This is a genomic window from Rhodococcus sp. NPDC060084, from assembly GCF_042730335.1.
GTDB lineage: Bacteria > Actinomycetota > Actinomycetes > Mycobacteriales > Mycobacteriaceae > Rhodococcus.
In genome coordinates, this window is sequence record NZ_JBHWWX010000009.1 from 1 (window position 1) to 57427 (window position 57427).

The window sequence follows — 57427 nt, forward strand, 5'->3', positions numbered from 1 at the left end:
GTATCCGTAGATACCGGGCCTTCGCCTGATGCGACCCTGACGGGACTCGAACCCGCGACCTCCGCCGTGACAGGGCGGCGCGCTAACCAACTGCGCTACAGGGCCATGAAAGAACGCCAACGGGGTTCCCATAGCAGGACCCACCGCACGCGGTGGGTCCTCGATATGTAATTGAGCGGTTGTCTGCCGGACAACCTCTGTGGCCAGGGCCGGGATCGAACCGGCGACCTTCCGCTTTTCAGGCGGACGCTCGTACCAACTGAGCTACCTGGCCGGACGGCACCCGAACCGAATGCCAATCGCTTGCGTTGAGCGACCCTGACGGGACTCGAACCCGCGACCTCCGCCGTGACAGGGCGGCGCGCTAACCAACTGCGCCACAGGGCCATACATATTCAGTTCTTTCACCAAAGTACTGCACACTTCGACAGAATCGAAGCGTACCCCCTACGGGATTCGAACCCGCGCTACCGCCTTGAAAGGGCGGCGTCCTAGGCCGCTAGACGAAGGGGGCCCGATCGGATCTCTCCGAACCGCACCCTCAACGGGTTTGGCGTTTCCGTTGGGAGCTTGGACAGCTTATGCCACGGCATTCGAGAATCACAAATCGCCAGGTCACGCCACTATTCGGTGTTCGGACGGGCACTCGGCCAGCCACGCTCGCGCCACCGCGCGAGCCAGTCCTCGGACGCTGTCGCTTCCAGGGGAATCTCGAGGCAGCTCTCGAACCGTGAGCGCACATCCACACCCGGCGCGGCGAGGTCGGCGAGATAGCGCTGGCCGGCGAGCGACGAACCGACGGCGCCGACGAACCGCCGCAGATCCACGCCCGGCCGGAACAGCCCGAGTTTCTCGGCCTCCTCCGCCAGCCGGTAGCCGGCATGCCCCCACACGGAGGTTCCGCGCAACTCCGCCTCGTCGGCGAACTCCGGGTCGATGACGAGACGGAACTCAGCCGCGATGATGACATCGTTGTGGAGCGCCTCTCCCAAATCGCAGATCATCCCGTGGAGCCGCTCGAAGGGATCGAGCTCGGAAAAGCCGACCCACCTGTCGACGATGGCGCGGTAATGGTCGAGCCCCTCCTCGAGTACCGCGCGCGCAAGGTCTTCCTTCGACTTGAAGTGGAAGTACATCGCGCCCTTGGTGGCGCCCGAGTGCTCGAGGATCAGATTGATCGACGCCGCGGCAAATCCCCTCTTGGCGAATTCGGCGGCCGCCGATTCGACGATCGCGGCCCGAGTACGCCGGGCACGCTCCTGCTGAAGTGGCATGGGGAATACAGCCTTCCGAGTACCGGTCAATTCCCCCCTTCAGTCAACTTTAGACTGCTCCGGCACGTCAGGGGGGGCAGGTAGCCGGAGCGGGAGCACCCGTTCTCGCGGGACGGCCCGGGACGGCTTTCCGGCACTGCGCCCGAGAACACACCGGGTGGTATTCTTTTTCCGGCTCGGGTGCGAAGCAGGGGGTGAGCACCCGAGCCGTTCTGCTTTCACCGGGTCCCGCGCACCACGGGAGGGTGTCGAAACCGGAGCCGAGCGTCCGATACCATCGAGACGCTCGATGTGGTTACATTGTGCGCCCACGCCCCTATAGCTCAGTTGGTAGAGCTACGGACTTTTAATCCGCAGGTCGTAGGTTCGAGCCCTACTGGGGGCACCACGCGCGACCCGGCGTTCGTTTCCGAACGCCGGGTCGTTTCGTTTTTCGTGGCGCCCGGAGCCGGAACAGCGTGCCCGTAACAAAAATCACGACGAAACGGATCAACGAGACATGAGAATTCGCGCTCTCGCGCTCGCACCTGCTCTGGTACTCCTTGCCGCATGCGGAGGAGGGGGCAACACAGCAGAGTCCGGGTCCCCCGCCGGTGCCGGGTCCGAGGTCGACTGGAACTACATCCGCGCACAGCACAGCGACACGCTGGCGAACATCTCGTGCCTCAGCGATGCGACGTCGTCCGCTGTGGACTGCAACCGGGAGCGCTCCGAGAGCCTCGCCTCGCTACGCGCGGACGTCGAACGACTCCCCGACGGTGCGTCGAAGAACGACATGCTCGGCAGCATCGACCACTGGGACGAGAAGTACGGCGAGTACACCGCCAAGGAATGCGTCGGCACCGTCGACACGACCCTGCTCCCGTGTGCGCTCGACGAGAGCCTTCTCAACGTGAACATGCTGAGCATCGCGTCCGCCGCGAAGAACTCGGCAGGCTGATCGGATACGGGGCGATCAACTCCCGGATCGGTGAGCGCCCGGGGGTACGTCGTCCGGGCCGGTCCCCAGTTCCTGGGCAGCCCGGCGCCGCTCTTCTTCACGCTTTTCCTCGAGCCGCTGCCGCTCGAGATTCTCGCGCACGCGGTTGAGGTCGCGCCCCCGCTTGCGGTAGCGGTTGACGGCGACGAAAAAGATCACGCACGCCAGGGCCCCGACGATCGCGCCCACCAGTGACGCGCCCCGGAACCCCGGCGCATCGACATCGAGGATCCGCTCACCGGCGTGTGCGGCGTTGCTGCCACCGAGCACGATGCTCAGGGTCATGAGGTTGGGGAGCGCGATGACCAGCGCCGCCACGGCGAGCAGGATCTGTAGAACCCGGTGGTGCTTCCATCGTCGGACCTGCCAGATGCAGGCGAACAGGATGAGCGGGATCGCGGTACAGAGAAGACCGAAAGACAGCCCCCACAGAATGCCGCGGGCGAATCCACCCTCCGCGAGGCCGGCGATCCGTTGCGCCCACCATCTCGGGACGAATGCGGCGAGCACGAAATACGCAATGACGAGCACGGCCAGCGTGACGACGACGACGAGCGTCTTCTTCGCCCACGGAGGCAAACCCTGCCGTGTCTCCTCCGACCGAATACTTGCGTCCGACATCGTGCGGCCCTCCCTGGGTCCTCGGTAGACGCGCCTCAGCCTACGGACCGGTCCGAGTCGTCGAACGTGAATCGGTCCGCCTGCGTTTCTATCCGGTGACCGAACGCTTCTTTGGATACGGTGAGTCCGCAAAACGAATTGTCTCGGTTCGTTTTCGTTTCAGGGGGGAACATGCGCAGTTTCGTGGACCTGGGCCTGTTTCTGGCCGCAGTCGCACTGGGTATCGGGGCGGTGCTGCCCGTCGTCGGAGGTGTACGCCCCACCCAGATCCCGTTGTCGGGATTGCGTGACGGGTTCGCGAGCGCGGATCTCGCCGGCATCGCTTCGCCCGGCTTGCCCCTCCACGAATCTCTCGCGGTGCCACTGGCTGTCGCGGCCGTCCTGCTCCTCCTCGCGGCCTTGTTCGACTCCGTGATCACCGGATGGGTCGGAACGCTTCTGGGGATCGTCACGGCAGTCGCGTTCTGGGCGCAGATCTTCTCCGCGCACGGTGACTACGTGCAGGAGAACCGCCGGACCGCGCTCACCAACCAGAACGGCACGGTGTTGTTGCTGAGCGGCATCCTCGTGGCGTTGCTGTGCTGCCTGGTCGCGCTTCGTCGACCCCCCGGTGGCGCCGACTCGTTCGATTGACAGGTCGCCTGCCGGACGAGCCCCGCCCGGCTCTCTCCTGCGGTGCGGTTCCGAACGGCGGCAGTCGCTAATCTCGGCCGCACGGGCGGCCGCGACGGGACGCCCATGACCAGGCAGGTGCTCATGGCAAGTCTCGACGAACTCCTCTCCCAGATCCCCCTCGACCGTGTGGCCGAGCGCCTCGGCGTCGACCGGCAGACCGCGGAGACCGCGGTGCGTGCGGCGCTGCCCACGCTCGTCGGTGGACTCGGTGCCAATGCACGCGATCCGGAGGGAGCGGCCTCGCTGATGTCGGCACTCGACGAACACTCCGGTTCGGGTGTTCTCGACGGCGGGGTGAACGTGGACGAGGTCGACGCCGCAGACGGCAGCAAGATCGTCTCCAACGTGTTCGGGGAGAAGAAGGAACAGGTGATCAGCACCCTGGGTGCGGTCAACGGATCCGGCGGGAACGACCTGATTGCCAAGCTTCTCCCGATCCTCGCGCCCATCGTGCTCTCCTACCTCGCAAAGCAGATCACCGGCAACGGCGCCACCACGGCCGGCGACGCTCGGCCGAGCGGTGGGATCGGCGACATCCTCGGAGGTCTGCTCGAAGGCGCGGCCGGTCGTTCCGGTGCGGGTGGCGGCGGCATCGGGGACGTTCTCGGCAGCGTGCTCGGGGGCAACTCCGGCGGCGGTCTCGGCGGGATTCTCGGTGGTCTTCTCGGCGGCGGCAAGCGCTGAGCCGGGACACCGACGACGACGCCGGCGCCCTGTCGGCGTCGTCGCCCGTTTCGACCGCTGCCCCGCCGTGTCGGGGGCGGCCTCCGGCCGTAGACCGGATCCGGCCTGTACGGTGACCGGCGAACGATTGTGATCGGGGACACGGATAAGACCTGATCACGGCAGCATGTTGTACCGCGTGACAGCGCAGTACGACATTTACCTACGGTTCCGTAGGCTGACAGAGTTCATGCGACACCACACGGAGGGTACGAAGGTATGACGCGAGTCCTGACACAGTTGGAGTTGCTACGCGAGCTGGAGCCCGTTGCCGAAGCGAACGTCGACCGTCACCTGTCGATGGCGAAGGACTGGCATCCTCACGACTACGTCCCGTGGGACGAAGGACGCAACTTCGCTGCGATGGGCGGAGTCGACTGGGAGCCCGAGCAGTCACAGCTCGGCGAGGTCGCCAAGGCGGCGATGATCACCAATCTCCTCACCGAGGACAACCTGCCCTCGTACCACCGCGAGATCGCGGAGGCGTTCTCCCGGGACGGCGCGTGGGGTACCTGGGTGGGCCGCTGGACCGCCGAGGAGAACCGCCACGGCATCGTGATGCGCGACTACCTCGTCGTCACCCGCGGTGTCGACCCGGTGGCACTCGAGAATGCGCGCATGGAGCACATGACCAACGGCTTCGGTTCCCCGAACGAGACGGGAATGCTCCATTCGGTCGCGTACGTGACGTTCCAGGAACTCGCGACGCGCGTGTCGCACCGCAACACAGGTCTGGCCTGCAACGACTCCGTGGCCGACAAGATGCTGCAGCGGATCGCCGCCGACGAGAACCTGCACATGATCTTCTACCGCAACATCTGCGACGCCGCGCTCGACGTCGCGCCCGTGCAGGCACTGGAGGCGATCGTTCACGTTCTCCGCACCTTCGAGATGCCCGGAGCGGGGATGCCCAATTTCCGCCGCAACGGAGTGCTCATGGCGAAGCACGGCATCTACGACCTGCGTCAGCACCTCGACGACGTGGTGATGCCGGTGCTGCGCAAGTGGCGGATCTTCGAACGCGATTTCGGAGCCGGTGGCGCCCAGCTCATCGACGAACTGGGGACCTACCTCGAAGAACTCGAGCGCCAGGCCGTGAAGTTCGAGGACATGCGCGACCGGTCGCTCGCACGCGAAGCAGCCAAACTGGAACGCGCGGGCGCCCTGTCCTGACCCCGGACCGAGGTTCGTCCCGGCAGATTCGGGGCCTACGTCGGTAAACGGTTATCCTGTGCCCGGTACCGCTCTCGGTACCGGGCACAGTCGTCTCCCCGGCGAGGTACCGCGGGAGTTCGCAGTCTTGTTGAAACACAACGCTTTCAGAGGTTCTTTATGTCACCCCTTCGCATCGGCTCGCTCGAACTGAACAGCCCGGTCGTGCTGGCGCCGATGGCGGGAGTGACGAACGTCGCATTTCGCACTCTGTGCCGCGAACTCGAACTCGAACGAGCCGGAAGCACCTCCGGGCTCTACGTGTGCGAGATGGTCACCGCCCGCGCTCTGGTCGAGCGACATCCCGTCACCATGCACATGACGACGTTCGGCCCCACCGAAACCCCGCGTTCACTCCAGCTGTACACCGTCGATCCCGACACCACGTACGCGGCGGCGAAGATGATCGTCGACGAGAACATGGCCGATCACATCGACATGAACTTCGGCTGCCCGGTGCCCAAGGTCACCCGGAAGGGCGGCGGGTCTGCCCTTCCGTACAAGCGCCGACTGTTCGGGCAGATCGTGGCCGCTGCGGTGCGGGCCACCGAGGGCACCGATATCCCGGTGACGGTGAAGTTCCGGGTCGGCATCGACGACGAGCACCACACCCACCTCGACGCCGGGCGCATCGCCGCCGACGAGGGCGCGGCGGCTGTGGCACTGCACGCCCGGACCGCCGCGCAGCGGTACTCGGGCGCTGCGGACTGGAACGAGATCGCCCGGCTCAAAGAGCACGTCACCACCGTCCCGGTTCTCGGCAACGGCGACATCTTCGACGCGGGGGATGCGGAGAAGATGATGACCCAGACCGGGTGCGACGGCGTGGTCGTCGGTCGCGGCTGCCTGGGCCGCCCGTGGCTCTTCGCAGAACTCAGCGCCGCGCTCAACGGCCAGGAGATCCCCACTCCTCCGTCCCTGGGAGAAGTGACGCAGATCATGCGGCGCCACGCCGAGCTGCTCGCCGACCATCACGGCGAAGACCGCGGCACTCGCGAACTCCGCAAGCACATCGCGTGGTACCTGCGCGGCTTCCCCGCCGGGTCCGAAGTCCGCAGCGGTCTCGCGCGGGTGTCTTCGCTCGCCGAACTCGATGATCTGCTCGGAAAACTCGACGCCGACGTGCCGTTTCCCGCGGATGCGGAGGGCCCCCGTGGGCGTCAGGGTTCACCGAGCAGCGTCGCACTGCCCGAGGGCTGGCTCGACGATCCGGAGGACACCTGCGTCCCGGTAGGTGCCGACATCATGCACTCGGGCGGGTAGGAGTCCTTACCCTTCCCGTCGTGTGCGCGTCCACATGAGGGGTCCGTCACCGGCCGCGTGTACCGCTTCGGTAACAGACGGTCAGTATCATGACGGGATCATTGCGCACCGCCCCCTATGCGGGCGGTGCGCGCGAATGCGGTCGACCCGCGGAGAGGCAAGGCACCGGTGGACGAAGGGCACGACTCGGGCCTGCCCGACAATCGCGCTCCTTGGGAACGTCCGATAGCCGACCCCACCTTCCGTGAGGCTCCGTCCGGGCATCGCCGCCGCAGTCGTGCCCGCCGCGCCGACATCCCGGCCGACGGTGCGCGTGCCGGTGGCGCTCATTCGGAGGATGCCCGTTCCAGAGGTGCGCATTCCGCGGAGGCGCACTCCGAGGGTGACCACGCGGCAAGCCGCCGTGATTCCGGCCGGAACCGCCGCGCCGCGGACGCCGGCGACCCGGAGCGGCTCACCGTCGCGGACCTCGTCGACAAGGTGTCGCGCCGAGACGGGTCACCTCCCCCAACGCCGACGCCCACGCCCCCGGTCACGCCCCCGGTCACGGCGTCGTCCTCACTGCCTCCCGCACATCCGCGCAACGGTCTTCCCGCGAGTCCGCCCGACCGGCCGGTTCCTCCGCCGCCCGCGGGCCGGCCCCTTCCCGCATCGCCTCCCCCCGTACCACCCACCGCAGCACCTCCTGCCGCACCACCGCCTCCACCGGTGCGAACACCGCAGCCCGGCCCCCCGCGGCCGCCTGTCGCCTCGCCACCGCCCGTCGCCCCGCCACCGCCCGCCGCCCCGCCGCGGCAGCCCGTGGTGCCGCCGCCCCGTGCGGCCGTTCCCCCGCCCGGCCCCCCTCCGCCCCGGCGCGCACCCCGGCCTCCCGTCGAGGACAGTCCGACCGAGTTGATCGCGCCGGTCGACGACGACTTCGAGGCCGAGCCCCCTGTCGACGACGACCTGCACGACGAGCCCGTCCACACCCGGACGGTCCGGGCGCACGCGGCACCGAAAGAGGTCGGAACAGACGGACTGACCCGCCTCGAGTCGAGCAAGCGACGGAAGGATCGCAGGCTGCGCGTCGCGGCCCGGTCCGCGGTCGCGTTCTTCTCGGTCCTCGCACTCCTCGGCACCGGATCGGTGTGGACATACGTGAAGTCGACGGAAGCGGGTTTCTCGCAGATCGCGGCGCTCGACACGGAGTCCGCCGACATCGTCGACGCGGCCGGGCAGACCGGCGACGAGACCTATCTCATCGTCGGCACCGACACCCGTGCCGGAGCCAGCGGCGCGGTCGGAGCCGGCACCACCGAGGACGCGGAGGGAGCCCGCGCCGACACCGTGATCCTCGTCAACATCCCGGCGGACCGCAGCCGTGTCGTCGCGGTGTCGTTCCCCCGCGATCTCGATGTGGAACGTCCGGTGTGCCGCGGCTGGGACAGCTCGACCGGCGACTACAGCTCGGATACCTTCCCTGCGGCGGACGGCGACAAGCTCAACGCCACGTATGCCCTCGGTGGGCCGAAATGCCTGGTCAAGGTCATCCAGAAGATGTCCGGGTTGAAGATCGGCCACTTCGTCGGCATCGACTTCGCCGGGTTCGAAGCCATGGTCGACAAGGTCGGCGGGGTCGAGGTATGTACCACCACGCCACTCGAGGACGGGGAACTCGGCACCATTCTGGACTCGCCCGGCACGCACACCCTGAGCGGCCACAAGGCACTCGATTATGTCCGGGCGCGCTACGTCTTCACCGAAGGCAACGGCGACTACGGCCGGATCACCCGGCAGCAGAAATTCCTGTCGTCGCTGCTGCGCTCGGCCCTGTCGAACAAGGTCCTCCTCGATCCGGGCAAACTCAACGGGTTCATCAGCGCGTTCACCAGCGCGACGTTCGTCGAGAACGTCAACACCGAATCGTTGGTCAAGCTGGGCCGCTCACTGCAGAACGTCGACGCCGGAGCCGTCACCTTCCTGACCGTGCCCACCGCGGGAACGAACGACTGGGGGAACGAAATCCCCCGGCTCGACGACATCGAGTCGATCTTCACCGCGATCATCGACGATCTCCCCCTCCCCGGTGAACGGCGCGAGGAACCTCAGGACGACGCCGGTGCCCCACCACCGGAGCCGGCTCCGACTGCTCCCGCTCAGATCGCGGTCGACCCGGGCGCGGTGAGCGTGCAGGTCTCCAACGCGTCCGGTGAGTCCGGCCTGGCAGCCCGGATCGCCGAAACCGTCGGGGCGTACGGCTTCCCCGTCTACGAGGTCGGCAACTACTCGGGCACGAGCGCCAAGACGGTGATCCGCTTCGCGGCGGGCCAGGAGGCCGAGGCGATGACCGTCGCCACGGCGTTCCCGGGCGCTGTGCTGCAGGAGGCACCCGCATCCGCCCAGCTCGGTTCGATCGTCGAGATCGTGCTCGGCACCGGGTTCGACGGCACGGTCGTCGCCCCCACTCCTGCGGGAAGCCGGCTCGAGCCGGTGAAGATCGAAGCGCCCTCCAGCAAGGATTCGATCGAACTCCCGCCCGATCTGTCGATCACCAACGCAGGGGACGATCTCTGCGGGTGACGCCGCTCCTGCCCACTCGTTCACCCGGGGTTCACCCGATGCTCGTGACCTGTACTTTTCCGCACCGTAGGGTGTGCCATTATGCGCGTCGTCTACAACGTACAAATGAGCGAACTCGGTGACCTCCTCGGAGAGATGGCCGGACTCGCCGGACTTGCAATGGAGCGGTCCACCGAAGCCCTACTCACCGCCGATCTCGGCCTCGCCGAGCAGGTGATCGAGGAGCACGACAAGATCACCGACCTCGCCGTGGTGTGTGAGGAGAAGGCGTTCCAGCTCCTCGCCCTCCAGGGGCCGGTCGCGGGCGATCTCCGAGCGGTGGTCAGCGGTATCCAGATCGTCGCCGACATCGATCGCATGGGCGCACTCGCCCTGCACATCGCGAAGGCGACCCGCCGGCGTCATCCGAACCACGTGCTTCCCGACGAGGTCAAGGGATACTTCGCCGAGATGGGCCGCATCGCGGTAGCCCTCGGCGGGGCCACCCGCGAAATCCTCGAAACCCGCGACCCGGAGCGCGCGTTGCGTCTCCATCACGAAGACGAAGCGATGGACGATCTGCACCGCCATCTCTTCAAGGTCCTCATGGACCCGGAGTGGAAGCACGGCGTCGCCGCGGCCGTCGACGTCACCCTGCTCGGTCGCTTCTACGAGCGCTTCGCGGACCACGCGGTGGAGGTCGGCCGGCGCGTGATCTTCCTGGTCACCGGCAAGCTCCCCACGGAAGAAGACATCCGCGAACTGGGTAACAAAGTCGACAAACTGACGGTGTACCCCACCGAATCCTGATTCGTCCGAGACACGTGAAGGCCCCGGCGGGATGTTCCCGCCGGGGCCTTCGCGTGTGACGCACCAGGTCTCGGGTCAGCCGAAACGACCCGAGATGTAGTCCTCGGTGGCCTTCTGGGTCGGGTTGGAGAAGATCTTCTCGGTGTCGTCGATCTCGACGAGCCGACCCGGACGACCGGTCGCCTCCAGGTTGAAGAATGCGGTCTGATCGCTCACGCGCGCAGCCTGCTGCATGTTGTGGGTGACGATGACGATCGTGAAGTCCTGCTTGAGTTCGGCGATCAGATCCTCGATGGCGAGGGTCGAGATCGGGTCGAGCGCGGAGCAGGGCTCGTCCATGAGCAGCACGTCGGGCTGGACCGCGATCGCGCGCGCGATGCACAGTCGCTGCTGCTGGCCACCGGAGAGACCACCGCCGGGCTTGTCGAGGCGGTCCTTGACCTCGTTCCACAGGTTCGCGCCGCGCAGCGACTTCTCGGCAACCTCGTCGAGCGTCTTCTTGTCGCGTGCGCCCTGCAACTTCAGGCCGGCGACCACGTTGTCCCGGATGGACATGGTGGGAAACGGGTTCGGGCGCTGGAACACCATGCCGATGGTCTTACGCACGCCCACCGGATCTACGTCGGCGCCGTAGATGTCTTCACCGTCGAGCAGCACGGATCCCTCGACGCGGGCGCCGGGGGTGACCTCGTGCATCCGGTTGAGCGAGCGCAGAACGGTGGACTTGCCACAGCCCGACGGCCCGATGAACGCGGTGACGCTCCGCGGCGGCACGGAAAGGGTCACGTCGGCAACGGCGTGGAACTTTCCGTAGAAGATGTTGACGTCCTTGAGATCCAGACGCTTGGCCATTACAGGCTCCCTACTGGTGTATCGATGTCGTGAGAGAAGGTCATGCGGCGGCTACTTCCTCGAGCCGACCTGCGAGTAATGGCTGATCACCTTGGCCGCGACGTTCAGCACCGCGATCACAAGAATCAGTGTGAGGGCGGCGCCCCAGATGCGCTGCGAACCGGCGGCAGTCGGGTTGTTCATTTCGGCGACCATGACACCGGGGAGCGAACCCTGCTCACCGCCGAACAGGTCGAAATTGATGAACGGCGCGTACCCGACGAGGATCAGCAGCGGCGCGGTTTCGCCCATGACCCGGGCGAGGGCGAGCATGATGCCCGTGATGATTCCGGCCATCGACGTGGGAAGGACGATCCTGACGATGGTCTTCCACTTGGGCACACCCAGCGCGTAGGAGGCTTCGCGGAGGTCCTGCGGCACGATCCGCAGCATCTCCTCGGTGCTGCGCACCACTACCGGCACCATCAGCAGCACGAGCGCGAGGGATACCGCGAAGCCCGACTTGGGCATTCCGAACGTGGACACCCACAGGGCGTAGATGAACAGCGCCGCGACGATCGACGGCACACCGCTGAGGATGTCGACCATGAAGGTCGTGATCTTCCCGAGCTTGGACCGGCCTGCGTACTCCACGAGGTAGATCGCGACGAACACGCCGAGCGGTATCGAGATGATCGCGCAGACGAGTCCCTGCAGCAGGGTGCCCACCAGCGCGTGATAGATGCCGCCGCCTGTCGAAGAGGCGGTCAGGCCGCTCAACGAGTGGGTGAACCACGTGGCCGACATCAGGGCCGGAAGGCCCTTGGCGACGACCGTGGCCAGCACCCAGACGAGCGGCACCAGCGCGACGAGTACCGACAGGGTCACCAGCACGGTGGCGCCGACGTCGGTGATGCGCCGGCGGGTGCTCACCTTCTGGAAGGTGGGTGCCTTGACGGGCGAGTCGAGGGTTGTCGTCGACATCGGTCAGTCCCTCTTTCCTGCGACCACCATGCGGGCCGCGGCGTTGACCAGGAAGGTCAGCACGAAGAGCACCAGGCCGGCAGCGATGTAGGCACCTGCCTGGATATCGTTGTTGAACTCGGCGTAGCCGAGAGCGATCTTCGACGCGATCGTGGCGCCGCCATCGAACAGGGACCACGAGAACCCGGCGGACGTCGTGCGCAGGATCAGGTAGAGCGCCATCGTCTCACCGAGTGCGCGGCCGAGACCGAGCATCGATCCGCTGACGTAGCCGGACTTGCCGAACGGGATGATGGTCGTCCGGACGACCTCCCAGCGGGTGGCTCCGAGCGCGAGCGCGGCCTCGATGTGCGCGACCGGCGTCTGGACGAACACCTCGCGGCTCACCGCCGCGATCGTCGGCAGGATCATCACTGCCAGGACGATCCCCGCGGTGAAGATCGTGCCACCGCCCGCGATCGAACCGCTGCCCGTGGCGAACAACGGGAACCAGCCGAACGTGGTGTTGAGCCACGAGGCGATCGGGCGCAGGAAGGGCGCGAGCACGAGCACCCCCCACAAGCCGTAGACGATCGACGGGACCGCGGCGAGAAGATCGATCACGTAGGCGAGCGGCTTCTTGAGGCGGCCCGGGCAGTAGGTGGTCAGGAAGATCGCGATACCGAGCGCGACAGGCATCGCGAGGGCGAGCGCGAAGAGCGAGACCAGCACCGTGACCTGGAACAGGTCGAGGACGCCGAAGGCCATGTCCTCGATGTCCTGCGTGATCCACTGGTCGCTCGTGAGGAAGTTGACGGTGTTGCGCTGCAGAGCGGGCACGGCACGCCACACCAGGAACACCGCGATCGCGCCGATGATCACCGAGATCAGGATCGCGGAGCCGGTGGCCAGCGAGCCGAAGATGCGGTCGCCCGGTCGCACGACAGTCTTGTGCGTGCGCTCCGAGGGTGGTGTGGTGCTGATCGTTGCCTCCGTAGTACCAGGGTGACCGCCCGTTCCTGACCGGGCCGGGTCGTCCGACTCCGTACGAGCCGTTTTCGTGGGCGCGTCAGTCATGTGCGCTCATATTCTCTCTGGGCGTGTTCGTCAGGAACGGGCGGTCCACCGATCTATTCGGACGCGATGGCGTCGATCGACTGGGTCAGACGCTCCTGGAAGGAGCTCGGCAGCGGCACGTAACCCTGTTCCCCGAGGCCGTCCTGACCCTCGTTGGCCGCCGAGAGAAGGAACGACTTCACAGCGGAAGCGGTGTCGGCGTCGTATCCGGCGGAGCAGACGATCTCGTACGTGGCGAGAACGAGCGGGTAGGTGCCCGGCTCGGTGCTCCCGAAGATCGAGGACAGGTCCAGCGTGAGATCACCTTCGACCGCGGGCGCGAACTCGGCGCCCTCGATTGCCTTGGCGGCGGACTCCTCGGTGAGTTCGACCGGGCCCGAGCCGTTGTCGATCCGCGCCATGCTCAGCCCGTTCTGATCCGCGAACGACTTCTCCACGTAGGTGATCGAGCCGGGGGAGCCGCTCACTGCCTGCGCGACGCCCGCTGAGCCCTTCGCGCCTTCACCGGTGCCACCGGTGAAGTCGGATCCCGCGCCGGTGGTCCATGCACCGTCGGACGCGACCTCGAGGTACTGCTGGAAGTTGTCCGTGGTGCCCGACGAGTCGGAGCGCACGATCGGCGTGATCGCGTTGTCGGGCAGGTCCACACCCTCGTTGAGTGCGGCGATGGCCGGATCGTTCCACGTGGTGATCGAGCCGTTGAAGATCTTGGCGGTGGTCGCGGCGTCGAGCACGAGGCCGTCGACTCCGTCGAGGTTGTATGCCAGCGCGACCGGGCCGAACACCAGCGGAAGGTTCCAGGCGGGGTTGCCGGCGCAGCGCTCGAGAGCCTGCTCGGCCTGCTCACCCTTGATCGCGGAATCGGACCCGGCGAAGTCGATCTGCCTGGCGGTGAACTGTGTGCGACCGTCACCCGAGCCCGTCGGGTTGTATGCGACGTTGACCGTTGTGCCCTTCTGCGAGCACACGGCGATGTAGGTGGCCACGAACTGGTCCATCGCATTCTTCTGTGCGGATGAGCCGGCAGCGGACAGGTTGGGTTTTCCCTCACAGGTGGCACTGGACGCGGACGCATCCACATCTATCGAACCCGAGTTGTCGTCGGTACCGCACGCGGTGAGCGTGAGAGCACCGACCGCCAATGCGCCCAGCAGGGCACCATTGCGCTTGAGGTTCACCTGTACTCCTCCGGAGTTCACGACCGCTGACCGAAGGCAGCGGAATCGAGGCGCGGGTGATCCCTGCGCCGGGCCGCCACAACGGACCCGTATGAAAAAACTAGGTGCTCACGGTTGACTGGCGGACGACCCCGGGTGAACGGGGGATGAACAGACCGGATACACCTGGCAGCACTGTTGCCGCGGTCACGCCGGCACTGTTGCCGCGGTCACGATCGGGCGTAGGCGACGTCCACGTGGAAACGCTCGAATCCCAGCTTGCCGTAGGTGTTGAGCGCCGCGGTGTTGTCACCTTCGACGTAGAGCAACACGGTGTGGAGCCCACGGTCGCGGAGGTGATGCAACCCCGCGAGTGTGAGCAGCCGTCCCAGGCCGCGACCCTGCGCGGACGGGTCGATGCCGACGACGTACACCTCTCCGAGGGCTTCCTCCCCGTCCGTGGCCGGATGCACCTTCGTCCAATGGAACCCCAGCAGGACATCGGGATCGGCGGCGTCGAACGCGAGGAACAACCCTTCGGGGTCGAACCACGACTCCGCGCGGCGCTCCGCGACGTCGACGTCCGTCCAGCGTCCTTGCTCGGGATGCCACTCGAAAGCCGCCGCGTTGACCCGGAGCAGTTCGGAGTCGTCGTTCGGCCCCTGGTAGGTGCGCAGCACGATCGAGTCCGGTACCGCGACGGCGGGTAGTTCGGGGACGTCGAGGGGGCGGCGGAGCTGGAGCAGTTCACGAACGCCGGTCAATCCCAGCCGGTGTGCCACAGCGCGCGCTGCCGGAAGGTCACCGTGTGCCCAGACCCGGGCGCCGTCGCCGCCGGCCGTCAGCGCGGCGTCGACCAGTTCACCGCCGAGTCCCTGCCCCCGATGGGCGGGGTCGACGACCACTTCGGCCATGGCGGGATGGTCCTCGTGCGCGGGTACGAGGTTCGCGTAGCCGACGACGGTGTCGTCGACCGTCCTGATCAGGTGTCTGGCGTCGCTGTCGCGGGTGAGGGAGTGGATCACCTGCTCCGAGACCGGCGCGGTGCCGTCGGCAGCGCCCGCTCGGGCGATGACGTCGCGCACCCCCTGCGCCTGTTCGGACGACGGAAGACCGGTGAACTCGGACGCAATGCTCATTCGGCGAATTCTGCCTCGGACTCCTCGAGTTCCGGGGCGATACCCCCTGCTTTGTTCCGGGAGGACGGCCGGACAGCCTTGTAGCCGACGTTGCGGACGGTCCCGATCAGGGATTCGTATTCGGGGCCGAGCTTCGCTCGCAGGCGCCGGACGTGCACGTCGACAGTGCGGGTGCCACCGAAGAAGTCGTAACCCCACACCTCCTGCAGAAGCTGTGCACGGGTGAACACCCGGCCGGCGTGCTGGGCGAGGTACTTGAGGAGTTCGAACTCCTTGTACGTCAGGTCGAGGGGACGACCACGCAACCGGGCGGTGTAGGTGCCTTCGTCGATCGACAGTTCACCGAGGGTGATCTTGCCCGAACTCTCCGCGCTGACGAGGCCGCCTGCACGTCCGACGAGAAGGCGCAACCGCGCATCCAGTTCGGCCGGGCCGGTGGTCGTGAGCAGGATGTCGTCGAGGCCCCACTCGGGATTCACGGCAACCAGGCCGCCTTCGGTGAGCACCGCGATAACCGGGATAGCCGACCCTGTACTGCCGAGCAGACGACACAGTCCTCGTGCTGCCGCGAGATCGCTGCGCGCATCGACGACCGCTATGTCGGCAGAACTGGCCTCGAGCAGCGACGATACTTCCGTCGGAGCCGGTCGGACCGAGTGCGCCAGCAGCGCCAGCGACGGCAGGACCGCGTCCGGGTTCGGGTCGGAGGTCAGAAGGAGAAGCTCCACTGGGCCTCCAGTTCCTCGCGCTACCAGCGCGGATCGGGTGCGTAAACGACGTGCTACAGATTAGCGCTCTGTTTGTTACCGGCATGTAAGCACGACGTCGCAGAAGATCGATTCCCACATTTCGGACACGCTGCTCGCATCCGCGGCACGGTGCCCGCGGCCGCGTCGGCCACAATGGGAGGCGTGCGCAAACTGATCTTCGGTCTCGTGGTCCTGCTCGGAGTCGCCGTTCTCACCGACTTCGGCGCGGCGGCGTGGTCCGAGTACCGCGTGTCTCGTGCACTGCGCGAGGGTGGCGTACTCCAGGCCGATCCCGCCGTCACCATTCACGGCTTCCCGTTCCTTCTCCAGGCCCGCAACGGGCATTACGAGAACGTGGAAATCGTGGCCGACGGAGTGCACACCGAGATGCTCGGGGACATCACCGTCGAAGCGAACCTCATCGGCGCCCATGCCGCCGCGGGCGAACTGCTCGACGGGTCGATCCGTACCGTGCCGGTGGACCTCCTGTTCGGCCGCGTCATGATCGACGCCACCGAACTCGGGCAGCTCTACAACATCCCTGACCTGCAGATTTCCGCCCCTCCGGAGAGCAAGTCCGACGGGACCGGCGGGTCGGGAGGATCCGGACCGACGACTGCCGGCGGCGTCGTGCTCACCGGTACCGTGCCGGTCGGGCCGGAGCCCGCGACGGTGAGCGTGCAGGCCGACCTCGTGCTCGACGGGGACCGCGTGCACATCGTGGCGTCCGACCTGTACTTCGGCCGGGAGGGGCGCGCGGACTTCGCGGTGCCCGACGCGCTGAAGCCGGTCGTGCTCGGGTTGTTCACCACGACGATCGAGCCTCAGGATCTACCCTTCGGCGTGAAGCCGACGTTCGTGGAGGCACGGGGATCGCGCATCGTCATCGAGGGCGAGGCGCACAACACCACGATCGATCTCACCGAGGTGCAGGCAGCCCCGTGATCGCACTCGTTGTTCTCGCAATTGTGATCGTCGCCGCACTCGGAGTCGGCGTGATGTTGCGCACACGCGCCGGCAAGTTCCGCGCGAGCAGCCCGGAAGCCGCCGGACCGGAACACGTCGACCCTGCGCTCGCAGCGGTGGGGGTGGGCGGCGGCGTACCCGTGATCCTGCACTTCTCGGCTCCGTGGTGCGGACCGTGCGCATCCGTCCGCCGCGTGATCGCTCGTGTCCTCGGTGACACTTCCGGAGAAGCGCTCGACGTGGAACTCGACCTCGACGAGAATCCGCTTCCCGCCAGGCAACTCAGGGTGATGTCGCTACCGACGACCTTCGTGTTCGACGCCGCCGGTCGCGAGCGCTACCGGGTGTCCGGTGTACCGGAGGCCGCCGACCTCCGCGCTGCCCTCGCGTCTCTGTAATACGCAGTGGTCCTATTTCCCCCGATCTTCGGTTAAACTCCTCGCGTGCACACACGCCAGGAGCTGATGCTCACCCGACGCCGCGCAGTCGACCTGTGCCGCCTCGGCGCGTGTTGTTGTACCTGCTCCTGACGCACGGCTGCTGAGTAGTCACCGCGGGCTCCTGTCCCCGCTCCGCAGTTGCTGACGTCTCCCCCGATGCGTTTCCCCGCGGTCGGTCGCGGTTCGGCGACCGAATCCCGCTCAGCTATCCCGGATCCCAGCAGGAGCACTCTCATGTCCGTTCCCGGTCCCACCCGTACCGGTTCGCAGGTCGACGTCCGCGGACCGCGTTTCGCAGCGTGGATCACCACCGCCGTCTTGGTCGTCGTACTGCTCGTCTCGACGGTCTCGAACACCGTTGCGGGCGTTGTGCTCGGGGTGCAGGCCCTCGTCTTCGCGATCGGCGCAGCGTTCGGTCCGCGGCGCAGCCCGTACGGCGCGCTGTTCGCAGGCCTGGTCGCACCACGATTGGGCGCACCTTCCGAGACCGAACCTGTTGCGCCACTGCGCTTTGCACAGTTCGTCGGCTTCGCATTCGCGGCTGTCGGCACCGTCGCGTTCGCGCTCGGCGCCGGAACCGTCGGAATCGTGGCCACCGGCTTCGCGCTGTTCGCCGCTCTCCTGAATGCCGCCTTCGGCTTCTGCCTCGGCTGCCAGATCTACCCACTGATCGCTCGGTTGCGTTCCGTCGCGGCCTGATCACCACCCGGCTTCAACATCCACACGCACCATCACCGAAAGGAATATCCATGGCTCGCTCCGACGTCCTGGTCTCCGCCGATTGGGCAGAGCAGAATCTCGATGCACCCAAGACCGTGTTCATCGAGGTCGACGAGGACACCAGCGCCTACGACGGCGGCCATATCGAAGGCGCCATCCGGCTGGACTGGCGCAAGGACCTGCAGGACGGCGTCCGCCGCGACTTCCTGAATCAGGAACAGTTCTCGGCGTTGCTGTCCGCCAAGGGCGTCGCCAACGACGACACCGTCGTGCTGTACGGCGGCAACAACAACTGGTTCGCCGCGTATGCCTACTGGTACTTCAAGCTGTACGGCCACCAGGACATCAAGCTCATCGACGGCGGTCGCAAGAAGTGGGAACTCGACGGCCGCCCGCTGTCGAAGGACGAAGTCACCCGGCCCGCAACCGAATACAAGGCACAGGCACCGGACACGTCGATCCGTGCCTTCCGCGACGAGGTGATCGACGCGATCGGTTCCAAGAATCTCGTCGACGTGCGTTCCCCCGACGAGTTCGCCGGCAAGATTCTCGCCCCGGCCCACCTGCCGCAGGAACAGGCACAGCAGCGTGGCCACGTCCCCGGCGCCGTCAACATCCCCTGGAGCACCACCGCCAACGAGGACGGCACCTTCAAGTCCGACGACGAACTCACCGCGCTGTACGCGGCGAAGGGCTTCGACGACAGCAAGGAAACCATCGCCTACTGCCGTATCGGCGAGCGCTCGAGCCACACCTGGTTCGTGTTGCAGGAGATCCTCGGCAAGAAGAACGTCAAGAACTACGACGGCAGCTGGGTCGAGTACGGCTCGCTCGTCGGCGCACCGATCGAGTTGGGAGCATAAATATGTGCGGAGCACCTGTTCAGAGCCAGAACCTGCCCGCGGGCGTGGATGTCGAGAAGGAAACGGTCATCACCGGCCGCGTCCTCAACGCCTCCGGTGAACCGGTCGGTGGCGCATTCGTGCGTCTGCTCGACGGCACCGGCGAGTTCACCGCCGAGGTCGTCGCCTCCGCCACCGGCGACTTCCGGTTCTTCGCCGCGCCCGGCGAGTGGACGGTGCGCGCACTGTCGAGTGCCGGAAACGGCACCTCGACGGTGAGCCCCAGCGCTCCGGGCGTCCACAACGTCGACGTCACGGTCGCGAAGTAGCACACGGCAAAGACTGGAGCTACGGCTCCGGAACACAGGGCCTCGCCCCCGATCACCGGGAGCGAGGCCCTTTGTCGTGAAGCGAAGCCGGTGCAGTCTAGAATGACCCCGTGGTCATCTTCTTCGAACTCTTGCTGGTCCTTGCAGCGGTGCTCATCACCTGGTTCGCGCTGTACACCATCTACCGTCTGGTCTCCGACGGGTCATGACGGACCAGTCGGACGGCGGTACTCGGCGTAGCGGCGACGAGGCCATAGCGCAGGCCGCAGAGCGTGCGCGGGTCACCGCCGAGCTGAATATCCCCGTCCTGTCCGGTCTGCCCGGCGTCGACGACACCGCGAACCTGCGGCGCGGCGCCGATCTGAACCCTGCCCTGCTCGCGCTCCTTCCGCTGGTGGGCGTGTGGCGCGGCGAGGGTGAGGCACACGACCCCGAAACCGCCACCGACTACCCGTTCGGTCAGCAGATCGTCGTCGCGCACAACGGCGGTGACTATCTCGTATGGGAAGCCCGCTCGTGGCGTCTCGACGAGAACGGCGACTACGTCGCCGAGGACCGTCGCGAAAGCGGATTCTGGCGCGTATCCGGTACAGGCGGCCCCGACAGCGACGACCCCGAGACCCTCGAACTGCTGCTCACCCACAGTTCCGGCGTCGTCGAGTTGTATTACGGCACCGCCCTGACCCAGTCGTCGTGGGAACTCGCCACCGACGTGGTGATCCGGACCCGGTCCGGCGAAGTCGTGGGCGGCGCCAAGCGCCTGTACGGCATCGTCGAGGGCGGCGACCTCGCCTACGTCGAGGAACGCGTCACCCCCGACGGCGACATGCGGCCGCGCATGTCTGCGCGGCTCGCACGCCACGTCGGCTAACGAGCCGACTCCGCTTCCACGCCCGAGTGGCTTTCCGCCCCGGGCGCCGATCCGTTGCCCGCGTCGGCCGAAGAGCGTTCCCGCTCGTCTCGTCCGCCGTCGTCTCCGTCGATCTCGTCCGGAATGGCGCGCGTCACGACCACGACCTCCGGCGCCGGACGCCCTTCCGCGGCTTCGAGGTCCTCGGCGGTCTTGACTTCGGTCCACTGCCGGGTAACCGGTTCGGGGAGTTCACCGAGATCCTCACGGATACCGCGCACCAGGCTGTACATCATGACGAAGCCCATCACGAAGAAGGGCAGACCGACCACGGTGATCACCTGCTGTAGCGCGTCCAGTCCGTCCTTACCGGTCGCGACGAGCATGGTGGCAGCGACCAGGCCCATGATCACGGCCCAGAACAGCCGCTGATGCATGGGTGCCTTCCCTTCGGTGCCGCCGGACATCATGTCCAGGACCATGGCAGTCGAGTCCACCGAAGTGACGAAGAAGATCACCACCAGCAGGATCGCAATGCCCGACACCAGCCCTGTAAGCGGGAAGTTGCCGAGGAATTCGAACAGCGCACCGGGGATGTCGCCCGCATCGACGACACGTTCGACAAGACCCCCGTCACCCTCGAGCTCGATGTGGAAGGAACCCATCCCGAAGATGCTGAACCAGATGATCGAGAAGAGCACCGGCAGAGCCAGCACCCCGGCGACGAATTCGCGGATTGTCCGGCCGCGCGAAATGCGCGCGATGAAGATGCCGACGAACGGCGACCAGGTGATGGTCCAGGCCCAGTAGAACACCGTCCAGGTGTTCTGCCAGCCGGAGTCGGCGAACGTGTCGTTCCAGAACGCGAGGTTCGGCAGGGTGTCGGCGTAGATGCCGACCGACTCGATCATCCCCTTGAGCAGGAACAGGCTGGGGCCGGTGACCAGGACGAAGATCAGAAGCATCACCGCTAGGCCGATGTTGAAGTTCGACAACCGCTTGATGCCCTTGTCGAGACCGAGAGCCACCGAGACGCCCGCCATGACAGTGACGAGGGCGATGAGCGCAATCTGGATGATGCCGGACTCCTCGAGTCCGAAGAGCTGGGCGAGGCCGGCGTTGATCTGGAGCGTACCGAGGCCGACGGACGTCGCGACGCCGAAGATCGTGCCGATGATCGCAACCACGTCGATCGTCTTGCCGATCGGACCGTAGATCCGCCCGCCGAGCAGGGGCGCGAAGATCGAGCTGACACGGGGCGGGAGCTTGCGCTTGTAGATGAAGTAACCGAAGCACAGACCCGGCAGTGCGAAGATCGCCCACGTGTGGAATCCGAAGTGGTAGAGCGTGAAGCCCATTGCTTCACGCGCGGCCGCCTCGGATTCCGGCGCCACGTCCTGCTGTGGAGGATTCGCGAAATGGGAGATCGGTTCCGCAACGCTCCAGAACATCAGGATCGTGCCGATTCCCGCCGCGAAGAGCATCGAGAACCACGCGAGGGTGGAGTGCTCGGGACGCTCGTCGTCGCCGCCGAGCCGGACGCGTCCGTAGTGCGTCAGCGCAATGATCACCAGGAAGATCAGGAACGTCGTGACGCCCAGGATATAGAACCATCCGAGGTTGGTCATGATCCAACTGGAAGCGGTGCTGAACACGGAGTCGACTGTGGTCGTGAACGCAACAGTCACCACGACGAACAGCAGCGATATCAGCGCGGAGGTGAAGAAGACGCCCGGTGACGTGCGTAAACGGAGGGCGTCGTGGGCTTTTGTCAGGATCGGCACGTCAGGGGGTACCCCCGATAAGTCCGTTTCTACACATGCGATGCTCGTCACCACCGCGGCTGCGCCCCGGCGTCACATGCGATTCGACGGACTCACCGGCATACGGGTTCGTACCGGCCGGCGACCGACGGTACACAGCCAATCTGATCGCTGCGCTCATCGCGAGCCTCGGCATCATCGTCGGCAGCCTCGGCCCTGGGCGAGCTTCTTCGCGTTCACCAAGAACGGAGTGGAAGGCGACGGCGTCATCACGCTGGTTCTGGGTGTGATCGCTGCGGTTGCGTTGTTCGTGCGGCTCTCCCGAGGTTCGGGTGAATGGGCGGCACTTCGATGGGGTGTCCCCGTCATCGGGGTCCTGTGTGTGGCGATCTCCGTCTACGACCTGTTCGAGGTCACCTCGATCACCGCCGAGTTCTTCGGAGAGCCCATCGGCGTCCAGGTCGGGTGGGGATTGTGGCTGCTACTGATTCCGCTGCGGTGCTGTGCCTGACTTCCGCCAGCGTCGTGAAGCGCCCCCGGACACCGTGATCTGGGCTTTCCCGCCGTGGGTAGCTGAAACAGCGCTCACGACAACGGCATTCTGATTCTGAGTGCAACGAACCGCCCCAATGTAGCGATACCGGGCATACAGGGCTCCGCGCAGTCGGCACCATCCGGCCTGCACGGCCCTGTCTCCGGCGCGCATCGACGCGTGCCGCACCTTACGACGAGGAGAAACCAGTGGCGGTCAAAGTAGTCTTCCTGCACGGAATCGGAGACGGAGACCCACGGGCCGGTTGGCTGGAGGGCCTCAACCGCGGGCTGGTGCAGGCAGGTCACGACCCGATCGACCGCGCCGATACCTTCGCTCCCCGCTACAGTTCGATCCTTTCCACGGAGGGGATCGGCGCGAAGATGCCGGCCCCGACGTACCGGGTGAAGGACGATTCTGCAGCGCGCTTCGAGTTCGCACGCAGACAAGCACGAATCCAGCGGGACCTGGGACTGACGTCGACGCCTTCGGGTTTCGGCGCTCACGTGCTGCCCGAAGCGCCACTCAACACATTGCAGGGATTCGCTATAGGGAATCTTTCCGCGTTCGATCTCACCCAGGTCCGCCGGTACGTCCAGAACGAACCGCTGCGTGGTGCCGTCCTCCGATTCCTCATGGATCAGGACTACGCCGACGAGATCGTGCTGATCGCCCACAGCCTGGGCAGCGTCATCGCTATCGACTTCCTCGATCACCTGCCCGAGCATGTGCACGTCCGCCGCTTCATCACGATCGGCAGTCCTGCCGCCTCCCCCGCGCTGCACCAGGGCAGTGAGCGACTTCTGAAGAGATTCCCGTACGCACGTGTCGACGACTGGTCCAACGTTTTCAACCCACGGGACATCGTGACCGGCGGCCGTGGTCTGGCGTCACTCTTCCCCGCAGCGCAGGACTTCGCCATCGATATCGGAAACCTCGAACACGGCTCGGGCGCCTACCTCGGGCATCCGGGTGTCGCCAGTCTCGTCGCTCAGATCGTCTATCCGTCCAAAGACGTCGCGCTCACCCGATCCGGAATTGCGGTGCGTCTGACCGACTCCCAAGCATCTGTTCTCTTGATGCTCTACTACGGTCATGCCGTTGCTCGGAACATCAAGAACCAGGAGGTTGCGGCCAAGTACCTGGGCGCCCTCCGGCTTCGTCAGGATCAGATCATCGCCGAGATCGAGGAACTCGCCACCGTCGGCCAGCAGCCCCTGGCCGAGGAGTTGCATCAACTGGTCGACGGGAAGCTGCCGCCGGTGCCGCTCCTGTGGGAACTGCACGAAGCGGTCGGGGAACTCGTTGTCCTCGCATTCACAAATGCGGTCGACCCTTACGAGATCGACGTCGAGCAGGCACCGATGCGTGCGATTTCGGAGGTCACCTTCGCGATGGGCTTCAGTACCGATGTCGGTTCGAAGGTCCTCCGCGCAATCGAGGACGTTCAGAAATCTCTCGACCGTCGAGGTGGAGTGCCGTGGGGTCGGGTTCTGACAGCCGCGGCCGGAGTTGCGCTGCTGGCTGCCGGACCTGTCGGATTGATTGCAGCCGCACCCGCCGCCGCTGCGGGCGCCGCGGCGATCACCGGGGGACTCGCTGCCTTCGGACCGGGCGGAATGGTGGGTGGATTGGCGATGCTCGGCGGATTGGCCGGCGCAGGCGCGGCCGTTGCGACTTCCGCCGTCACCGGTGGAGGCGGCGAAGCGCAGCCCGCGTTGGATCTCAAGGCCCTCGTATTGCGGGTCTCGGTCGAATACGCCCGCAAACTGCTCGATCTGCCGTTCGATCAAAACCTTTGGTACCAGCTCGCGGACACGGAAACTCGGACTGCCGCGCAGATCAGCCGCTTCGAAGCGTTCAACAGTCCGAACTCTCCAACGTTGACGATGCTGCGTGAGGTCAAGGACTCTCTCACGCGACTCATGACGTTCGTCATCGAACAAGGGCTTGCCCCTCGCGCCATCGCTGCCGGTGAGAACTACCAGGTGGACGGCAACGAACCCGACCGGATCGCGATCAACTGAACGAGTAGGGCGGCGAAGCGTCACTTCGCTGACTGGGGAGGGTCCGATACACGAACGACCCCCGAGTCGTCTCGGCGAGCCGGAGAGATCCGGAACTCGTCGAGCCCGGTGGGACGATCCGGGGACTCGGGGGGCGGGTGACTACCTGGTATTCGCCGGCCTCTCGCGGTCGGAGAACGCTGTCGTCGACGAGCGGCTAGCGGGCAGCCACCTCACATGTCCGAAGAAAACTCACTTTCAGACCACCTCCTTCCTCGTGTACCAGCGAAGGTACGCCCGGCTCACGCAGTCGGCAACGTATTTTTCTCGACGTGCATCACGACGTCGGCGGCGGTATCGGACGGCAGCTGGTGTGTCACCACCACCACGGTGCGTTCGGGGTCGACGAGACCCGCGTCCCGGTCGAGCAGGCGGCGTTGCAGACGTGCCGCATCGTCGGCGTCGAGGTGTTCCCCCGGTTCGTCGAGCAGCAGGATCCGCGCGGGCGACAGCAGTGCCCTGGCCAGCAGCAGTCGCCTGCGCTGGCCCCCGGAGAGCGCCCTCGCGCCGGATTCGAGCACGGTGTGCACGCCCTCCGGTAGCCCTGCCACCCACGGTCCGAGCCCCACCGCTTCGAGCACGGAGTACGCCTCGGTCTCGTCGACGTCACCGCGCGCGACGCGCAGATTTTCGAGGACCGACGTGCCGAAGACGTGCGCGTCCTCGGCGAAGAATCCGACACGGTGGCGCAGCGCCGCGGGCTCGAGTTCTTCCAGCGGCACACCGTCGAGCGTCACGCTGCCCGTGACCGGGCTCAGCAGCCCGGCCAGGGTCATCAACGTCGTGGTCTTGCCGCTGCCGCTCGTTCCCACCAGCGCGACGCGGGCACCGGGAGCCAGGTCGAGGGTCACAGGGTTCGTCGCGGAACCGCCGGGCCACCCGCTCCGCAGGTTGTCGGCGCGAAGCCGTCCCGGTCCGTCGACAGGGCGGTCGCCGTGCGGGACCGACCGGTCGGCGCGATCGAGCAGGTCGTTGATCCGCCGGGACGCGATCCGCGCCCGGACGAGGGTCTGCGCGGCCGCGGGCAGCACCGAGGTCGATTCGAACGCGGCGAGGGGCAGCAGGACGAGGACGCCCAGCGTCGTGGGGCTCATCGCGGCGGGACCGGAGCCGAACACCGTGATACCGATCAGCAAGGCTCCGAGGACGCTCGCTCCGACCGCGAGGGGTGCGGCCGCGTCGGCGAACGCGGACGGGACGGCGGACCTGTCGGTGGCACGCACGGCCTCGACGCCCGACGCCCGAGCGCGCCGGGACGCGCGGTCGAGTTGGCCCGAGACCCGCAGTTCCGCCGCGTGATCGAGCACGGTCACGGCGTCGTGGGCGAACCGGTTACGAGCGTCGTCGCCGTCGGTCTCCGCCTGCGTTGCGGCCCGTGCCGACAGCCACGGGGCCAGCACGCCCGCGACGAGCAGCGCGACGGCGAGCACGGCTCCGGCGGCCGGAGAGATCACCGCGAGAACGATGACGGCGGCGGACGAGAGCACGGCGGAGACGGCGATGGGGACGAGTGCCCGGACGACGACGTCTCCGAGCGCATCGACGTCGGCGCCGGTGCGTGCGAGGAGATCGCCGCGCCGCAGGCCCGCCGACGCCGCGGGGTCACCGTCGGCGAGCCGCTGATAGAGACGGGACCGGGCCGACGTCATGCCGCGCAACGCGGTCTCGTGCGTGGCGAGTCGTTCGAGATAGCGGAACAGACCGCGCGCGACGCCGAGTGCGCGCACCGCGACGACGGCGACCGTGAGGTCGAGTACCGGCGGCATCTCCCAGGCTCTGATGATCAGCCAGGCCGACAGCCCCGACAACATGAGCGCACTACCCAGGGTCGCCACGCCCGCAAGAATCGCGAGCGCGACCCGCCGTGGTTCGAGTTCGAGCAGCGCCATCGCACGGCGCAGATCCGACGATGCGGTCACGACGCACCTCCCGGGCGGACCTCGACGATGCGGTCGGCGATGGCCAGCAGACTCGGGCGGTGTGCCACGATCACGACGGTGCGGCCGTCGCGGGCGAGTGCGGTCAGGGCGTCGAGCACGGTTGTCTCGGTGTCGGGGTCGAGGTGCGCGGTGGGTTCGTCGAGCAACAACACGGGTCGCGACGACGCGAGCGTGCGCGTGAGAGCAAGCCGCTGGCGCTGTCCCAGGGACAGTCCGCTGCCTCCGGACCCGACGACCGTCTCCCATCCCTGGGGAAGCTCCGCGAGTACCGAGTCGAAACCTGTTGTCGCGCAGACTGTACCGAGGTTCGGATCGGCAGGGTCGACGCCGGTGAGCCGGAGGTTGTCGGCGAGCGTTCCCGGCAGCAGCACGGGGTGCTGCGGGAGCCATGCCACCTCGTTCCACCATGCCTCGTCGCCGGCTACGGGCCGCCCGTCGACGGTGATGTCTCCCTCCGCCACCTCGGTGAGTCCGAGGAGGGCGAGCAGCGCGGTCGACTTCCCGGAGCCGTTCTCTCCGGTCAGTACGGTGACCTCACCGGGCCGGCACTCCGCATCGAGCCGGTAGGGAGCGAACCCGTCCCGGCCCGCAACGCTGACGTTCCGAAAGACGATCTCGCGCCCAGCGGCGGAGACAGGTTCACCCGCCACCGTGGCGCGGTGCTCCGTGACCGCCGGCGCCGGTTCGTGCGCGGTGTGTTCGGGGGCGGTCCGTTCGGGAGCGACAGCCAGAATCGCAAATGCTCGATCCGCCGCGGCCGTGCCGTTCTCCGCGGCGTGGAACTTCGCACCGACGGTGCGGAGCGGGAAGTACGCCTCCGGCGCGAGGATCAACGCGATGATGCCGGCTTCGAGCGGCATCCCGCCGTAGACCAATCTCATGCCGATGGTCACGGCGACGAGCGCCACCGAGAGCGTGGCGAGGAATTCCAGAACGGTGCCGGACAGGAACGCCACGCGCAGCGCCGACATCGTGGTGCGCCGGTGGTCCTCGCCGAGTTCGCGCACCCGCGCGGCAGGTCCCTGCTCGCGGCCGAGCGCGCGAAGGGTGGGCAGACCCGCGAGCAAGTCGAGCAACTGGGACGAGAGGGTGGTCATCGCGTCGAGCGTGCGGTCCGCTTTGCCCTTGGTGAGCAGTCCGATGAGGATCATGAAGATCGGGATCAGCGGCAGCGTGACGATGATGATGATCGCCGACGTGAGGTCGTGCAGGGCGATGACGACGATCGTGACAGGCGTCAGCGTGACCGCCAGGATCAGAGCCGGCAGGTAGCCGGTGAGGTAGTCGCGCAGGCCGTCGAGCCCTCGGGTCAGTACGGTGGCGATCTCGTCGCGACGCGGATCCAGTTCTCGGGGCGGCAGGGTCGCGGCCGCGTCGAGGACCTCGCTCTCGAGTTCGGCGATGACGCGGCTCGCCGAGCGGTGCGCGTACCGGGAGTGCAGCCAGGTGGCGACCACACGCACGGCGACTGCCCCCGCGAGGACGAGCAATTCGGTGCGCCAGTCACCGAGGGTGCGGGCATCGGTGGTGATGACCCCCGCCAGCACCGTGCCGATCATCAGGGCGCTCACCACCACCATCACGACATCGACCAGCGACGTCAGAACGGTGAGGGCGAGGTACCCCCGTGCCGATGCCGAGTATCGCCACAGCCGTGGGTCGATCGGTCCCCGCCGGCGCTTCTCGGCGCCGGCGGGAACGGTGGCAGCGGCAACCGTCATTTGCTGCCGATCTTCAGACCGATGGACGGCGGGATGTGCGAGGTCGAGATCCGCTGGCGGAACACCCAGTAGGTCCACCCCTGGTAGAGCAGGACCACGGGCGTGACGGCGACGGCGGCCCACGTCATGATCTTCAGTGTGTAGGCGCTCGACGACGCGTTCTCGATGGTCAGCGACCACGCCGGATCGAGGGTGGACGGCATGACGTTCGGGAACAGTGCCGCGAACAGCAGCACGATCGTCGCCGCGATGGCCACGGTGGTGAACACGAAAGCCCAGCCCTCGCGTTCGGCGGCGACCAGCGCGACAACGGCGAGCAGTGCGGCAGCAGCGACGGCGACGAGGATCAGCGTCCAGGTCTTGCCGTAGGCGAGCTGGGTCCACACCACGAACGCCCCCGCGACCAGAACGGTCGGGACGGACAGCCGGCGCGACAGCTTCACCGCGTCGGTGCGGATGTCACCGGAGGTCTTCAGCGCGATGAACACCGCGCCGTGCAACGCGAACACCAGAGCTGTGGTGACGCCACCCAGCAGTGCGTACGGGTTGAGCAGGGCGAAGAATCCACCCACGTACTGCTTGTCGGCGTCGATCGCCACGCCGCGCACGATGTTCGCGAACGCGACGCCCCACAGCACGGCCGGAACCCAGGAGCCGAAGATGATGCCCCAGTCGCAGCGTCGCCGCCACACCGGATCGTCGATCTTGCCGCGCCACTCGATCGCGCACACCCGGACGATCAGGGCCAGGAGGATCAGCAGCAACGGAAGGTAGAACCCGGAGAACAGGGTTGCGTACCACTCCGGGAACGCGGCGAACAATGCGCCGCCGGCGGTGATCAGCCACACTTCGTTGCCGTCCCACACCGGGCCGATGGTGTTGAGCAGAACCCGGCGACGGGTGTCGGCACTCTCGGTCTTACCGCGGCCGAGCACGGGGAAATGCATACCGACACCGAAGTCGAAGCCTTCGAGGATGAAGTATCCCGTGAACAGAACCGCGATCAGGATGAACCAGACTTCTTGGAGTCCCATCAGAGATCTCTCCTAGTACGCGAAGGACAACTGCTTCGGCTTTGTGTCGTCGTCGGTGTCGTCGTCGGTGCCGGGTGGCTGCGCGTCGTGCGGCTGCGGGCCTTGCTTCGCGTACTTACGGATCAGCCAGAACCAGACCACACCCAGGGCCGCGTAGACGACGGTGAACGCGATCAGCGACGTCAGGACGGTCGCGGAGGGGTGATCGGAGACGCCCTGCTCGACGGTCAGCCGGATCATGTCCACTCCCGTGGGGTTCGGGTGCACGACCCACGGCTGACGCCCCATCTCGGTGAAGATCCATCCGGCACTGTTGGCCAGGAACGGTGTGGGAATCGCGATGAGGGAGAGTTTCGCGAACCACTTCTGGTCGGGTACGCGTCCACGCCGCGTGACCCACAAGCCCGCGAGCGCGAGTGCGGCGGAGCCGGCGGCGAGGCCGATCATCGCGCGGAAGGACCAGTAGGTGACGAACAGGTTGGGGGTGTAGTTGCCCGGGCCGAACTGCTCCTCGTACTGCGCCTGGAGGTCTTCGACACCCTGCAGCGTCACCCCCGAGAATTCACCCTGGGCGAGGTACGGCAGCACGTAGGGCATCTCGAGCACGTGGACGACGCCGTCACAGTTGTTGTGGGTGCCGAGCGTGAGAATCGAGAAGTTCGGGTCCGTTTCGGTGTTGCACAACGACTCTGCCGAGGCCATCTTCATCGGCTGCTGCTCGAACATCAGCTTCGCCTGGACGTCGCCGGTGACGAACAGGGCGACACCCGCGATGAGCATCACCACCAGGCCGAGACGCGTCACCGGGCGGAACAGTCCCCGGGCGTCGTTCTCGAGCTGCTGGGCTTCCTCCGGCTCGGACGCCCGGATCTCCTTGGCACGTCGCATGTTCCGTACCATCCACCAACCGCCGATGCCGGCGATGAACGTGGCGGCAGTGAGGAACCCACCGGCCACGGCGTGCGGATATGCCGCCAGCGCGGTGTTGTTGGTGAGCAGTTCCCAGATACTCGTCAGTTCGGCGCGACCGGTCTCGGGGTTGTAGGTGGCACCGACCGGGTGCTGCATGAACGAGTTGGCCACGATGATGAAGTACGCGGACGCGTTGACGCCGATGGCGACGAGCCAGATGGTCGCCAGGTGGACGAGTTTGGGCAGGCGCGACCAGCCGAAGATCCACAATCCGAGGAAGGTGGATTCGAGGAAGAAGGCGACCAGCCCTTCGAGGGCGAGTGGCGCTCCGAAGACGTCACCGACGAAGCGGGAGTATTCGCTCCAGTTCATGCCGAACTGGAACTCCTGCACGATGCCGGTGGCGACGCCGAGCGCGAAGTTGATCAGGAACATCTTCCCGAAGAACTTCGTCAGCCGATACCAGTGATCCTTCTTGGTGACCACCCACATCGTCTGCATGATCGCGACCAGCGGCGCGAGACCGATGGTGAGCGGGACGAGGATGAAGTGATACACCGTCGTGATCCCGAACTGCCACCGGGACAGATCCAAGACGTCCATTGCCACTCCGAGGTGAGGCCCGAATACGAGGAAGCCCGAATCCAGGGCGCGGGCCGACGCTCCGATTTCGGACACTTGGCCGCGCGAAAGCACGATTCGGCCTTGTTACTACAAAATGTAGTAGAAGTTTCGGGCCCTCGGTACCAGCCGTGTCGTTGACCACACGGGATACACCTCACACCTCGCGCAGAAGGTGGTTTTCTCCACCGAAAACCCGCACAAATGGGTCTTTCGTCGCTGGTGGAAGGGCCTTTCGGCCCTCACTCAGGATGCAGCGTCCACGGCCTTGTCGACCAGTTCCTCGACCGTGCCGGCGAGTGACCTCACCGACAGCGGGTGCCCGTCGAGCATGTGCACCCGGGCGGCGCGCGACACACTCGACACGAGCCACACTCCGTCCGCCACGATCAGGTCGGCGGGACGCAACGGCTCGTAGCGCACGGCGAAGTCGTGGTCTCCCGCAAGGTCGAACAGCGCCTGCTGCGTGGTGCCCGGCAGGATGCCCATCTCGGTGGGCGGCGTGAGAAGGGTGCGCCCCCGTGCGATCACGACCGTGGACCGCGGGCCTTCGAGCACGTACCCCTCGCTGCTCGTGTAGATCACGTCGTCGACGCCCAGCGACTCCGCGTGACGCAAAGCCGCCATGTTCGTCGCATAGGACAAGGTCTTGGCCCCGATGAGCTGCCACGGAGCGGTCCGCGCGACGTCGACGGAGTACCCGCGCTCGAGAGTCACCACCGACACACCCTCGCGCCGCGTCCGCAGCACCCGTTCCGGAACGGGAGTCAGCAGCAGGAAAGCAGTCGGAGAGCCGGCATCTTCGCGACCGCGGGTGTAGACGAGCCGGAGGACCCCCTCCCGGTCCCCGCCCCACTTCTCCACCGCGAGGTCCACGGCTGCACGCCACTCGGCCCGATCGGGTTCGGGGAGAGCGAGTGCCTCCGCGGACGACGCGAGCCGGGCAAGGTGCAGTTCCATCGCGCAGGCCCGCCCACCACGGACGAGCAGCGTCTCGAACACCCCGTCGCCGCGCAGCACTCCGATGTCATCGGCGTGCACCAGAGGAGCGTCGAGGTCCCGCACCTCGCCGTCCAGCGTCATCAGCACCCGATCAGCCATGCTTCCAGCCTAGCGAGTGGCGAACACGCGGCCACTTCCCCATAGACTGTTGTCGTGACCGAGATTCCGATCGTGTCCGAGAGCCGTCTCCTCACCGTTCCCGACGCAGTCGCGTCACCCCCTGGCACCCCCGACGAGGGCTTGGCCTGGCATTACGGTGACCCCCTCGGCGAACAACGCGCCGCGACCACCGGCGCGGCGATCGTCGACCGCTCCACGCGGTACGTCATCGCCATCTCCGGCGACGAACGCCTGTCGTGGTTGCACACCATCACGAGCCAGCACGTCGCCGCGCTGCCCCCGGGTACGTCCGCCGAGAACCTCAGCCTCGACGTGAACGGCCGGGTCGAACACCACTTCGTGCAGACCGACCTCGACGGTGTCACGTGGATCGACACCGAACCGAGCCGCGGACCGGACCTTCTCGGATTCCTGACCAAGATGGTGTTCTGGTCGAAGGCCGAACCGCGGGACGGCAACGACATGGCCGTCCTGTCCCTCCTGGGGCCCGAGGCGGGCAGCCCGGGCATCCTCGGCGTCCTCGGTCTCGGGGCCCTGCCGGCGGAGCCCTACGCGGCAGTCGCACTCCCGGGCGGCGGGTTCGTCAGACGGATGCCCTGGCCCACCGACGATTCCTACGACCTGCTGATTCCCCGTGACCGGCTCGTCGAGACGTTCACCGCCCTCGTGTCCGCCGGCGCACGCCCGGCAGGTACGTGGGCGTACGACGCGCTGCGCGTGGTCGCCATGCGGCCCCGCATCGGCATCGACACCGACGACCGCACCATCCCGCACGAGGTGCGGTGGATCGGTGGGCCCGGGGAGCACGGAGCCGTGCACCTCGACAAGGGTTGTTACCGGGGTCAAGAGACCGTGGCGCGCGTCCACAACCTCGGCAAGCCGCCACGGCACCTGGTCCTCCTGCACCTCGACGGCTCCGCGGACGGACGGCCCGAGACCGGCGACGCCGTCACGGCCGGCGGCAGGACGGTCGGGCGGATCGGCACCATCGTGGACCATTTCGAACTCGGTCCCGTCGCGCTGGCGCTCGTCAAACGCACCATCACCCCGGACACGCCGCTCGTCGCCGGTCCGTGCGCCGCGTCGATCGATCCGGACTCGATACCGCAGGACGACACCGTGCAGGCCGGAAGGCAGGCCGTCGAGCGGTTGCGCGGCCGGTGACCGCCGGCCGGGTCGAGGCGGTGTGCGTCGTGCACGCGCTCCGCGACACCGGACTGCGGCGCGTCCCGGTGACCGCCATCGACAAACGACCCGTCGACGGTGAGGTCCACGTCGGCGAGTCCGGTCTCGCCGGCGATCGCCAGTGCGACACCGCCAACCACGGCGGCCGCTACAAAGCGGTCTACGCGTACGGGGACGACGAGGCTCGCCGCTGGGCAACCGAACTCGGCCGCGACCTTCCCATCGGGTGGTTCGGCGAAAACCTCCGGGTGAGCGGCATGTCGCCGACCGACGCCGTCATCGGAGAACGCTGGCGGGTCGGAGACGGCGGCCTGCTGCTCGAGATCACCGGACCGCGCACGCCGTGCCGAACGTTCGGGAACTGGTCGGAGGAACCGCGCTGGGGCGCGCGCTTCACCGCGCGTGCGGACACCGGTGCGTACCTGAAGGTGGTCACGGAAGGATCCGTCCGGGCGGGCGACACGATCACCGTCGAGGACGTCCCCGGTCACGGCGTCACCGTGCGGGACCTGTTCACCGGCCGTGACCCGGAACGGCTCGCCGTGATGCTCGACCAGCAAGACGAACTCGCGCCGACAGTGGCGGAGAAGGCACGCCGGCGGATCGCCGGCCGGAAGGCGGAACAGCAGTGAGCGTCGAACTGGTCGAGGTGGTGCGGTCGGGCTTCCGCGAGTGCGTCCACCGCGGATCGCTGATCGTGCTCGACCCGCAGGGTGAGGTGGTGGTCTCCCTCGGCGAGGTGCACACCCCGATCTACCCCCGCTCGTCGAACAAGCCCCTCCAGGCCGTCGCGATGCTGCGGTCGGGTTTCGTGCCGCGCAGTTCTGCCGAACTCGCCATCGCCACAGCGTCACACGAGGGCGAAACCGAGCATGTCGATCTGGTCGAGAAACTCCTCACCGCCCACGGCTTCGGCGAGCAGGATCTGCAGTGCCCCGAGGATCTGCCGGGCAACGAACTGGCCCGGGCCGAGGTGCTCGCGGCGGGTCGGGCACCCCGCGCCGCGTACATGAACTGCTCCGGCAAGCACGCCGCGATGCTGGCCGTGTGCGCTGCCCGGGGCTGGGACACCGGTACCTATCTCGACCCGCACCATCCGCTGCAGGAGAGCGTCGTCGCGACCATCGCGGATCTCACCGGAGACATCGAGGACGCGGATCTCGGCATCGACGGTTGCGGCCTGCCGATCGTGCCGGTACCGCTGATCAATCTGGCGCGTGCGTACGCGCGTCTTGCCACCGCCGAGTCCGGCACACCCGAACGCGCGGTCGCCGACGCGATCCGCGAACACCCCTTCCTCATCTCGGGCACCGGCAAGGACGATCTGAGTCTGATGCGTGCCGTCCCGGGTCTGCTGTGCAAAGCCGGCGCGGACGGGGTCCACGCCGGGGCGCTCCCGGACGGAACCTCCTTCGCCTTCAAGATCGACGACGGCCACGAACGCGCCCGGCTACCGCTTTCCTCGGCCCTGCTCCACCGGCTCGGCGTCGGTGACGCGGAGGTCCTCGCGACGCTCGCCTCCCAGCCGGTTTCGGGCGGGGGGGTACGCGTCGGCACCGTTCGGGCCGTCCCGGGGGTGTTCTGAAGGGCACATTCCACGACGCGAGATCTTCATTGCCGCTGGTCGGGTCCGTTTGAGACGTAAAGGACACCGGCCCGGACAGGTGCGTGGGAGCGGAACCGACTTTTCCACGCTAAAGTGGGCCACAGGAAAATACTCAACTCACCGGGGCCGCCAAATTTCCCCAGGCCGCCCCGTCAAAGCGCGAGGGGGTTAGTCATGGGCCGCGGCCGGGCTAAGGCAAAGCAGACCAAGGTTGCACGGCAACTCAAGTACAGCTCGCCGTCCACCGACTTCGAGAACCTCCAACGAGAGTTGTCTGGCGGTGTAACCAACTCGCAGCGTGACGAGGTCTTCGCAGACCAGCGTTCCGGTTGGGACGACGATTACGACGACGATTTTCGTCGTTGACTCACCTTTCTCTCTGACGGAGGGGGCAGCCGAGAATTCGGCACCCCCTCCGTCAGTGGTGTAGTCGGCTTTTTACCGAGTGGGCCCAGCGGTGGTAACGCCGCGACGGTCCACCTTTCGGCGTAGCTACCCTCCCGCGCCGCTGTTCGTTCGGCAGGCGGGAGACACAGTCGGCCACAAGCTTTCACACGACACAGGTCCGGTCCCCCACCCATCGGGTGAGGGACCGGACCTGTGTCGTGAAGGCTCAGAAGCGCGGGTGGTCGCCCGCCAGGATCGCCCGATCGTCGGAACCGTCCTGCGCCCGGCGGACCGTACCGAGGGTCCAGCAATCGATGTGGCGGGCGGTGAGCACCGCGAGGGCGCGATCGACGTCCTCCGGAGCCACGATCGCCACCATGCCGACGCCCATGTTGAACGTCTTCTCCATCTCGGCGCGCTCGACACGGCCGCGCTGGGCGATGAGACCGAACACCGGCGCCGGGCTCCACGTGGTGCGATCGAGTTCTGCGACAAGACCCTTCGGCATCACGCGCGCGAGGTTCGCGGCGAGACCGCCACCGGTGACGTGGCAGAAGGTACGCACCTCGGTCTCGGCAGCGAGCGCGAGGCAGTCCTTGGCGTAGATGCGGGTCGGCTCGAGCAGTTCCTCACCGAGGGTGCGGCCGAACTCGTCGACGTGCGCGGTCAGGCTCATCTTGCCGATCTCGAGCAGCACCTTGCGAGCGAGCGAGTATCCGTTCGAGTGCAGGCCCGACGCGCCCATGGCGATCACGACGTCGCCGGGACGGACCCGCTCGGGGCCGAGCAGTTTGTCGGCCTCCACGACGCCCACGCCGGTCGCGGAGATGTCGTAGTCGCCGTCGGCCATCACGCCGGGGTGTTCCGCCGTCTCGCCACCGAGCAGTGCGCAACCCGCCTGGACGCAACCCTCGGCGATGCCGGCGACGATCTCGGCGACCCGCTCGGGAACGACGCGGCCCACGGCGATGTAGTCCTGCAGGAACAACGGTTCGGCGCCGCACACCACGAGGTCGTCTACGACCATCGCGACGAGGTCGAGGCCGACGGTGTCGTGCTTGTCCATCGCCTGCGCGACCGCGAGCTTGGTCCCCACGCCGTCGGTGGACGCCGCGAGCAGCGGTTCCTTGTAGTCGCGCTTGAGCGCGAAGAGGCCCGCGAACCCACCCAGACCGCCGAGCACCTCCGGGCGGGTGGCCTTCTTCGCGTGCGGCGCGAACAGTTCGATGGCACGGTCACCGGCCTCGATGTCCACGCCCGCTGCGGCGTAGGAAGCTCCGGGGGTTGTCTCCTCGGTCATGAGTTGTCGGCTCCAGCCTCGAGTTGTGTTCGATCTACTGATAAAGGGTGGCCGGTATCCGTCACGGGGCATGCAGAACGCACGCCGAACAGTGCCGACCGCGGGACTTACGGTACCCGACCAGGTTCTACGGCCGACTCAGAACGTCTGCGTTGGCGTTCTCGAGGACCGTCGGGGTCGGGGAATCCGTGTCGACGACGCCGTCGAGCGAGTCCTTGACGACCGCATGCCCGTTGGGAAGCGGGATGGGGTAATGGCCGTCGAAACACGCAGCGCACAACCGGGTTGCGGGCTGCTCGGTAGCGCCGATCATTCCGTCGATCGAGATGTAGCCGAGCGAGTCGGCTCCGATCGAGCGTCGCACCATCTCGACCATCAGGTCGTAATCGTGCTCGTCGTCGTTGTCGCGATCGCGGGTACCGGCACCGTTCGCGATGAGTTCGGCCGGCGACGCGAAGTCGATCCCGTAGAAGCACGGCCACTTCACCGGCGGCGACGCGATCCGGACGTGAATCTCGAGGGCTCCCGCCTCGCGAAGCATGCGGATGAGGGCGCGCTGGGTGTTGCCCCGCACGATCGAATCGTCGACGACGACGAGCCGCTTGCCACGGATGACCTCACGCAGCGGGTTGAGCTTGAGCCGGATCCCGAGCTGGCGGATCGTCTGGCTCGGCTGGATGAAGGTGCGGCCCACGTAGGCGTTCTTCATCAGGCCCTGGCCGTACGGCAGGCCGGATCCCTGCGCGTACCCGACTGCTGCGGGCGTACCCGATTCGGGAACCGGGATGACGAGGTCACCGTCGACCGGGTGCTCCTTGGCCAGCCGACGACCGATCTCGACGCGCGTCGCGTGGACGGACCGGCCGGCGATGGTGGAGTCCGGGCGGGCGAGATACACGTATTCGAACACGCAGCCCTTGGGCTCGGGAGCGGCGAACCGCGACGAGCGCACGCCGTTCGCATCGATCGCGAGAAGCTCACCGGGCTCGATGTCGCGGACGAACGATGCGCCCACGATGTCGAGGGCCGCTGTCTCGCTCGCGACCACCCAGCCACGATCGAGGCGACCCAGGCACAACGGCCGGATTCCCCACGGATCGCGCGCCGCGTAGAGGGTGTGTTCATCCATGAAGGTCAGGCAGAAGGCGCCCTGGAGGGTCGGCAGCAACTGCATGGCCGCTTCTTCGATGGTGCTGTCCCGTGCACCGTGCGCCAGCAGTGCCCCGACGGTGTCGGAGTCCGAGTTCGCTGCGCCGGGACGCTTCGGGTCGAGCACGCCGAGCCGGCGGCCACGTTCGGCCAGAGCCGCGGTGTTCACGAGGTTGCCGTTGTGGCCCAGGGCGACCCCGGAACCGGACGCGGTGGTCCGGAAGATGGGCTGCGCGTTCTCCCACGTCGTCGAACCCGTGGTCGAGTAGCGGCAGTGGCCGATCGCGATGTGGCCGGGCATCGCGGCGAGCGTCTGCTCGTCGAAGACCTGGCTGACAAGACCGAGGTCCTTGAACACGAGGACCTGCGAGCCGTCGGCGACGGCGATGCCCGCCGCCTCCTGGCCGCGGTGTTGTAGAGCATAGAGGCCGTAATAAGTGAGCTTGGCCACGTCTTCGCCAGGAGCCCACACTCCGAAGACGCCGCACTCCTCGCGCGGTTCGTTCTCGGGTTCGTCGGAGGCGAGAAGATTACGTGTGTGAACCGACAGATCGGCACTGGTCACGGAGGTGCTCCCTGAGGCTGGACAAGGGCGGGGCGGTTTCATTCTACGGGCCACGGGCCGGGACTCCGACCGTCGTCCCCGCTCGGGCGGTGCGGACCGCGCAATTCGGGCATCACAAGCGGAGCAGCGGAAGCCAGTGCGCGATCTCGCCGGCCCGGCTTCCCGAGGCGTCGATCGACCCTACGGCGACCGCCTCGTCGAACGTGAGCCGGCCCACCGCCAGACGTAACCAGGTGAGTGCGTCGGTCTCGACGACGTTGGGAGGCGTCCCTCGCGTGTGCCGGGGGCCTTCGACGCATTGCACCGCGACGAACGGCGGCACCCGCACCTCGACGCTGGAGCCGGGTGCGATCCGTTCGAGGGTTCGTGCGCTGAGCCGCACCGCGGCCGCCAGATCGGCGCGGGCCGGCCTGTCGTCGCTGCGTCCCGAGACCCACGGCTCGACGCGGTCGAGTGCGGCTCTCAGCTCGGCGGGATCGACAGTTCTACGTGGTGCCATGTTCCCGAAGCCTAATCCCGGCGCACGTGTGTGCCTTTCGCTGCCCGGACTGTAGCGATCCGGACTGCGACAGCCCCGCCCACATTGACGGCCAGATGCGCGAGCGCAGGAGCCAGGATGCTGCCGCTGCGTACACGCAACCACGCGAACACCAGACCCGACAGCGCGGTGACGAGCACCGTGCCGGCAACGCTGTCGCCTTCGATCCTGGCCGGGCGGATGTGCCAGAGGCCGAAGACGAGGGCCTGTGGGACAGGACCGACCAGGGCCGTCAAGGCGCTGCGGAACAGCAACTCCTCCGCGACCACCGTGCCGACCGGTATGTGCAGCCCGATCCACTCGTAGAAGTCCGGACGGTATGCGCGACCCTCGTCGACGAAGTGCGCGCGCAGTCCGGGCACCGTCACCGCGACGACGTACCCCGCCGCGACCGCCGTCGCCGCGCCACCACCCCACCGCACACCGTCCCGGGTGCGGGCGGGATCGAATCCGAGAGCGGATACAGACACTCCGGACGCACGAGTCGCCAGGACCGCGCTCACTCCCGCCGCGGCGGCGAGCAACCCTCGACCCCGAGGGCCCGACCGGACTGCGGGCAGGGCCGCACCGAGCGCGAGCGTCGCGGCGGACGCGACCACCCCTCGCCATGACCCCGGCGTCACTTCTCCGGCCCCTGCACGCCCCGCAACTGCTCGAGTGCGGTGCGGGCTCGTTCGGTGTCGTCGGCGGTCCATCCGTCCGGCCGCGCAATCGCCAGCCAGCCGTCGAGCACCGCGGTGCCGTAGTTGTGGCCGTGCCCGTCCGGCACCCCGGCCGCGTTCGTCAGATCGGCGGACACCTGCCAGAACGTCACGAACGGGAACCACCGCATCTGCGGCAGCCGGTCGTGCCCCGGTGGTTCCGCGAGCCAGTCGGGTCGGCTGAATATCAGGTTGGGAGACCACCACACCACCGGATCGGAGGTGTGCTGGATGTAGAGCACGCGCGGCGCCAGCCACGCCGCGTCGGGTTCGGGAACGGATTCGCTTCCGCCGGCGAATCGCACGACGAGTCCGTCCGCGTACACCGGCAACACCTCGGGTGTGCCGGGATCTCGTCTCTCGACGATCTGCCGCCACAATCGGTTCGAGTTCGGTGGACCGACCCACAGGACCCCGTCGACACTCGAGCGGATCTCGCCGATGCTGTCGAACGCTCCCTCGCCGGACTGGGTGCCGAGGCTCTCGCCGTAGATGTACAGCTTCGGGCGGTCGTCCTCCGGCAGCTGCGTCCAGCGCTCTCGTACTCGGTCGATGAGCATCTCGCCCGCCGCGGCGGCCTTCTCGCGGTCGGCGAGGAACGAGATCCAGCTCGGCAGGTACGAGTACTGCCACGCCACCATCGCGAGGTCGCCGTTGTGGACGAGTTCCATCGCCTGCGCAGCTGTCGGATTGACCCACCCGGTACCGGTGGTCGGGATCAGCGCGAGCACCGACCGGTCGAACGCGCCGGTGCGTTCGAGTTCGGCGACAACGAGATCCGCACGTTCTTCGGGGGTGTCTGCGGAGTCGAGCCCGACGTACACCCGGATCGGGTCCTGCGCGGGGACGCCGCTGATGGCGCTCAGCTCGCCGGCGTCGAGGCCGCGCGAGACGAAATCTCTGCCCTGGAACCCGAGGGATTCCCAGGGTGCATGCGAATCGGGGCTGCCCGACTTCGTGGGCTCGGCCGGCTGGAGAGTTCCCTCACGGGTCGTGTCGTCGTGCAGACTGAACGCTTGATTGGTGAAAAAGTATGCGCCGCGCAGCAATACTCCGTCGATGAGCATGAACGTGGCGAGCACGACGACGAGCACACCGAGCGTCCGGGCCAGCCCGAGCGGCACGCGGGCACGGCGGATCAGTTGCCCGGCTACCCAGCGGCCGATGTCGTGCAGGGCGCGCCAGAGTCCGATCAGACCGGCGGAGACTCCGAGGCTGAGCAGGATGGTGCGCAGATATCCGCTGGTGGTGGTCCGTTCCGACCCCATGAGCGCGGCGAGCTGACGCTGGTCGTCGGCGGCGAGAACGAGTGCGACGAGAGCCGCGACGACTCCCGCGACCGGTATCGCGACCTTGAACGCCCGGACGACGGGCAGCGGCGGCGGCCACCACCGCCTGCCGGACAGCAGGAAGCGGTGGACGGCCCACCCGACCGCGCACCCGACGCCGTAGCCGATGGCGGCGTTGATGCCGCCGACGATGCCCTGGAACAACCAGTCCCGGGGCAGCAGCGACGGCGTCAACGACCAGCAGAAGAACAGTGAAGCGAAGGCGATGCCGGTGAAGTCCAGGCTCAACCGTCCCCACACCCGCGCGGGCAGAGGATAGCGGTCACCGAAGTCGCTGACCGCCGCGACGATTCGGCCCCGTCGGGCCGCGATCGCCGCCAGGCGATCGACCTGGCTCGCCGGCACGGCTACCCGAACAGAGCCGGGAGGGTGCCTTCCCACACCTCTCGAAGTTCGTCCATCGGAATCGAGAACTGATCTTGGACCTCGATGGAGTCGGAGCCCTCGTCGACGACACCGATACGCACCCACGGCATGTTGCGTGCGGTGCACATCCCGGTGAACCGGGATTCCTCCGTGCGAGGCACTGCGACGAGCACCCGTCCGGCGGATTCGGAGAACAGCGTGACGAACGGGTCTGCGCCCTCGGGCAGCAGGATCCGGCAACCGGTCTCGCCTGCGAGCGCCGCCTCGACGACGGCCTGCGCGAGACCGCCCTCGGACAGGTCGTGGGCAGCCGAGATCAGTCCGTCACGCGAACCGGCGAGCAGGATCTCCGACAGCAACCGCTCCCGTTCGAGATCGACCTTCGGGGGCACGCCGCCGAGATGGTCGTGCTCGACCTGCGCCCAGATGGACCCGTCGAACTCGTCGCGGGTCTCCCCCAGCAGGATCAGCGTCTCCCCGGGTTCGAGACCGAGCCCGGTGGGAATGCGGCGATGCACGTCGTCGATCACGCCGAGCACAGCCACGACCGGCGTCGGCAGGATGGGCGTCGAGCCCGTCTGGTTGTAGAAGCTGACGTTGCCGCCGGTGACGGGGATTCCGAGTTGCGCGCAGCCGTCGGCGAGACCGCGCACGGCCTGCTGGAACTGCCACATCACGGCCGGGTCCTCCGGCGAACCGAAGTTGAGGCAGTTCGACACGGCCTTCGGGGTCGCACCGGTGGTGGCGACATTGCGGTAGGCCTCGGCGAGTGCGAGTTGCGCGCCCGTGTACGGATCGAGCTGGGTGTAGCGGCCCGACGCGTCGGTGGCCAGCGCGATGCCGCGGCCGGTCTCCTCGTCGATCCGGATGACACCGGCGTCGGCGTTCTCGGCGAGCACGGTGTTGCCACGCACGTAGCGGTCGTACTGCTCGGTGATCCACTTGCGGCTGCACAGCGCGGGTGATGCGAGCATCTTGCGCAGCGTGGCCTCGAGTTCGGCGGCCGTCTCCGGACGCTTCAGCCCGGCGGTGGTGTTCGCCACCAGCGCGTCCTGGCTTTCGGGGCGCTGCACGGGACGCTCGTAGACCGGGCCCTCGTGGGCGACGGTGCGCGGGGGCACGTCGACCACGGTTTCACCGTGCCAGTCGATGACGAGGCGATCTCCGTCGGTGACCTCGCCGATCACGGTTGCGAGCACGTCCCACTTCTTGCAGACCGCCATGAAGGCGTCGACGTTCTCGGGAGCGACCACCGCACACATGCGTTCCTGCGACTCGGACGAGAGCACCTCGGCCGGGGTCATGCCGGTCGCGCGCATCGGGACGCGCTCGAGGGAGATGTGCATTCCCCCGTCACCGGCCGCGGCGAGTTCGGATGTCGCGCAGGACAGTCCGGCACCGCCGAGATCCTGGATGCCGACGACGAGCTTCTCCCGGTACAGGTCGAGGCAGCACTCGATGAGCACCTTCTCGGTGAACGGGTCGCCGACCTGCACGCTCGGCAGCTTCTTGGGCCGGCCGCCCGCGCTGTCGTCGAAGGTCTCGGACGCGAGAACGGAGACGCCGCCGATGCCGTCGAGGCCGGTGCGGGCTCCGAACAGAATGATCTTGTTGCCGGTTCCGGACGCGAACGCCAGGTGGAGGTCTTCGACGCGCATCGCGCCCGCGCAGAGCGCGTTGACGAGCGGGTTGCCCTGGTACGAGGCGTCGAACACGGTTTCGCCACCGACATTGGGCAGACCCAGCGAATTGCCGTATCCGCCGACACCGCGCACGACACCGTCGACGACGCGCCGCGTGTCGGGGTGGCTCGGGTCGCCGAAGCGGAGCTGGTCCATGACCGCGATCGGCCGGGCTCCCATCGCCATGATGTCGCGGACGATGCCGCCGACACCGGTCGCGGCGCCCTGATAGGGCTCGACGTACGACGGGTGGTTGTGGGATTCGACCTTGAAGGTGACGGCCCAGCCGTCGCCGATGTCGACGACGCCGGCGTTCTCGCCGATGCCGGCGAGCATCGAGGCACGCATCTCGTCGGTGGTGGTCTCGCCGAAGTACTTCAGGTGCACCTTGGACGATTTGTACGAGCAGTGCTCGGACCACATGATCGAGTACATGGCGAGTTCGGCGTCCGTGGGGCGGCGCCCCAGGATTTCCTTGATGCGCGCGTACTCGTCGTCCTTGAGTCCCAGCTCCCGGAAGGGCTGAGCGACATCAGGAGATTCGGCGGCGTGGGTGACGGTATCCACGTGCGGTGACACTGGGCGTCGGGTCCCTTCACTCTGGGATCGAAAACAGCAGGCCGGGCGGGCACTGCCGGGAGCCAGTCTATCGGGGCGAGGGCTCGGCAGGCGTCACCGGTGCGGGGGCAAGGCCGGGAAGCTCGAGGGTGACGTCATGACCCACCGCTTTCAGGACGGTCGTGCCGGTGTGCTCGCCGTCGTAGCGGTACCAGCCGTCTTCGAGGGTGAACACCGCGACCACCGGCGGTCCGTCGAGATCGATGATCCAGTACTGCGGCACGCCTGCCTCGGCGTATTCGGAGAACTTGGTGACCCGGTCGGTGCGGGCGGTGCCCGGCACGGTGATCTCCGCCACGAGCCGCACCTCGGTGATCGGAGCGCGATCGGGGTCGGCGTCGACGAGCGTCCGGTCCACGACGATCACATCGGGCACCCGCACCGTCAGCGGGTTCTCCGACACCAGCACCTCGACGCCGCCGAGCACGCACAGGTCGTCGGGCAACTGGCGGTCCAGTTGCATCGCAAGGACCATCTCGGCGTGATCGTGTGCGGCGCCCGGTGCCGGTGCGACGACGAGAACGCCCTCGCACACCTCGACGTGATGGTTCTCGTGGTCCGGGAGCGCAACCCACTCGTCGAGGGTCAGCAGGTGATCGGGATAGGACGGGCTGCTCACGCCAACACTCCCGTTCATTGCGGGCCGGACAGGACCACCTCAGTCTGTCACCGGAGTGCGCAGCGGTCTCGGGAACCGCCGGTCTCGGAGATCCGGCTCAGATCGCGGGCGTCAGGAACGCAGCGAGAGCATCGGCGTAGCTCGCGACGTCGGCGGCTCCCATGAGTTCGCGGGCCGAGTGCATCGCGAGCTGGGGCGCCCCCACATCGACGGTGGTCAGTCCCGTGCGCGATGCCGTGATCGGACCGATCGTCGAGCCACACGGCAGATCGGCTCGGTGCACGTATCGCTGCAACGGCACGCCGGCCTGCTCACAGGCGAGCGCGAACGCTGCCGCCCCGGCGGCGTCGGTCGCGTAGCGGAGGTTCTGGTTGACCTTGAGCACCGGGCCGCCGCCGACCAGGATCCGGTGGGCGGGTTCATGACGCTCCGCGTAGTTGGGGTGGGTCGCGTGGGCCATGTCCCCCGACGCGACGACCGACCCCGCCAGGGCCCGGAGGTAATCCTCGCGGCCGCCGCCGCGCACCAGCGCGATGCGTTCGAGGACGGTGGTGAGCAGGTCGGAGAACGCACCCCGGTCGGACATACTGCCGACCTCTTCGTGGTCGAACAGGGCGAGCAGCGGCACCGGGCCGGCGTGAGTCGCCACGTGATCGGCGGCGTGCAGCATCGCCTGCAGCCCGGTGTAGCAGGTGACCTGGTTGTCCAGGCGCGGTGCGCTGACCAGTTCACCGTCGGCGCCGACCAGGGAACTCGGCGCCAGATCGTGGGTCATCAGTTCCCATCCGAGCACGTCCCGGGCGTCGACCCCGGCCTGCCCGGCGACATACGCCAGGAACGAGCGGGGTTCGCTGCCGATGCCCCACACGCCGTTGAGATGCCGCTGCGGGTCCAGTTGGACGCCTTTGCGGTCTTCGGACAGATGGATCGCCAGCTGCGGAACACGCAGTACGGGAAGGTCGACGCGCACGAGCACGTCGGTGGAACCGGATCCCGAGCGCACCGTCAGCCGCCCGGACACACCGAGGTCGCGGTCGAGCCAGGAATTGAGCCAGGCTCCGCCGTACGGCTCGAGTCCGACGAGCCGCCACCCGGCGGACGCGAGGTCGGGATGCTGTTTCACCCGCAGGTTGGGGCTGTCGGTATGCCCGCCGACGATGCGGAAGGGCCGCGCCGGATCGGTGTCGTCGCCTTCGGTGCTCCACGCGACGAGCGATCCGCCGCGGACCAGGAAGTACCGTCCCGGCTCACTCGGCCAACGCTGCGACTCGTCGAGTTCGGTGAAGCCCGCGTCGTTCAGCGCGGCCGCGACGGTCGCGCACACGTGGAACGGCGACGGCGACATGTCGACGAAGTTGCACAGTCCCGGGGCATCCGCTTGCGTCATCGAAGGCATGTCTGCATCCTCGCACTTCCGGATCCTCCGACCGGATACCCCTGACGCGAGAGACCCCGCCGGGAGCTCGGATGACGGCGTCGAAGCCGCTTTGGGGACAAATCGGCGACGAGTTGTCAGGACAAACCGGGGCGAGCCGGGCACACTGGTGGTCGGTGCCTCCATCGAACGAAACGGGGGCGCCGGCCCGGGACCCGATCGGGGGGTTGAGCTCCGGGTTTCACGGACGAGGGATCTCGCAGCCGATCGGGACGGCGCGCGAGATCCCTCGTTCCGTATGTCGTCAGCCTGTGCGGTGCAGGCAGAACAACCACTGCTCCGCGAGCACGGAGACAAGCCGTTCGAAATTCTCGTCGTGCCCCTGCACCAGCGCGAAGTGGAAGTTGCGGTCGGTCGACATCAGCATGGACGTCACGTGGAGGCGTGCCCGCAACCGGGCGTCGTCGTCCGACTGCCGCCCCAGCAGGTTGTCCATACCCGACGCGACACGGCGCAACATGGCGAACCACTCGTCGGACACGAGAGGCTCGTGCGAGAGCGCCTGCTCCATGCTCGCAAACTCGGCCCGGTGCGCCCGCCAGAACAGCGCGTGCTCGTTCAGCCAGTCCGTGACGTCGCCGAGCGACGGGTCCTCGAACGCGTCGAGGCGCCGGTAGTCGTCCCGGATCGGCTGTTCGAGCGCCGACATGTGCCACTGCACGATCTCCGCCTTGGACCGGAAGTGCAGGTAGAACGTCGCGCGGGACACGCCCGCGGCCTTGGCGATCGCCTCGGCCGTGGTGGAGGTGTATCCCGATTCGACGAACAGTGCCCGCGCCGATTCGATGAGTGCCTCACGCGTCGCGCGTTTCTGCTCGACCCGCGTCATCTTCGGCACGACCGCCGTTCTCGGTGCCACTCGCCCTCCCGCCTCTCGTCGCACGAAACCCTACCGGTCCCGCAGCCGGAATCCGATCGAGTTTTCGCACGGTCAGGCGTCGAGCACCAGCCTCGAGCACCCCTTCTCCGCGCGCGAGACACACATCATCATCGTCTCGTTCCGCTCCTGCTCACCGGCGGTGAGGATCGAATCCCGATGGTCGGCGCGTCCCGCGAGAATCCGGACCTCGCAGGTGCCACACGTCCCTTCCTTGCACGACGACAACGCCTCGATGCCGTTCTCCTCCGCCACGTCCAGCACCGTTTTCCCGGCGGGCACCGTGGCGGTGATCCCGGATCGGGCGAAGTCGACGTCGAACGCCACGTCCGGTTCGGTGCGCACGATCTTCTTGGCGGCGAAGCGTTCCGTCACCAGCGACCCGACCGGCCAGTGCGCACTCGCGGCTTCGATCGCCTGCAGGAGCGGTTCGGGACCGCAGCAGTAGATCAGCGTGTCCTCGGTGGGCTCGGCGAGCAACGTACGCAGATCCAGCAGACCGGTCTCGTCCTGCGGGCACACGGTGATCTTGTCGCCGAACCGCTCGAGTTCGGAGAGGAAGGCCATCGACGCGCGAGTGCGGCCGCCGTAGAGCAGTTCCCAGCGGGCACCGTCGGCCTCGGCCTGCGCGATCATCGGCAGGATCGGGGTGATGCCGATCCCCCCGGCCACGAAGACGTACCGCGCAGCCGGGCGGAGACGGAAGTTGTTGCGGGGGAAGCCGACCGTGACGGTCGCGCCGTCCCGCAGCCGGTCGTGTACGTACTGCGATCCACCGCGCGAATCCGGTTCGCGGAGCACACCGATCCGCCAGCGTGTGCTGTCCTGCGGAGACGACGACAGCGAGTACTGCCGCAGCAGGGCGTCGTCGCCGTCGCCGAGCCGAACTTCGATGTGCGCGCCCGGCTTCCACGTGGGCAGCGCGCCGCCGTCGGGGTGGCCGAGGGTCAGCGACACCACCCCGTCGGATTCGTCGCGGCGCTCGAGCACCGTGAGTTCCATGTGCCGGGCGGTCTTGGTTTTCGCTCGCTCGATGTCGGCGACATCCCAGGTCACCGGCAGGGTCCGGCGCACCGGAAGCAGCGCGATCGGCAGGAAGTCGAGGGGAACCTCCGCCGCGGGACGCAACGACGAGAGCCGTTCGAAGAGCACCTGCAGTGCCGTCGCGCCCTGGACCCGGGCGAGTGCCTGGCCGAGGCAGGTGTGCCGGCCCTGGGTGAACGCGAGGTGGTTCTCGGGTTCGGGGCGGTGGATGTCGAACTCGAACGGGTGCGGGCACCGCGCCGGGTCGGTGTTGGCGCTGGCCAGCGCCAGCCACACCATGTCGCCCTTCCGGATGTGCGCGCCGCCCAGTTCGATGTCCTGCTGCGCCTGGCGCGCGGCGAACGGTGACGACGGCCTGCGTCGCACGGTCTCCTCGAACACTCGCTGCCAGAGTGCGGGATCCTCGATCGCCTCGGCGAGGGTTTCCGGGTTCCGCGCGAGGAACAGCACCGCGTTCGAGACCGCCTGGGTGGTCGAATCGACGCCGGCCATCGCGAATTCGGTGAGATGCACGGCGATCTGGGCCGCCGACAGCATCCGGTTGCCGTCTTTGTCGTTCACGATCGCCATATCGGAGATCAGATCGGTGCCGGGGTTCTCACGACGCTCGTCGATGATGCGGCGCAGTACGAGGGTCGCATCGATGTAGCGCTGCCACACCTGCGTCCGCATCGGCTCGGCCATCGGTTCGGCAGCCGACGCGAGGATCATCGCGAAGTCGTCCCGGAGTTGGCGCATCATCGCGTCGTGCTCGTACCCGAGACCCATGTGCGCCATGATCGTCTGCGTGGTGAGTTCGAGCGCGTAGTCCGTCACGAGGTTGCCGGAGCCGCGTGCCTCGAAGCCGTCGACGACGCGGTGTGCGCGCGCCTCGATCTCGGGCTGCAGCGCCTCCATGCGTTCTTTGGTGAACCCGCGCTGCGCGACGAACCGGTGGTCGGTGTGGCTCGGCGGATCGGAGCCCACCAGCATCTGCGTGATCAGGTCCGGTGGCACGATTGCCCGGAACTGTTCGGGGACGTCGATGGTGCCGCTGTTGCCGCCGGAGGTGAACCGCTGCCAGTCGGCGAGCACGGTCTCGACGTCTTCGCGGCGGTTGACGATCCACGCGTTGAGGTACGGGTAGAAGAACACGGGCGTCTCGTCCCGGAACTTCGCGAAATGTGCTGCGGGGTCGGTGAAGTAGTCGTCGCTCAGTGCGTCGAAACCGTGCGCTACAGGGCACCGGGAAGCGGAGGGAGCTTCAGGCGTGAGGGTCATGTCAGGTCTTCCCGGAGGAGTCAGAGGGCGGCCGCGGCGGCCATGGTGGAGAGCTTCTGGAATCGGGCGACGTTGTCGCCTTCGTCCATGCAGCCGGCCGACAGGAATACGAACGTCATGTCGAGTTCGGGGTCGACCCAGAACAGGGACGACCCGGCACCGTAGTTGCCGAAGGTGCGGGGGGAGGTGAAGGGTCCGAAGAACGATGCGTGGGGACCCGTGCCGGACAAGGAGAATCCGAGTCCGAAGTTGCCGGGCGGGGTTTCCCATCCGCGACTCGCGGCGATGCCCGCATACAGGTCGTTGGGCATGTCGCCGGTCTGCAGGGTCGTGGCCTGGTCGACGACCACGGGAGCGACGAGGTGCTGTCCGTTCACTTCGCCCTTGCGGCGGAACATCTCGGCGAAGGCGAAGATGTCCTCCGCGGTACTGACGGCACCGACCCACGGGATCTCCGCGGCCTCGGTGATGGTGTCGTTGAGGTTTTCGATGTCGGCCGGCGACAGCCAGCCGTTGTCGGGTACGTATGCCTTGAGCGGCACCGCGTCCGCGCGCCAGGCTGCGGGCATGCCGAACGCCGTCCGCGTCATCCCGAGCGGCTCGAAGACGAGATCGCGCGCGAGGTCCCGGAAGTGGTCGTAACCGTATGCGCGACGGACCATTTCACCCATGAGGGCGTGGTTGATCGACGGCGCGTAGTTGAGGGTGGTCCCGGGTTCGTTGACGACGTCCACGGAGCACAGCGCGTCGATCACGTCGGCGAGTACCCCGAAGCGGTCCGGTCCGAGGCCGGGATTCGGGGTGGCGGGCATTCCCGAGCGGTGTGTGAGGAGGTGGTGGAGGTTGATGCGGTCCTTGCGCACCGAGCGGAAGACATCGGTGCCGAAGAACTCGGGGATGATGTCGACGACCCGCGTCGACAGTGCGAGCTTGCCTTCGCCGAGTGCGCGGTACGCGAGCGTGTTGGTGAACGCCTTCGACATCGACAGGATGCGGAAGACGTTGTCCGGCCGCAGCGCGGTCTCGGTGGCGCGTTCGGCGTAGCCGAGGGTTTCGTTCAGGGCGATGTCGCCGTGACGCGCGACGATGATGTTGACGCCGTCGTAGTCGCCGTGGTCGATGTCGCGGCGGATCTCGTCGGTGAGCCGGGTGAGTGCGGTGGGGTCCAGAGCGGGCATGGTGTCGGTCCTGTTTCTCTCGGTGCGGCGGGGATCAGCGGTGGGTTACATGACCAATCCGCCGGACGGCGAGAACGTCTGCCCGGTGTAGTAGGAGCCCTCGGCACCCGCAAGGAACAGCACGGTCTTGGCGATCTCCTCGGGGGTCGCGGGCCGCTTGATCGGCTGCATCGAGATGAGGAAGTCGGAGAACTCCTCGTCGCTCTGGCGGAACAGCGGCGTGTCGACGGCCCCGGGCGCAAGGGAGTTGACGCGGATGTTGAAGGGAGCCAGTTCGGTGGCAGCCTCCCGGGTCAGGCCGAGCACACCGGCTTTGGACGCCGGGTAGTACGCGGGCATCGCCACCGACATCAGCGCGGCGGCCGAGGAGAAGTTGATGATCGCGCCGCCGCCTGCCTTCTTGAGCAGCGGCACAGCGGAACGCATCGTGTAGAAGGGGCCGTACAGGTTGATCTTCAGGACGCGGTCGAAGTCCTCGTCGGTGATGGTTTCGTAGAACTCAGGGTTGTGCTGCCGGCCTTCCTTCATCGCCTCGAAGCCCTTGTAGTTCTCGGCGTTGAGGGCGTCGAGCGCAGCCTTGTTGGGCGCGTTGACGCCAGCCGCGTTGACGAGCACGTCGAGTCGGCCGTGCTCACGCTCGACGGTGGCGAAGGCTTCGCGCACGGCGGCACTGTCGGCGATGTCGAGGGGAACGGCGTGGGCTCCCCGGAGCGCCGCGAAGTCGCGAGCGAGGTTGTCGGCGGAGATGTCCGCGCCGTAGACGACGGCGCCCTGGTCGGCGAATGCCTGCGCGGTGGCAAGACCCATGCCTGACGCGGCACCGGTGATGAAAACGACCTTGTCCTGGAACTGCATACGAATCTCCTCGGGAATGTGCGGTAGCTGGCTCACTCGGCCTCCGCCACCGGTGATGCAGAGCATGACATTTTGGGTAGACGTATGTCTAGTGAAACTTTTCCACCGCAGGTGAGGATGGGTATTTCGGCGTTAAAACGACTGCAAAGAATGGACGGACCAACGAAAAACCCCCGCCGTCCATCGGACGGCGGGGGTTTCGGTGCGTCAGGAGATCAGGCGTTGACCACCGCGTCGAGCGCGCTGTAGAAGATGCCGAGCCCGTCGTCGCTGGGGCCGGTGAGCGCCTCAGTGGCGTGCTCGGGGTGCGGCATCAGGCCGACGATCCGGCCGTTCGCCGACGCGATGCCCGCGATGCCTCGCTGGGATCCGTTCGGGTTCTCGCCCACGTAGCGGAACACGACACGGCCTTCGCCCTCGAGTTCGTCGAGCACTTCCTGCGAGGCCTGGTAACGGCCCTCGCCGGACTTGAGCGGTACCAGGATCTCGGCACCCTGCTCGTAGCGCGACGTCCACGCGGTGGAGTTCGATTCGACCTTCAGCCACTGGTCGCGGCACACGAAGTGCAGACCTGCGTTGCGGGTCAGCGCGCCGGGCAGCAAGCCCGCTTCCGCGAGCACCTGAAAGCCGTTGCAGATGCCGAGCACCGGCATTCCGCCGCGCGCCGCCTCGACGACCTTGGTCATCACCGGAGCGAACCGCGCAATGGCGCCGCACCGCAGGTAGTCGCCGTACGAGAACCCACCGGGCACGACGACCGCGTCGACACCCTTGAGGTCGGCGTCACCGTGCCACAGGCTCACGGCCTCGCCGCCGGCAAGCTTCACCGCCCGGGCTGCGTCGATATCGTCGAGCGTGCCGGGGAACGTGATGACCCCGATGCGTGCGCTCATGCGTCACCGTCGATCCGGCGAACCGCCCAGTCCTCGATCACGGTGTTGGCGAGGAGCGCTTCGGCGATCTTCTCCACCTGGGCGTCGTCGACGCTGCCGTCGACCTCGAGTTCGAATCGCTTTCCCTGGCGGACGTCGGTCACGCCCGCGAAGCCCAGCCGCGACAACGCCCCGGCAATGGCCTGACCCTGAGGGTCGAGAATCTCGGCCTTGGGCATGACTTCGACGACGACACGCGCCACGTGCTGCTCCTCGGTAGTAGTGCTGGCGCCCGGGAACGGACACCGGACCCATCGAAGTTTACCGGCTCAGGCCGCTCGAGCCGGAACCGGCCGCTGCCCCGCCGGCCACCGCCCCCAGTGAGTAGCGGACACATACCCCCTAGGGGTATAAAGGAGGGACGACATCGAAGGAGTATCCACATGACGACCGCTGACACGACGCGTGACGTCGAACTCACCATCGGTGGGATGACGTGCGCCTCCTGCGCCGCGCGCGTCGAGAAGAAGCTCAACCGGATGGACGGCGTCACCGCGTCGGTCAACTATGCGACCGAAAAGGCGAAGGTCAGCTACAGCGGCGACATCACGCCCGAAGACCTCGTCGCGACCGTCGAAGCCACCGGTTACACCGCAGCACTGCCCGCACCTCCCCGGACGCAGAACGCTGCCGGCGAGGACAGCGGACCCGAATCCGACGAAGCCGCGCAATGGAAACAGCGCCTGACGGTGTCGGCCCTGCTCACCGTCCCCGTGGTCGCGCTGTCGATGATCCCGGCCCTGCAGTTCGACAACTGGCAGTGGCTGTGCCTGACCCTCGCGTCACCGGTCGTCGTGTGGGGCGCCCTGCCCTTCCACCGCGCGGCCTGGACCAACCTGCGGCACGGTGCCGCGACGATGGACACCCTCATCTCCGTCGGTGTCACCGCTGCATACCTGTGGTCGCTGTGGGCGCTGTTCTTCACCCACGCCGGTATGCCAGGCATGAAGATGACCTTCGAATTGTTCGCCTCGGGCGGCGGTGAGGAGCACATCTACCTGGAGGTCGCCGCGGCCGTCACCACCTTCATCACCGCGGGTCGCTGGTTCGAGGCCCGGGCGAAGCGCCGCTCCGGCGCCGCCCTGCGGGCGCTGCTCGACATGGGAGCCAAAGACGTCGCGGTGCTGCGTGGCGGCACCGAAACCCGCATCCCGGTCGACCAGCTCGCCGTCGGTGACGTGTTCGTGGTGCGTCCCGGCGAGAAGATCGCGACGGACGGCGTCGTCGAATCGGGTTCGTCGGCCGTCGACGAGTCGATGCTGACCGGTGAGTCGATGCCCGTGGAGGTCGCGCCCGGCGACGCCGTGGTCGGTGCGACCGTCAACGCCGGCGGTCGCCTCACCGTCCGGGCGACCCGCATCGGCTCCGACACCCAACTCGCCCAGATGGCGCGCCTCGTCGAGGACGCACAGAACGGGAAGGCCGAGGTCCAGCGCCTCGCCGACCGGATTTCCGCGGTGTTCGTCCCGATCGTGATCGGGCTGTCGCTGCTCACCCTCGCCGCGTGGCTGCTGTTCACCGACGATCCCGTCTCGGCTGCCTTCACGTCGGCGGTCGCGGTGCTGATCATCGCGTGCCCGTGCGCGCTGGGTCTCGCGACTCCCACAGCGCTGCTCGTCGGCACAGGCCGCGGAGCGCAACTCGGCATCCTCATCAAGGGCCCGCAGATCCTCGAATCCACGCGCCGCGTCGACACCGTCGTACTCGACAAGACCGGAACCGTCACCACAGGCGAGATGACCGTCGCCTCCGTTCATGTGGCGCCGGACGAATCCGCCGACGAAGTACTGCATCTCGCGGGGTCGCTCGAACACGCATCCGAGCATCCGATCGCGCGGGCGATCGCCGACCACGCCGCACAGACGCGCCCGCTGTCCGGTGTGGAGAGTTTCGAAAACCACGGCGGACGCGGGGTTTCCGGTGTGGTCGACGGACGTGCCGTGCTCGCCGGGCGGTTGTCCTGGCTGCGCGACGAATGGTCGCTCACACCGGCACCCGGCCTCCCGCGAGAAGCCGAGGCGGCCGAATCCGAAGGCCGGACGCCGATCTGGGTGGCCTGGGACGGTGCGGTCCGTGCGGTCGTCGTGGTGTCCGACACGGTCAAGGACGGTTCCCGTGCCGCCGTGTCCGGACTCCGCGACCTGGGTCTTCGTCCCGTGCTGCTCACGGGTGACAACCGCGGCGCGGCCGAGGCGGTCGCGAAGCAGGTCGGCATCGACGAGGTCATCGCGGAAGTGATGCCCGCCGACAAGGTTCAGGTGATCGAGCGTCTCCAGTCCGAGGGCAGGGTCGTCGCAATGGTCGGCGACGGCGTCAACGACGCGGCAGCGCTGGCCCAGGCCGACCTCGGGCTGGCGATGGGCACGGGAACGGACGTCGCCATCGAGGCGTCGGATCTGACCCTGGTTCGAGGCGATCTACGGGCCGCCCCCGACGCCATCCGCCTCGCGCGGGCAACGCTGCGCACCATCAAGGGCAATTTGTTCTGGGCGTTCGCCTACAACGTCGCGGCGCTGCCGCTCGCCGCGCTGGGGCTGCTCAACCCGCTGATCGCGGGTGCGGCAATGGCATTCAGCTCGGTGTTCGTGGTCAGCAACAGTCTGCGCCTGCGCAGGTTCGCACCCCGCTGACCCCCGGGCGACGGTGGTGGTGTGCGAGATCTTCCGATCTCGCACACCATCGCTATCGCGATATCGCCGACTCCCATTCGCCGCGTTCGGCAGCAACGAGTTCGCGCACCCGCGGCGCGACCTCGGCTGCGAAGCGTTCGAGGTCCGTCGAGGCGTCGCTCGCGAGAACGAACGTGCTCGTGCCGTGCTGCAGAGTCAGCTCGGCGAGCTGCTCGGCCCACACCTCCGCCGGACCGTGCAGAAACGAACCGTCGGCAACATCGGCGAAGGTGCCGGTGACGTTGTACAGGCGGCGGATCTGCGCGGGTTCGCGCCCGGCCTCCCGAGCGGCGTCGTCGACCCGCGCACTCATCTCTCCCAGGATGTCGGGCCCGGCGGCGAACGAACTCGGCAGCCAGCCGTCGGCAAGTCGCCCGGTCAGTCCGAGCATGCGGGTGCCGTAGGCGCCGACCCAGATTCCGAGATCGTGTGCGGGAGCAGGGCCGCGTTTCGCACCGGACAGCGAGTAATACTCGCCGTCGACCTTCGCCCCGCCCTTCTCGTCGGACCACAGCGCCCGAATCACCGCGATCGCATCGGCCAGCGCCGTCACCGCCTGCCCGGCGCTTCGGCGCGGACCTCCGTTGGCCGCCACCGCATCCCAGAACGCACCCGAGCCGAGTCCGAGTTCGACGCGGCCGCCGCTGAGCCGGTCCAGTGACGCGGCGCTGCGTGCGAGGATCACCGGTCCGCGCAGGGGAAGGTTCGCCACGTTCGGCGCGACGGTGACGGTCGTCGTCCGGGCCGCGATCCAGCTGAGCAAGGTCCAGGTATCGAGAAAACGCGACTGGTAGGGGTGATCCTGGATCGTCACCAGATCGAGCCCGGCGCGTTCGGACACGAGAGCGAGATCCACCACCCGGGCCGGGTCACCGGCGGACGGTGTGAGGAAGCTGCCGAATTCGAGGGATTGCCGGTAGTCGGGCACGTGTCACGATCCTTCCGACTCGGAGCGCGGGGCGTGGCGGCTGACGATCGAGATGCGGTTGAACGCGTTCATGGTGATGGCCACCCATGCGACGGCTGAGAGCTGGTCGTCGGTGAGGTGCGCTCGGGCCTCCGCGTAGTCGCGGTCCTGCTCGTAGCTCGAGGGCAGCACTGTCACCGATTCGGCGAGGGTGAGCGCCGCCCGCTCGACATCGGTGAACAGCTCGGTGTCCCGCCACACCGACAACACCGCGAGCTGCGTCGTCGACACGCCTGCCTTCAGCGCCTCGCGGACGTGAATGTCGAGACAGTAGGCGCAACCGTTGATCTGCGAGACCCGGATGTTGACGAGTTCGACGAGGGACCGCTCGAGCCCCGCCTCCGCGACGGCCTCGCGCACCGCGCCGGCGACGGCGACCTGTGCCCGGTAGACAGGCCGGGTCTGTTTGTCGATCAGAACGCGGGGCTCTCGGGTTTCGGTCATGTCCGCTCCTCGGGCCGGTCGGCGATCCGTCGTGCATGTGCACCGATTAGTTGACTACGCAACGTACCATCGGGCTCGCGCACGCACCGGAGATCCGGCTCGCGACCGATACTGCGGACGGCATACTCGGAGGCATGCGACTGACCCACTTCGGCCACTCCTGCATCCTCGTGGAACACCTCGGGCAGAAGATCCTCTTCGACCCGGGCAATTTCTCGCACGGATTCGAGGGGATCACCGGCCTCGACGCGATTCTGGTCACCCATCAGCACCCGGACCACGCCGACCCCGCCCGCCTCCCGGCGCTTCTCGACGCCAACCCCGGCGCTGCCCTGTTCTCGGATCCGCAGTCCGCGGAACTTCTCGAGGGCGACTGGTCGGCGGTGCGGCCCGGCGACCGGTTCACGGTCGGCGACGTGACGATCCGGGGCACCGGCGGCCGCCACGCGGTGATCCACCCCGACCTTGCGGTTATCGACAACACCGCGTTCCTCGTCGGAGACGCGGAGAACCCGGCACGCCTGATGCACCCGGGAGACTCGCTGTACATCCCGTCCGAGAAGGTGGACGTACTCGCACTCCCGGCAGCGGCGCCGTGGCTCAAGATCTGGGAAGCCGTGGACTACCTGCGTGCCGTGAATCCCCGGGTGGCGGTGCCGATCCACCAGGGCATCATCACCGATCAGGCGAACGGTATCTTCTACGGCCGGTACTCCGACATGGCCTCCGACGGCACCGAGTTCCGGGTACTGCCGTACGAGGACGACGTCGAAGTCTGATCCGCACCCGGCGCCGCCGAGGGGGTTTACCGCGCCGCCGCCCGCCCGGCGGCGCGGCCGGAGAAGATGCATCCGCCGAGGAACGTGCCTTCCAGCGAGCGGTAGCCGTGTACGCCACCGCCTCCGAAGCCCGCGACCTCGCCTGCCGCGTACAGCCCGTCGAACACCGAGCCGTCCGCACGCAACACCCTCGACGACAGGTCGGTTTCGAGGCCTCCCAGCGTCTTACGGGTGAGGAGATGCAGTTTGACCGCGACCAGGGGGCCGGCCTTCGGGTCGAGGATCCGGTGCGGCGACGCAATGCGGGCGATGCGATCCGGCTTGTAGGTGCGGGCCGCACGCATCGCGACGACCTGCAGGTCCTTCGTGAACTTGTTCGTCATCTCCCGGTCCCGCGACTCGACGACCGAACGCACCCGCTCGTAGTCGAGCGGCGTATCAGGCGTCAGCTCGTTCATTCCGGCGACGAGGTCGGCGAGGTTGTCGCGGACGACGAAGTCGACGCCACGCCGCATGAACGCATCCACCGGTCCGGGCGCACCCGACCGGATGCGCTGCAGGAGCAAGCGGACATCCCGGCCGGTGAGGTCGGGATTCTGCTCCGATCCGGAGAGACTGAACTCCTTCTCGATGATCTTCTGGTCCAGGAGGAACCAGGTGTGGTCGTGCCCGGTGCGCGCGATGTGCTCGAGAGTGCCGAGGGTGTCGAAACCGGGGAACAGCGGAACCGGCAGGCGAGTGCCGGTGGCGTCGAGCCAGAGCGACGACGGTCCGGGCAGAATCCGGATGCCGTGGTTCGGCCACACGGGGTCGAAGTTCGTGATGCCCTCGGTGTAGTGCCACATCCGGTCGCGGTTGACGATGTTGCCACCGGCGTTCTCGGTGATCTCGAGCATCCGCCCGTCGACGTGCGCGGGAACACCGGTGAGCATCCGCTTCGGCGGCTCGCCCAGACGCTGGGGCCAGTTCTTCTTCACGAGTTCGAAGTTGCCGCCGATACCGCCCGAAGTGACGATCACGGCTCCGGCAGCGAACTCGAATTCACCGACT

The 57427-nt window shown here is 67.4% G+C and carries 53 protein-coding genes and 5 tRNA genes (1 of these 58 cut by a window edge); 23 read left to right on the top strand and 35 right to left on the bottom strand.

Annotation, left to right across the window (positions count from 1 at the left end):
• Positions 1–31 precede the first annotated feature (31 nt).
• The 5 genes from ACFWBU_RS07440 to ACFWBU_RS07460 all read right to left on the bottom strand — a co-directional run bounded on the left by ACFWBU_RS07440 (position 32) and on the right by ACFWBU_RS07460 (position 1274).
• Positions 32–105, bottom strand: a tRNA-Asp gene (locus ACFWBU_RS07440).
• Between the two features lie 95 nt (positions 106–200).
• Positions 201–274: transfer RNA gene (locus ACFWBU_RS07445), tRNA-Phe, on the bottom strand.
• A 39-nt stretch (positions 275–313) separates the two neighbouring features.
• A tRNA-Asp gene (locus ACFWBU_RS07450) sits at positions 314–387 on the bottom strand.
• 54 nt (positions 388–441) lie between these two features.
• A tRNA-Glu gene (locus ACFWBU_RS07455) sits at positions 442–514 on the bottom strand.
• A 109-nt stretch (positions 515–623) separates the two neighbouring features.
• Positions 624–1274 (bottom strand): TetR family transcriptional regulator, encoded by a 651-nt coding sequence (locus ACFWBU_RS07460; RefSeq protein WP_378527940.1) that lies wholly within the window; start codon positions 1272–1274, stop codon positions 624–626.
• Positions 1275–1586: 312 nt separating this feature from the next.
• On the opposite strand from ACFWBU_RS07460, the gene ACFWBU_RS07465 reads away from it, so the two are divergent.
• Positions 1587–1662 (top strand) — tRNA-Lys (locus ACFWBU_RS07465).
• Positions 1663–1773: 111 nt separating this feature from the next.
• Entirely contained in the window at positions 1774–2214 is a 441-nt protein-coding gene (locus ACFWBU_RS07470) for a hypothetical protein (RefSeq protein ID WP_169621091.1), read from the top strand.
• Positions 2215–2229: 15 nt separating this feature from the next.
• On the opposite strand, the gene ACFWBU_RS07475 is transcribed toward ACFWBU_RS07470, so the two are convergent.
• Positions 2230–2874 carry a hypothetical protein gene (locus ACFWBU_RS07475; protein ID WP_169621262.1) on the bottom strand — a complete coding sequence of 215 codons (645 nt, stop codon included), beginning with the start codon at positions 2872–2874 and terminating at the stop codon, positions 2230–2232.
• A 171-nt stretch (positions 2875–3045) separates the two neighbouring features.
• On the opposite strand from ACFWBU_RS07475, the gene ACFWBU_RS07480 reads away from it, so the two are divergent.
• The 6 genes from ACFWBU_RS07480 (at position 3046) to phoU (ending at position 10098) form a co-directional block, all read left to right on the top strand.
• Positions 3046–3507 (top strand): hypothetical protein, encoded by a 462-nt coding sequence (locus ACFWBU_RS07480; RefSeq protein WP_169621263.1) that lies wholly within the window; start codon positions 3046–3048, stop codon positions 3505–3507.
• A 123-nt stretch (positions 3508–3630) separates the two neighbouring features.
• Positions 3631–4233, top strand: a complete 603-nt coding sequence (locus ACFWBU_RS07485; RefSeq protein ID WP_169621415.1) for a DUF937 domain-containing protein — start codon at positions 3631–3633, stop codon at positions 4231–4233.
• Positions 4234–4491: 258 nt separating this feature from the next.
• Positions 4492–5445: an acyl-ACP desaturase gene (locus ACFWBU_RS07490; RefSeq protein WP_169621264.1), complete on the top strand. Its 954-nt coding sequence runs from the start codon at positions 4492–4494 to the stop codon at positions 5443–5445.
• A 159-nt stretch (positions 5446–5604) separates the two neighbouring features.
• Positions 5605–6747 (top strand): tRNA dihydrouridine synthase DusB, encoded by a 1143-nt coding sequence (dusB, locus tag ACFWBU_RS07495; RefSeq protein WP_169621265.1) that lies wholly within the window; start codon positions 5605–5607, stop codon positions 6745–6747.
• Positions 6748–7455: 708 nt separating this feature from the next.
• On the top strand, positions 7456–9309 hold the full coding sequence (locus ACFWBU_RS07500; protein ID WP_378527941.1) for an LCP family protein: 1854 nt from the start codon (positions 7456–7458) through the stop codon (positions 9307–9309).
• 81 nt (positions 9310–9390) lie between these two features.
• Positions 9391–10098, top strand: a complete 708-nt coding sequence (gene phoU, locus ACFWBU_RS07505) for a phosphate signaling complex protein PhoU (RefSeq protein WP_169621267.1) — start codon at positions 9391–9393, stop codon at positions 10096–10098.
• Between the two features lie 75 nt (positions 10099–10173).
• On the opposite strand, the gene pstB is transcribed toward phoU, so the two are convergent.
• From pstB to ACFWBU_RS07535, 6 genes are all read right to left on the bottom strand, one after another.
• Positions 10174–10950: a phosphate ABC transporter ATP-binding protein PstB gene (gene pstB, locus ACFWBU_RS07510; RefSeq protein ID WP_169621268.1), complete on the bottom strand. Its 777-nt coding sequence runs from the start codon at positions 10948–10950 to the stop codon at positions 10174–10176.
• A gap of 51 nt (positions 10951–11001) precedes the next feature.
• Complete coding sequence (gene pstA / locus ACFWBU_RS07515) at positions 11002–11913, bottom strand: phosphate ABC transporter permease PstA (protein ID WP_169621269.1); 912 nt, start codon at positions 11911–11913, stop codon at positions 11002–11004.
• Between the two features lie 3 nt (positions 11914–11916).
• Positions 11917–12969, bottom strand: coding sequence for a phosphate ABC transporter permease subunit PstC (pstC, locus tag ACFWBU_RS07520; protein WP_169651946.1), 1053 nt, complete (start codon positions 12967–12969; stop codon positions 11917–11919).
• 53 nt (positions 12970–13022) lie between these two features.
• Complete coding sequence (gene pstS / locus ACFWBU_RS07525; protein ID WP_378527942.1) at positions 13023–14147, bottom strand: phosphate ABC transporter substrate-binding protein PstS; 1125 nt, start codon at positions 14145–14147, stop codon at positions 13023–13025.
• 209 nt (positions 14148–14356) lie between these two features.
• Positions 14357–15265, bottom strand: coding sequence for a mycothiol synthase (mshD, locus tag ACFWBU_RS07530; RefSeq protein WP_378527943.1), 909 nt, complete (start codon positions 15263–15265; stop codon positions 14357–14359).
• Positions 15262–15993, bottom strand: coding sequence for a winged-helix domain-containing protein (locus ACFWBU_RS07535; protein ID WP_378527944.1), 732 nt, complete (start codon positions 15991–15993; stop codon positions 15262–15264). Before ACFWBU_RS07535 ends, mshD begins: the two co-directional genes overlap by 4 nt.
• A gap of 183 nt (positions 15994–16176) precedes the next feature.
• Here ACFWBU_RS07535 and ACFWBU_RS07540 point away from each other — a divergent pair, with 183 nt between their 5' ends.
• From ACFWBU_RS07540 to ACFWBU_RS07570, 7 genes are all read left to right on the top strand, one after another.
• Positions 16177–16959 (top strand): LmeA family phospholipid-binding protein, encoded by a 783-nt coding sequence (locus tag ACFWBU_RS07540; RefSeq protein WP_169621274.1) that lies wholly within the window; start codon positions 16177–16179, stop codon positions 16957–16959.
• On the top strand, positions 16956–17378 hold the full coding sequence (locus tag ACFWBU_RS07545; RefSeq protein ID WP_378527945.1) for a thioredoxin family protein: 423 nt from the start codon (positions 16956–16958) through the stop codon (positions 17376–17378). The genes ACFWBU_RS07540 and ACFWBU_RS07545 overlap by 4 nt, the downstream gene beginning before the upstream one ends.
• Positions 17379–17423: 45 nt before the next feature.
• Entirely contained in the window at positions 17424–17510 is an 87-nt protein-coding gene (locus tag ACFWBU_RS07550; protein ID WP_367113044.1) for a putative leader peptide, read from the top strand.
• A gap of 144 nt (positions 17511–17654) precedes the next feature.
• Positions 17655–18119 (top strand): DUF4395 domain-containing protein, encoded by a 465-nt coding sequence (locus ACFWBU_RS07555; RefSeq protein ID WP_169621276.1) that lies wholly within the window; start codon positions 17655–17657, stop codon positions 18117–18119.
• A 50-nt stretch (positions 18120–18169) separates the two neighbouring features.
• Positions 18170–19003 (top strand): sulfurtransferase, encoded by an 834-nt coding sequence (locus ACFWBU_RS07560; RefSeq protein ID WP_169621277.1) that lies wholly within the window; start codon positions 18170–18172, stop codon positions 19001–19003.
• Between the two features lie 2 nt (positions 19004–19005).
• Positions 19006–19311, top strand: a complete 306-nt coding sequence (locus tag ACFWBU_RS07565) for a DUF1416 domain-containing protein (RefSeq protein WP_169651947.1) — start codon at positions 19006–19008, stop codon at positions 19309–19311.
• Positions 19312–19516: 205 nt separating this feature from the next.
• Positions 19517–20182, top strand: a complete 666-nt coding sequence (locus tag ACFWBU_RS07570) for an FABP family protein (RefSeq protein ID WP_169651948.1) — start codon at positions 19517–19519, stop codon at positions 20180–20182.
• On the opposite strand, the gene ACFWBU_RS07575 is transcribed toward ACFWBU_RS07570, so the two are convergent.
• A complete protein-coding gene (locus tag ACFWBU_RS07575; RefSeq protein ID WP_378527984.1) occupies positions 20179–21939 on the bottom strand; it encodes a BCCT family transporter in 1761 nt (586 codons plus the stop codon). The two genes, ACFWBU_RS07570 and ACFWBU_RS07575, sit on opposite strands and share 4 nt — an antisense overlap.
• A gap of 235 nt (positions 21940–22174) precedes the next feature.
• Between ACFWBU_RS07575 and ACFWBU_RS07580 the strand changes: the two genes are divergently transcribed.
• Positions 22175–22435, top strand: a complete 261-nt coding sequence (locus ACFWBU_RS07580) for a hypothetical protein (RefSeq protein WP_378527946.1) — start codon at positions 22175–22177, stop codon at positions 22433–22435.
• A gap of 230 nt (positions 22436–22665) precedes the next feature.
• Positions 22666–24483: a hypothetical protein gene (locus ACFWBU_RS07585; protein ID WP_378527947.1), complete on the top strand. Its 1818-nt coding sequence runs from the start codon at positions 22666–22668 to the stop codon at positions 24481–24483.
• Between the two features lie 281 nt (positions 24484–24764).
• On the opposite strand, the gene cydC is transcribed toward ACFWBU_RS07585, so the two are convergent.
• The 5 genes from cydC to ACFWBU_RS07610 form a co-directional block, all read right to left on the bottom strand.
• Complete coding sequence (gene cydC / locus ACFWBU_RS07590; protein ID WP_378527985.1) at positions 24765–26411, bottom strand: thiol reductant ABC exporter subunit CydC; 1647 nt, start codon at positions 26409–26411, stop codon at positions 24765–24767.
• Between the two features lie 26 nt (positions 26412–26437).
• Positions 26438–28183, bottom strand: a complete 1746-nt coding sequence (gene cydD / locus ACFWBU_RS07595; protein WP_378527948.1) for a thiol reductant ABC exporter subunit CydD — start codon at positions 28181–28183, stop codon at positions 26438–26440.
• Positions 28180–29217, bottom strand: coding sequence for a cytochrome d ubiquinol oxidase subunit II (gene cydB, locus ACFWBU_RS07600; protein ID WP_378527949.1), 1038 nt, complete (start codon positions 29215–29217; stop codon positions 28180–28182). The genes cydD and cydB overlap by 4 nt, the downstream gene beginning before the upstream one ends.
• A gap of 12 nt (positions 29218–29229) precedes the next feature.
• Complete coding sequence (locus ACFWBU_RS07605; protein ID WP_378527950.1) at positions 29230–30732, bottom strand: cytochrome ubiquinol oxidase subunit I; 1503 nt, start codon at positions 30730–30732, stop codon at positions 29230–29232.
• A gap of 264 nt (positions 30733–30996) precedes the next feature.
• Positions 30997–31851, bottom strand: a complete 855-nt coding sequence (locus tag ACFWBU_RS07610; protein WP_378527951.1) for an aminodeoxychorismate lyase — start codon at positions 31849–31851, stop codon at positions 30997–30999.
• A gap of 54 nt (positions 31852–31905) precedes the next feature.
• Here ACFWBU_RS07610 and ACFWBU_RS07615 point away from each other — a divergent pair, with 54 nt between their 5' ends.
• From ACFWBU_RS07615 to ACFWBU_RS07630, 4 genes are all read left to right on the top strand, one after another.
• Positions 31906–33036 (top strand): YgfZ/GcvT domain-containing protein, encoded by a 1131-nt coding sequence (locus ACFWBU_RS07615; RefSeq protein WP_378527952.1) that lies wholly within the window; start codon positions 31906–31908, stop codon positions 33034–33036.
• Entirely contained in the window at positions 33033–33689 is a 657-nt protein-coding gene (locus ACFWBU_RS07620; RefSeq protein WP_378527953.1) for an MOSC domain-containing protein, read from the top strand. The genes ACFWBU_RS07615 and ACFWBU_RS07620 overlap by 4 nt, the downstream gene beginning before the upstream one ends.
• A complete protein-coding gene (locus tag ACFWBU_RS07625; RefSeq protein ID WP_378527954.1) occupies positions 33686–34642 on the top strand; it encodes an asparaginase in 957 nt (318 codons plus the stop codon). The genes ACFWBU_RS07620 and ACFWBU_RS07625 overlap by 4 nt, the downstream gene beginning before the upstream one ends.
• 195 nt (positions 34643–34837) lie before the next feature.
• Positions 34838–35029 (top strand): DUF3073 domain-containing protein, encoded by a 192-nt coding sequence (locus ACFWBU_RS07630; protein WP_072701946.1) that lies wholly within the window; start codon positions 34838–34840, stop codon positions 35027–35029.
• A 247-nt stretch (positions 35030–35276) separates the two neighbouring features.
• Here the strand turns inward: ACFWBU_RS07630 and purM are convergent, their stop codons facing one another.
• The 14 genes from purM to purS form a co-directional block, all read right to left on the bottom strand.
• Entirely contained in the window at positions 35277–36350 is a 1074-nt protein-coding gene (purM, locus tag ACFWBU_RS07635) for a phosphoribosylformylglycinamidine cyclo-ligase (protein ID WP_296551457.1), read from the bottom strand.
• Positions 36351–36477: 127 nt separating this feature from the next.
• Positions 36478–38064 carry an amidophosphoribosyltransferase gene (gene purF / locus ACFWBU_RS07640; protein WP_169621288.1) on the bottom strand — a complete coding sequence of 529 codons (1587 nt, stop codon included), beginning with the start codon at positions 38062–38064 and terminating at the stop codon, positions 36478–36480.
• A gap of 112 nt (positions 38065–38176) precedes the next feature.
• Positions 38177–38563: a sterol carrier family protein gene (locus ACFWBU_RS07645; protein WP_378527955.1), complete on the bottom strand. Its 387-nt coding sequence runs from the start codon at positions 38561–38563 to the stop codon at positions 38177–38179.
• 11 nt (positions 38564–38574) lie between these two features.
• Positions 38575–39225 (bottom strand): CPBP family intramembrane glutamic endopeptidase, encoded by a 651-nt coding sequence (locus tag ACFWBU_RS07650; protein WP_378527956.1) that lies wholly within the window; start codon positions 39223–39225, stop codon positions 38575–38577.
• Entirely contained in the window at positions 39222–40997 is a 1776-nt protein-coding gene (locus tag ACFWBU_RS07655; protein WP_378527957.1) for an alpha/beta hydrolase, read from the bottom strand. Before ACFWBU_RS07655 ends, ACFWBU_RS07650 begins: the two co-directional genes overlap by 4 nt.
• 2 nt (positions 40998–40999) lie before the next feature.
• On the bottom strand, positions 41000–43279 hold the full coding sequence (gene purL / locus ACFWBU_RS07660) for a phosphoribosylformylglycinamidine synthase subunit PurL (RefSeq protein ID WP_378527958.1): 2280 nt from the start codon (positions 43277–43279) through the stop codon (positions 41000–41002).
• Between the two features lie 67 nt (positions 43280–43346).
• On the bottom strand, positions 43347–43937 hold the full coding sequence (locus ACFWBU_RS07665; protein WP_169621293.1) for a Uma2 family endonuclease: 591 nt from the start codon (positions 43935–43937) through the stop codon (positions 43347–43349).
• 97 nt (positions 43938–44034) lie between these two features.
• A complete protein-coding gene (locus ACFWBU_RS07670; RefSeq protein ID WP_169621294.1) occupies positions 44035–45333 on the bottom strand; it encodes a M18 family aminopeptidase in 1299 nt (432 codons plus the stop codon).
• A 283-nt stretch (positions 45334–45616) separates the two neighbouring features.
• Positions 45617–46231, bottom strand: a complete 615-nt coding sequence (locus ACFWBU_RS07675; RefSeq protein WP_206036968.1) for a TetR/AcrR family transcriptional regulator — start codon at positions 46229–46231, stop codon at positions 45617–45619.
• Between the two features lie 72 nt (positions 46232–46303).
• The gene (locus ACFWBU_RS07680; protein WP_378527959.1) at positions 46304–48553 is read right to left on the bottom strand and encodes a cytochrome P450; all 2250 of its coding nucleotides are present in this window, start codon (positions 48551–48553) and stop codon (positions 46304–46306) included.
• A gap of 20 nt (positions 48554–48573) precedes the next feature.
• The gene (locus ACFWBU_RS07685) at positions 48574–49731 is read right to left on the bottom strand and encodes a serine hydrolase (RefSeq protein ID WP_169621296.1); all 1158 of its coding nucleotides are present in this window, start codon (positions 49729–49731) and stop codon (positions 48574–48576) included.
• Positions 49732–49776: 45 nt separating this feature from the next.
• Complete coding sequence (locus ACFWBU_RS07690; protein ID WP_346765122.1) at positions 49777–50622, bottom strand: SDR family oxidoreductase; 846 nt, start codon at positions 50620–50622, stop codon at positions 49777–49779.
• Between the two features lie 179 nt (positions 50623–50801).
• Positions 50802–51479, bottom strand: coding sequence for a phosphoribosylformylglycinamidine synthase subunit PurQ (gene purQ / locus ACFWBU_RS07695; RefSeq protein ID WP_169621297.1), 678 nt, complete (start codon positions 51477–51479; stop codon positions 50802–50804).
• Positions 51476–51721 carry a phosphoribosylformylglycinamidine synthase subunit PurS gene (gene purS / locus ACFWBU_RS07700; protein WP_072701971.1) on the bottom strand — a complete coding sequence of 82 codons (246 nt, stop codon included), beginning with the start codon at positions 51719–51721 and terminating at the stop codon, positions 51476–51478. Before purS ends, purQ begins: the two co-directional genes overlap by 4 nt.
• Before the next feature lie 180 nt (positions 51722–51901).
• Here purS and ACFWBU_RS07705 point away from each other — a divergent pair, with 180 nt between their 5' ends.
• Entirely contained in the window at positions 51902–54148 is a 2247-nt protein-coding gene (locus tag ACFWBU_RS07705; protein ID WP_378527960.1) for a heavy metal translocating P-type ATPase, read from the top strand.
• A 52-nt stretch (positions 54149–54200) separates the two neighbouring features.
• Here the strand turns inward: ACFWBU_RS07705 and ACFWBU_RS07710 are convergent, their stop codons facing one another.
• Complete coding sequence (locus tag ACFWBU_RS07710; RefSeq protein WP_378527961.1) at positions 54201–55115, bottom strand: LLM class flavin-dependent oxidoreductase; 915 nt, start codon at positions 55113–55115, stop codon at positions 54201–54203.
• Positions 55116–55118: 3 nt separating this feature from the next.
• Positions 55119–55598, bottom strand: a complete 480-nt coding sequence (locus ACFWBU_RS07715; protein WP_296551440.1) for a carboxymuconolactone decarboxylase family protein — start codon at positions 55596–55598, stop codon at positions 55119–55121.
• Positions 55599–55732: 134 nt separating this feature from the next.
• On the opposite strand from ACFWBU_RS07715, the gene ACFWBU_RS07720 reads away from it, so the two are divergent.
• Positions 55733–56377 (top strand): MBL fold metallo-hydrolase, encoded by a 645-nt coding sequence (locus tag ACFWBU_RS07720; RefSeq protein ID WP_169621420.1) that lies wholly within the window; start codon positions 55733–55735, stop codon positions 56375–56377.
• A 26-nt stretch (positions 56378–56403) separates the two neighbouring features.
• Here the strand turns inward: ACFWBU_RS07720 and ACFWBU_RS07725 are convergent, their stop codons facing one another.
• On the bottom strand, positions 56404–57427 hold the 3' portion of the coding sequence (locus ACFWBU_RS07725) for an FAD-binding dehydrogenase (protein WP_169621301.1). The gene runs 620 nt beyond the window's last position; only the last 1024 of its 1644 coding nucleotides appear in the window; the start codon falls outside the window, past its right edge; the stop codon is at positions 56404–56406.

What these genes read in the sequence shown, in the direction of transcription:
- ACFWBU_RS07460 (WP_378527940.1), bottom strand. Translation starts at nt 1,274, where the DNA reads ATGCCACTTCAGCAGGAGCGTGCCCGGCGTACTCGGGCCGCGATCGTC.
- ACFWBU_RS07470 (WP_169621091.1), top strand. Translation starts at nt 1,774, where the DNA reads ATGAGAATTCGCGCTCTCGCGCTCGCACCTGCTCTGGTACTCCTTGCC.
- ACFWBU_RS07475 (WP_169621262.1), bottom strand. Translation starts at nt 2,874, where the DNA reads ATGTCGGACGCAAGTATTCGGTCGGAGGAGACACGGCAGGGTTTGCCT.
- ACFWBU_RS07480 (WP_169621263.1), top strand. Translation starts at nt 3,046, where the DNA reads ATGCGCAGTTTCGTGGACCTGGGCCTGTTTCTGGCCGCAGTCGCACTG.
- ACFWBU_RS07485 (WP_169621415.1), top strand. Translation starts at nt 3,631, where the DNA reads ATGGCAAGTCTCGACGAACTCCTCTCCCAGATCCCCCTCGACCGTGTG.
- ACFWBU_RS07490 (WP_169621264.1), top strand. Translation starts at nt 4,492, where the DNA reads ATGACGCGAGTCCTGACACAGTTGGAGTTGCTACGCGAGCTGGAGCCC.
- dusB (WP_169621265.1), top strand. Translation starts at nt 5,605, where the DNA reads ATGTCACCCCTTCGCATCGGCTCGCTCGAACTGAACAGCCCGGTCGTG.
- phoU (WP_169621267.1), top strand. Translation starts at nt 9,391, where the DNA reads ATGCGCGTCGTCTACAACGTACAAATGAGCGAACTCGGTGACCTCCTC.
- pstB (WP_169621268.1), bottom strand. Translation starts at nt 10,950, where the DNA reads ATGGCCAAGCGTCTGGATCTCAAGGACGTCAACATCTTCTACGGAAAG.
- pstA (WP_169621269.1), bottom strand. Translation starts at nt 11,913, where the DNA reads ATGTCGACGACAACCCTCGACTCGCCCGTCAAGGCACCCACCTTCCAG.
- pstC (WP_169651946.1), bottom strand. Translation starts at nt 12,969, where the DNA reads ATGACTGACGCGCCCACGAAAACGGCTCGTACGGAGTCGGACGACCCG.
- mshD (WP_378527943.1), bottom strand. Translation starts at nt 15,265, where the DNA reads ATGAGCATTGCGTCCGAGTTCACCGGTCTTCCGTCGTCCGAACAGGCG.
- ACFWBU_RS07555 (WP_169621276.1), top strand. Translation starts at nt 17,655, where the DNA reads ATGTCCGTTCCCGGTCCCACCCGTACCGGTTCGCAGGTCGACGTCCGC.
- ACFWBU_RS07560 (WP_169621277.1), top strand. Translation starts at nt 18,170, where the DNA reads ATGGCTCGCTCCGACGTCCTGGTCTCCGCCGATTGGGCAGAGCAGAAT.
- ACFWBU_RS07565 (WP_169651947.1), top strand. Translation starts at nt 19,006, where the DNA reads ATGTGCGGAGCACCTGTTCAGAGCCAGAACCTGCCCGCGGGCGTGGAT.
- ACFWBU_RS07570 (WP_169651948.1), top strand. Translation starts at nt 19,517, where the DNA reads ATGACGGACCAGTCGGACGGCGGTACTCGGCGTAGCGGCGACGAGGCC.
- cydC (WP_378527985.1), bottom strand. Translation starts at nt 26,411, where the DNA reads ATGGCGCTGCTCGAACTCGAACCACGGCGGGTCGCGCTCGCGATTCTT.
- cydD (WP_378527948.1), bottom strand. Translation starts at nt 28,183, where the DNA reads ATGACGGTTGCCGCTGCCACCGTTCCCGCCGGCGCCGAGAAGCGCCGG.
- cydB (WP_378527949.1), bottom strand. Translation starts at nt 29,217, where the DNA reads ATGGGACTCCAAGAAGTCTGGTTCATCCTGATCGCGGTTCTGTTCACG.
- ACFWBU_RS07605 (WP_378527950.1), bottom strand. Translation starts at nt 30,732, where the DNA reads ATGGACGTCTTGGATCTGTCCCGGTGGCAGTTCGGGATCACGACGGTG.
- ACFWBU_RS07610 (WP_378527951.1), bottom strand. Translation starts at nt 31,851, where the DNA reads ATGGCTGATCGGGTGCTGATGACGCTGGACGGCGAGGTGCGGGACCTC.
- ACFWBU_RS07630 (WP_072701946.1), top strand. Translation starts at nt 34,838, where the DNA reads ATGGGCCGCGGCCGGGCTAAGGCAAAGCAGACCAAGGTTGCACGGCAA.
- purM (WP_296551457.1), bottom strand. Translation starts at nt 36,350, where the DNA reads ATGACCGAGGAGACAACCCCCGGAGCTTCCTACGCCGCAGCGGGCGTG.
- ACFWBU_RS07645 (WP_378527955.1), bottom strand. Translation starts at nt 38,563, where the DNA reads ATGGCACCACGTAGAACTGTCGATCCCGCCGAGCTGAGAGCCGCACTC.
- ACFWBU_RS07670 (WP_169621294.1), bottom strand. Translation starts at nt 45,333, where the DNA reads ATGCCTTCGATGACGCAAGCGGATGCCCCGGGACTGTGCAACTTCGTC.
- ACFWBU_RS07680 (WP_378527959.1), bottom strand. Translation starts at nt 48,553, where the DNA reads ATGACCCTCACGCCTGAAGCTCCCTCCGCTTCCCGGTGCCCTGTAGCG.
- ACFWBU_RS07685 (WP_169621296.1), bottom strand. Translation starts at nt 49,731, where the DNA reads ATGCCCGCTCTGGACCCCACCGCACTCACCCGGCTCACCGACGAGATC.
- purQ (WP_169621297.1), bottom strand. Translation starts at nt 51,479, where the DNA reads ATGAGCGCACGCATCGGGGTCATCACGTTCCCCGGCACGCTCGACGAT.
- ACFWBU_RS07705 (WP_378527960.1), top strand. Translation starts at nt 51,902, where the DNA reads ATGACGACCGCTGACACGACGCGTGACGTCGAACTCACCATCGGTGGG.
- ACFWBU_RS07715 (WP_296551440.1), bottom strand. Translation starts at nt 55,598, where the DNA reads ATGACCGAAACCCGAGAGCCCCGCGTTCTGATCGACAAACAGACCCGG.
- ACFWBU_RS07720 (WP_169621420.1), top strand. Translation starts at nt 55,733, where the DNA reads ATGCGACTGACCCACTTCGGCCACTCCTGCATCCTCGTGGAACACCTC.